This is a genomic window from Azospirillum sp. TSH100, from assembly GCF_004923295.1.
In the GTDB taxonomy this organism is placed as follows: domain Bacteria; phylum Pseudomonadota; class Alphaproteobacteria; order Azospirillales; family Azospirillaceae; genus Azospirillum.
Window position 1 is genome coordinate 197843 of sequence record NZ_CP039635.1, and the last position, 56952, is coordinate 254794.

Sequence of the window (56952 nt, forward strand, 5' to 3'; positions counted from 1 at the left end):
GGTTTCATGCTGGTGATCGAACGTTTCCTCAAGGCCGACGTGCTGGCCAAAGTCGGACATTGACCTCCATGGACATCCAGGTGCTGGGCGTCGGCGAAGCGGCCGACCCCTCCTTCGTCAATTCCTCGCTCATCGTCGCTGCCGACGGCTTCCGCCTGATGATCGACTGCGGCCATTCGGTGCCATCCGCCCTGTGGCGGGAGGTGCCGGATCCGGACTCCATCGACGCGCTCTATTTCACCCACCATCACCCCGACCATTGCTTCGGCCTGATTCCCACGCTGATCCGCTGGACCGACGACCGCCGCAGCAAGCCGCTGGACATCGTCACCACCATCGGCGGATGGAAGCAGCTCGCCCTGCTGTTCCAGGCCGGCGCCACCGATCCCGAGCGGTCGCTCTCCTTTCCACTGCGCTGGATCGAAACGCCGGAGGACGGCGCGCTCGGCCCCTTCCGCCTGCGCACCGCGTTGACGCGGCATTCCATGCCGAACCGCGCCATCCGGCTGGAGGCGGGCGGTGTCGCCTTCGCCTATTCCGGCGACGGCCGCGCCACGCCGGACTCGGAAGATCTCTTCCGTGCAGCCGACCTGCTGTTCCACGAGTGCCTGACGGTGGAACCGGATCCGATCCAGCCCTTCCATGCCGCCTACAGCCAACTCGCCGATTTTCCCGCGCGGCTCGGGATCCGTGAGATGCGCCTCTACCATGTCCGTATGGGCGAACGGGAGCGATTGGCGGCCGCTTGCGCCGCCGACCCGCGGGTGCGTCTCGCCCAGCCGGGGGAGCGACTCACCGTGAGGTTTGGGCACAAATCGACATAAGGGGCGATGCCGGCCGGCCCAAGCTGTTGAAGATGAGTGGAAACATCATCATGCAGATGCAACGGCCCGGCCGACGATTTCAAGAGCCCGTTCCAGATCGGCTTCGGCTATGGTCAGTGGTGGGGACAGGGTCAGCACCGTTCCCTGCGAAATCTTAAGGCTGACGCCTCCTTCCAATGCCGCGTAGAAGGCCGCCTCCGCCCGATCGGCCCCGCTGCGCCCATCGCGGTCGGCCAGTTCCACCCCGATCAGCAGCCCTGCGCCCCGGATGTCTGTAACGCCCGGCAGAGCCGCGGTCAGTTCACGCAGGCGATCCAGCGCAAAGGCGCCAAGGGTTGCTGCACGCTCCGCCAATCCTTCGTCCCGGATGATGTCCAGGGTGGTCAGGCCGGCGCGGGCGAGCAGCGGATTCTTTTCGTGGGTGTAGTGGCCGAGCGCTCGGTCGGCAGCCACGTCGAGTCCAGGGCGGGCGATGACCGCCGCCAGCGGCAGCATGGCGCCGCCCAGCGCCTTGCCCAGCACCAATATGTCAGGCCGCGCGCCGAAGGGTTCATGGCTGAACAGATTGCCGGTCTTGCCGAGACCGGTCGGGATTTCATCGAAGATCAACAGGGCCCCGGTGTCGTCGCAAGCCCGCCGCACCTCCGCCCAGAATCCCGGCGGCGGTACATAAGGCACGGCGCGCACCGGTTCCGCCACCACGGCGGCGACGTCCCCCTCCTTTTCCAGCACATAGCGCAGCATCCGCGCGCAGGTCATCCGGCAGACATCAAGGTCGGGACCGCCGCCGGGCGCCGGATCGAAACCGTAAGGACAGCGGGCGCAGGCAAACGGCGCCACATGCTCGGTTCCCGCCAGCAGCGGTCCGATCCCATGGGAGCGGAATAGCGCCTCGCCGCCGACGCCGGAGGCACCGAAGCCGGCGCCGTGGAAAGCGTCCCAGAAGGAGACGGTCTTGAAGCGGCCGGTGGCGACGCGGGCCAGCTTCAGCGCGATTTCGATCCCTTCCGAGCCGCCGGGCGCGAACAGCACGCGGCTGTCGGGGCCGGTCGGGGCCGATGCGGTCAGCCGTTCCGCCAGATCCGCCGCCGGTTCGCAGGCGAAGCGCCGTGGGGCGAAGGACAGCTCGTCCATCTGCGCCTTCAGCGCGGCAACCAGCCGGGGGTGGGCGTAACCGATGTGATGGACGCTGTTGCCATGGAAATCCATGAAGCGGCGACCGTCCATGTCCTCGATCCAGATGCCCTCGGCCTTGCGGATCGCCGACAGGCAGGGGGTGGACAGGGACTGCCTGAGGAACGCGGCGGTATCGCGCTCCACCAGTGCTCGGGACCGGGGGCCGAGCGCGTCGGCCATCCAGCGGGCGCGCCGCGGCCCGAGATTGACGTCGCCTTCGGACCGGTCGGCTGGCGGATTTGCGCTCACGGCTTCTCGCCGCGCGCCAGCCGGGCCTCGATGGCATCAAGCAGCGGCAGCGCCTCGGCCAGCGACCGCACCACGTAATGGGCTCCGGCCCGTGCCAGACGGTCGGAGGCCGTGGCATGCAGCGCGTCGCGCCGCTCGGGCGCCAGCGCCTGCCAATCGGCAAGCGGCAGGCCGACCTCGTTGCCGGTATCGGCGACCGCGATGGTCCACATCCCGGCGTTCAGCCCCTCCTCGACATCGACGACGGTGTCGCCGATCTTGACGCAGGCCTCCACCGGCGAAACCGACAGTTCGACCACGCAGCGCAGAGCCATCGCGGGACCGGGGCGGCCGGCAGGGGTTTCGCCGGCGCAGACCGTGATGTCGGGCGTGTAGCCCTGCGCCGCCGCCACCCGCTGCACCACATCCATTACCGGACGCGGATAGCCGGTGGTCGAGCCGATCTTCAACCCGCGCGCCCGCATGGCGGCGACCGTCTCCGCCGCACCGGGGATCAGGTCGGAATGCTGCGCCACCACCTCCACCTGAAGCGGCAGGAAGGTTTCATAGAGGCGGTCGACATCGGCATCGGTCGGGGCGGCACCATGGACGGCGGTCCAGGCCTCCTCCACCGGCGCCATCCGGGTGATCGCCTGGATGTGGTGCCATTTGGCCATGCCCATGGGAGCACGGGCTTGCTCCAGCGTGATGGCGACGCCGGAGCGGCGGAAGGCTTCCATGAAGGCGCCGGCCGGAGCGAGGCAGCCATGGTCCACCGTGGTCCCGGCCCAGTCGAGAATGACGGCCTGGAGCGGGCCAGTGTAACGGCGCGAATAGACGAAACTCATCGGATCGGACTTTCGAGCGGTGGGGTACGGTCAGGGAGCGCCGGAGGCGACACCCATCTCGGACAGGGTGCTGCGGATGGCGGCGATGGCGGCGGTCATCTCCTCCGCGCCCAGCCGGCCGATGCAGCCGATGCGGAAGCTGTCGGCCACCGTCAGCTTGCCGGGATAAATGACGAAGCCGCGCTCGCGCAGCCGGTCATAGAAGTCGCCGAAGACGAAGGCCGGGTCGGCCGGCATGCGGAAGGTGACGATGATCGGGGCTTGCAGATGGTCGGGCAGCAGCGTCTCGAACCCCAGCGCCCGCATGCCGCCGATCAGGATGGCGGCGTTGGCGCGATAGCGCGCGCCGCGCCCCGCGATGCCGCCTTCGGCCTCATGCTCGTCCAGCGCCTGGGCGAAGGCGGCGACCACATGAGTCGGCGGGGTGAAGCGCCACTGCGCGTTCGCCCCGAAGCCGCGCCACTGGTCATGCAGGTCGAGCGACAGGGAATGCGCATTGCCCTTGGCGGCCTCCAGCGCATCGTGGTGGGCGACGACGAAGCCCATGCCCGGCACCCCTTCCAGGCATTTGTTGGAGGATGCGGCGACCGCCACGGCACCGAGCGCCACCATGTCGAGCGGCAGGGCGCCGAAGGCGCTCATGGCGTCCACCAGCAGGGCGCGGCCGCGCGACCGGGTGACCTCGGCGACCGCTTCGATCGGGTTGAGGATGCCGGAGGTGGTTTCGCACTGGACGACGGCGACATGGCTGATTGCCGGATCGGCGTCCAGCGCCTCGGCGAGGGCGGCGGGCGACACCGGCAGATCCTCCGCCGTTTCCAACGCGGTGACGGACCGGCCGGCCACCTCGGCGATGCGGACCATGCGGGTGCCGTAGGCGCCGTTGACCAGCACCAGCAGCCGTCCGGCGCGCGGCACCAGCGTGCCGATCATCGCCTCCACCGCGAAGGTGCCGGAGCCCTGGACCGGCACCGCGACATGGCTGTCGGCATTGCCGCCGGCCAGCCGCACCAGCCGGTCGCGAATGGCAGCGTTCAGCGCGATGAAACGGCCGTCCCGCGATCCCCAGTCGCGCAGCATCGCCTGCTTGACGGTGGCGGAGGTGGTCAGCGGGCCGGGCGTCAACAGGTAGGGCACAGTGTCAGGCATCAGGGGAAATCCCGCAGGAGAAAGGGAAACCGCGACTGTCGGAATGGCCCCATGACGCCGGCTCCGCTATCATAAAGCCAATCCATTCGACCTATGGGTCCATAGATGAAATCAATGAACTTCGCCCAGCTCCGTGCCTTCCATGCGGTGGCGACGGAGGGAGGATTCACCAAGGCGGCCCGCCTGCTGAACGTGACGCAGCCGACCTGTTCGCAGGAAGTGAAGGCACTGGAGGAAACCTACGGCGTCACCCTGTTCGACCGCGGCAACCGTCAGGTGACGCTGACCGAAACCGGCACGGCGCTGTTCGCCGTCACCCGCCGCCTGTTCGCGGCGGAGCAGGAGGCGATGGAACTGCTGGCCGGGGTGCGGCATCTGGATGGCGGCACGCTGGCGGTGGGCGCGGACGGGCCGTTCCATGCGGTGCCGCTGATCGCCCGCTTCACCCGCACCCATCCGGGACCGACGGTGACGCTGGCAGTCGGCAATTCCCGGACCATGCTGGAAGGGCTGATGGAAACGCGCATCGACGTGGCGGTGCTGGCCGACGTGCCGGGGGATTCACGGCTTTTCGTACTGCCGCTGCGGCGCGATCCGGTGCGGGCGCTGCTACCGAAGACGCATCCGCTGGCGCGGCGCCGGGCGGTGGCGCTGAGCGATCTGGCGCAGGAGCGGCTGGTACTGCGCGAGCCGGGATCGATGACCCGCCGGCTGGTCGAACGGGCGCTGACCACGGCGGAACTCACGCCCGCCGCCATCATCGAGATTCAGAGCCGCGAGGCGGTGGTGGAGGCGGTGGCGGCGGGGCTGGGCATCGGCTTCACCTCGGCGGCGGAATTCACTGGCGACGGGCGTCTGGTTCTGCTGCCGATCGCCGGGGCCGGGATCGAGATGGACGAATATGTCGTCTGCCTGCGCGAACGCCGCCGCCTGGCTGTGGTGCGCGCCTTCCTCGATCTGGCGCGGGAGGTGGCGGCCGAGGCCGGCGGCCCCCTATCCGGCCTCAACGCCGCCGCCATGCCTGGGTCCGCGTCTGCAACGCCCGCGACAGCAGGGCATGCAGTGCCCGCACCAGGGCGGAGGTGAGGACGATCATCATCGCCATGGCGGCGGCGCCCGCCACCTCGCCGGCGTCGTCCATGTTCAACACGGCGACCGAGGCCGGCTTGGTTTCCGGCGCATAGAGGAAGACCACCGCCGACACCGTGGTCATCGCGTTGACGAAGAAATAGATGGCGATGTCGAGGATGGCCGGCAGGCAGAGCGGCACCGTCACCCGCAGGAAGGTGGACCAGACCGGCACCTTCAGGCTGGCCGACACCGCCTCGAATTCGGGATCAAGCTGCTTCAGGGCGGTGACGGCGGTCAAGTGGCTGACGGTGTAGAAATGCGCCACCGTGGCCAGAACCAGGATCGCCATCCCGTGATAGAGCCAGCCCAGCGGGTTCCACGGCGCGTTGAAGAAGAAGATGTAGGCGAGGCCCAGCACCATCCCCGGCACCGCCAGCGGCAAAATCGCCAGCAGCCTCACGATCCCCTTCATCGCCGCGCGCCCGGGCGCCCGTTCCACCAGCCAGGCGCCGGTGAAGACGATGACTGTACCGGTCAGTGCCGTCCAGAAGGCCAGGGTCAGGCTGTTGGCGTAGCTGCTCCAGCCCGCGGAGTCGAACTCGGCGAAATCGTAGTTCGCCAACGTCGGCGTCAGGTTGTAGGGCCAGAAGGTGACGATGGAGGCGAAGCCCGCCACCCCCAGCAGACCCAGCAGCAGGCCGCCAACCAACGTGCAGAACAGCAGGGCCAGCCGGTCGCCGACCGGGCTTACCCGCGGCTGGAACGGCACCGAGCGGGCGGACAGCTGCGCCATCTGCCGGCGCTGGCCGAACCAGTCGGCGACGAAGGCCAGCACCGCCGGCAGCAGCAGGACGATGCCGACCACCGCCCCCATGCCGAAATTCTGCAGGCCCACCACCTGCTTGTACACGTCGGTCGCCAGCATGTTGGTGGAGCCGCCGATCACCTTGGGCACGCCGAAATCGGTGACCACCAGCGTGAACACCACGAAGATGGCGGAGATCAGACCATAACGCACGCCGGGCAGGGTGACGGTGACGAAGCGCTTCCAGGCACCGGCCCCCAGCGCCTCCGCCGCCTCGTAAAGCCGGGCGTCGGAGGTCGACAATGCCACGGTCAGGATCATCACCGCATGGGGGAAGGCATAGAACACCTCGCCCATCACGATGCCGATGGGGCCATAGATGCTCTCCCCCATCAGCAGGCTGCGCAGGATGCCCTTGTTGCCGAACAGGTAGACGAGTGCGATGGCCGGCAGCAGCGACGGCGCCAGCAGCGGGATTTGCGCCAGCAGCCGGAACAGCCCCTTGCCCGCCATATGGGTGCGGGTCAGGCAGAAGGCGTAGAGGAAGGCGAGCGTCACCGTTATGACCGTGGTCAGCAGCGACAGCGCCAGGCTGTTGCCCACCGAGCGCAGCAGCGTCGGCGCCTCCAGAAAGGCGGCGAAATTGGCGAGTCCGACAAAGGCCCCGTCGCGGTCATAGACACTGCGCAGGAACAGCGCGCAGAGCGGCAGCAGGGCGAACAGCGCCAGGAACAGCGCGACCCCGCCCATCCCCAGCCCGAACAGCCAGCGCTCGCCCGGCTCCACCGGCCGGCCGGAGTGGCGAATGGTGAAGAAAGGCTTCGACGCAACCGCCTTCAAGACATTCATCGGGCGGCCTCGAACACGCGCAATCGCTCGCGCGGCAGGGTCACCGCCAGCCGGCGGCCGGATGCCAGCGACAGGTCGCGCACCAGATTGGCCGACAGGTCGGCGGTGACGCGGGCGTCCCCCAGCCCATCGGCGGCCAGCCGGGCGCGGTGGAAGGGGCCCAGGAATTCCAGGCTTTCGATCACCGCCTCCAGTGTGTTGGCGCCGCCGGCCGCGCGCACCTGCACGTCCTCCGGCCGCAGGCAGACGGTGACGGCGGCACCGGGGGCCGCGTCGGACAGATGTTCGCCGCCGCACTCGAAACGATGATCGCCCAGCCGCACCCGCCCCGGCGCCTCCAGCACGCCCGGCAGGAAATTCATCGCGCCGACGAAATCGGCGACGAAGGGGCTGGCCGGCCGGCGATAGACCTCGTCGGGCGCGCCGACCTGTTCGATGACGCCGTTGTTCATCACGACGATGCGGTCTGCCATGGTCAGCGCCTCCTCCTGGTCATGGGTGACCATGATGGTGGTGATGCCCAGCCGGCGGTGCAGCTCGCGGATCTGGCGGCGCAGATGCAGACGCACCCGTGCGTCCAGCGCCGAGAGCGGTTCGTCCAGCAGAAGCAGGCCGGGCGACGGCGCCAGCGCGCGGGCCAGCGCCACCCGCTGCTGCTGACCGCCGGAAAGCTGGGCCGGGTATTTCGGGCCGGCGTCGGGCAGGCCGACCAGTGTCAGCAGTTCCGCCACCCGCGCCCGCTCGGCCGCCCGCCCCAGCTTCAGGCCATAGGAGACGTTCCGGTGCACCGTCAGGTTCGGGAACAGCGCATAGGATTGGAAGACGATGCCGTAATCGCGCGCCGACGGCGGCAGGCGCGACACGTCGCGGTCGCCCAGCCACACCGTCCCGCCGCTCTGCGGGTCCAATCCGGCGATCACCCGCAACAGCGTGGTCTTACCGCAGCCGGACGGCCCGAGGAAGCAGACGAACTCGCCACGCCGGATGTCGAGCGACACGCCCTTCAGCGCGGTGAAGGTGCCGAAGGACTTGACGATGGTGTCCAGGCGGAGAAGGGGCTCGGCTACTGTCTCGGCGGTCATCGGCGGTATGTCCCGGCGGAAAAACGGAAAGGACGGGCGGGCGCGTCCAGGCGCCCGCCCTGCGGTCGGCCTCAGCTCTTCGGTTCGGACTTGGCGCCGTAACGCTTTTCCCAATCCGCCAGGATGCGGTCGCGGTTCGTCGCGGCCCAGACGAAGTCGTTGGCCTTGTTCATCGCCGCTTCCGCGTTCTTCGGATAGTTCGGCGTCTCCTTGGTCACGCCGGGATGGGCGGTGACCTGATAGAAGTTCACATACTGCTCGTTGGCCTTGCGGCTGGCCGCCCAGTCGGCGAGCGCCTTCGCGGCTTCGGCCTTTTGGGTGCCCTTGACGATGGCCGTCGCCTCCATCTCCCAGCCCACCCCTTCGGAGGCCAGGATCACGTCGATGGGCGCACCCTTGGTCTTCTGCTGGGCGCCGGTATATTCGATGGAGATGCCGATCGGGTATTCGCCGGCCGCCGCCATCTTGCAGGGCTTGGATCCCGAATGGGTGTAGAGCGCCACATTGTCGTTCAGCCTGTCCATGTAGGACCAGCCCTTGTCCGCCCCCATGGTCTGCAGCCAACCGGACACGGCGAGGAAGCCGGTGCCCGAGGAAGCCGGGTTCGGCATGACGATCTGGCCCTTGTATTCCGGCTTCAGCAGGTCGGCCCAGGAGGTCGGCTTCGGCAGCTTCTTCTTTTCGGCCTCAACCGTGTTGAAGCAGATCGCCGCCATCCAGGCGTCCATGCCGACCCAGGCCGGCGGGGTCTTGGCATCGCGGAAGCTGGCCTTGAGCTCGTCGGCACCCTTCGGCTGATAGGGCATCAGCATGCCCTGGGCGTCCAGGATCATCAGGCTGGAAGCGGCAAGCCCCCACACCACGTCGGCCTTGGGGTTGTCTTTCTCGGCCAGCAGCTTGGCGGTGACGACGCCGGTGGAATCGCGCACCCAGTCGATCTCGATGCCGGGATTGTCGGCCTCGAACGCCTTCTTGTAGGGGTTGAGCTGTTCGTTCTCCAGGGCGGTATAAACGGTCAGGCGGGTGGCTGCCCCGGCCGCCGTGGCAGCCACCGTGGCGGACGTGACGGCGGTCAGCAGCGCAAGCGCACAGGTCCCAAGCAAACTGGTGCGGCGGATCATCAGGAAGCTCCCGTGGTCGAATGGGCGGGGTGTCTGGAGGCGTCCCGGAGCGGCCGCATTCGCCGTCCCGGTACAGGAGGCCTCTCTACGCCCAAGCGCCCGTTCACTCCCGTTAAGCTTTGGTGACTCCGGACGGGTGAAAACCCGGCATTGCCGGCAGTCGCGCCACAACCTGATCGTCGACTCGCCGATCGAGATGTAGGGCCGATCGAGATGTAGGAATGTGAAACAAGCTGTGTTCACGCCATACGCCTGCCGCCAAAGCGTGGCGAACCGGCTCCGGGCCATCTGCACCGAGATCATGTGCAGACCCAGAACCACAGACGGGGATTTTTACGGGATCAAAACAACAATGGCCTAGCCGACTTTGCAGCTAGGCCATTGAAAATATTGGCGGACCCGACGAGATTCGAACTCATGACCTCTGCCTTCGGAGGGCAGCGCTCTATCCAGCTGAGCTACGGGTCCATCGCTGGTGGAGGCGCAACATAGCCCAAGGCCTTCGGGGACGCAAACACAAAAATCGCTGTTTTTTCGACCGCTTGCCGTCCCCTGCCTTGTCTCCGCGAGCTCCGCCTTCGGAGGGCAGCGCCCAAGCTCGCCAAGGCGGATGGAAACGTTTCCATTCTTCACGAAACCGTTTTCACGCCGTCACGCGATTGCAACACGACGACGCCACTCTGCCCCCGCACCGGAACGGACGGTGCCGGAACGGGGACGAAGAGCAGCAGATGGATGGCGGGATGACGGACCGGAGAGCGATGGACCGCGTGGCGACGATCCGCGATGTCGCGGCGCGGGCGGGGGTGTCAATCGCCACCGTGTCGCGCGTGCTGAACGGCAGCGGCAACGCCACGCCGGAAACCACGGAAAAGGTCCGCGCCGCCGCAACCGATCTGTCCTTCCGACCCAGCACCATCGGGCGCAACCTGAAGGCGGCGCGCACGCGCACCGTCGGCGTGCTGGTGCCGTCGCTGACCAATCCTGTCTTTGCCGAAAGCGTCGCCGGCATCCAGGAGGCGGCGGACGAGGCCGGCTACAGCGTGCTGATCGCCTCTACCGACTATGATCCAGCGAGGGAATCGCGCGCCATCGAAGGGCTGCTGTCCAACCGGGTCGAAGGGCTGGTGCTGACCGTCGCCGATGCCGACCGCAGCGGGTCGCTCGACACACTGGACGAGGTACGGCTGCCCTATGTGCTGGCCTACAACCAGCCGGAACGGGCGCCGCGCGCCCATGTGTCGGTCGACAATGTCGCGGCCTCCCGCGCGGTGGTGGAGCGGATGACGGCACTCGGCCATCGGCGCATCGGCATGATCGCCGGGCGCTTCCGGCAGTCCGACCGCTCGCGCCGGCGCCATGCCGGCTGGCTGGCGGCACTGGACGATGCCGGCCTGCCGTCCGGGCCGGTGGTGGAGGTCGATTTCAACGAGTTGCGGCTGGCCCACCGGCTGGCGCCGCATCTGGAGGGGGCGGAGCGGCCGACCGCCTTCTTCGCTTCCAACGACATGCTCGCTCTCGCCACCATCCGGGCATTGCGTGATCTGGGCCTTTCGGTACCGGGTGATGTGTCGGTCTGCGGCTTCGACGGGATCGAGGTCGGGCGGCTGATGACGCCCAGCCTCGCCACCCTGGTACAGCCAGCCCGCGCCATGGGTGCCACCGCCTTCGAATGCTTGCGCACCGGCTTTTCAGGCGAACGGCAAGGCCGCGCCGTGATGCTGCCTTTCACCCTGCGTCCGGGCGAATCACTCGGGGTCGCACCGCCGAAATCCTCTTGAGCAAATCCTCTTAAGCGCTTCCCGAACGGAGACACACGCCATCATGTTCAAGCCGTTCCTGCCCGGCCCATTTCTATTGGGCGCCGCCGCGCTGGTTGCCGCAATCTCCGCAAGCGTGGCTCCGACCGCCGCCGCGGAGCCGACCGCCATCTGTTACAATTGCCCGCCGGAATGGGCGGACTGGGCATCGCAGCTGAAGGCGATCAAGGCCGACCTCGGCATCGCCGTGCCGTTCGACAACAAGAATTCCGGCCAGGCGATGGCCGCCATGCTGGCGGAAAAGGACAGGCCGGTCGCCGACGTCGTCTATCTCGGCGGCCCGGTCGGCATCCAGGCCAAGGCTGCCGGCGTCGTCACACCCTACAAGCCGGCGGGCTGGGCCGAAATCCCCGACGGGATGAAGGATTCCGACGGCAACTGGTTCGCCATCCACAGCGGCACGCTGGGCTTCTTCGTCAACACCGAGGCGCTGGGCGGCAAGCCGGTGCCGCAGAGCTGGGCCGACCTGCTGAAGCCCGACTATTCCGGCATGGTCGGCTATCTCGATCCGACCAGCGCCGCCGTCGGCTATGTCGGGGCGGTGGCGGTCAATCTGGCCCTGGGCGGCGATTACGGCAGCTTCGACAAGGCCGTCGGCTGGTTCAAGGATTTGCAGAAGAACCAGCCCATCGTGCCGAAGCAGACCTCCTACGCCCGCGTTCTGTCGGGCGAGATTCCGATCCTGATCGACTATGACTTCAACGCCTACCGCGCCAAATACACCGACAAGGCGCCGGTCGCCTTCGTCATCCCGAAGGAAGGGACGGTGTCGGTCCCCTATGTGATGGCCCTGGTCAAGAACGGCCCGAACCCGGAAAACGGGAAGAAGGTGCTGGACTACGTTCTGTCCGACAAGGGCCAGACACTCTGGGCCAACGCCTTCATGCGGCCGGTCAGGGCGGAAGCCATGTCGGCGGAGACCGCGGCGAAGTTCCTGCCGGCCGCCGACTATGCCCGCGCCAAGCCGGTGGACATGGTCCGGATGGCCGAGGCGCAGAAGGGCTTCATGGACCGCTATCAGGCGGAGGTGAAGTGAGCGCCTGCGTGCAGGACGCCCCCCTCCCCCACCGGCCGGCGGCCCGTCCGCCGGCCGGACCGGGATGGACGGGCGAGCCGCTGCGGCTGGCGGCCCTGCTGGCGCCGGCGGCGGCGGTGTTCGCGGCCTTCTTCCTGCTGCCGCTGGTCCGCCTGATCCTGATCGGCGCCGGCGGCGCGGAGGGATGGAGCGCCTATCTGACCACGCTCGCCGATCCCGGCCATCTCGACAGCCTGATCTCCACGCTGGCACTGTCGGCGGGAGTGACCCTGGTGACGCTGGCGGTGTCGACCGTCGCCGGGCTGTTCCTGGTCCGCAACAGCTTCCCCGGCCATGCCCTGCTGGTGGCGCTGCTGACCTTCCCGCTGGCCTTTCCCGGCGTGGTCATCGGCTTCATGGTCATCATGCTGGCCGGGCGGCAGGGGCTGATCGGCACCGTCACCCAGGCGCTGGGCGCTGGAAAACTGGTCTTCGCCTATTCGATGGCCGGGCTGTTCCTCGGTTACGTCTATTTCTCGGTCCCGCGCGTCATCCTGACGGTGATGGCGGCGGCGGAGAAGCTCGACCCGCGGCTTGAGGAAGCGGCCCGCTCGCTGGGCGCGTCCTCCTGGCGCGTGGTGGCCGACGTGATCCTGCCGGCACTGAAGCCGGCGCTGATCTCGGCAGGCGCGCTGTGCTTCGCCACCTCGATGGGCGCCTTCGGCACCGCCTTCACGCTCGCCACCCGGATCAACGTGCTGCCGATGACGATCTACACCGAATTTACGCTCCAGGCGAACATCGCGGCGGCGGCGGCGCTCAGCGTCCTGCTTGGCCTCATCACCTGGGCCGCCCTGGCGGTGGCGCGCAGCGTCGCCGGCACCTCCGTCGCGGCGGCGGGGTGACGACCATGCATGACCTTTCTCACCGCCGGGGCTGGGGGTTCTGGCTGCAACTGGGCTTCACCCTGCTGGTCTGCGCCCTGCTGACCGTGCCGATGGTGATGTCGATGCTGGCGGGCCTGACCGCCAATTACTTCGTCGGCCTGAAGAGCGGCCTGACCCTGCGCTGGGTGGAGGAGGTGTGGCGGGTCTATTCCGGCACCATCCTCTTGTCCTTGCAGATCGCCTTCGCCTGTCTGGCCTGCACGCTGGCGCTCGGCGTTCCGGCCGCCTATGCGCTGGCGCGGCGCCCCGGCCGGATCGCCCGGCTGGTGGAAGAGCTGCTGATGATGCCGGTCGCCATCCCCGGCCTCGCCACCGCGCTGGCGCTGATCGTCACCTATGGTGGCGTCGGCGACCTGCGCAGCAGCTGGCTGTTCATCCTGATCGGCCATGTGCTGTTCACCCTGCCCTTCATGGTCCGCGCCGTGCTGGCGGTGATGGGCTCCATCGACCTGACGACGCTGGAGGAGGGGGCGGCCAGCCTGGGCGCCGGCTTCCTGCGCCGCTTCGCCACGGTGGTGCTGCCCAACTGCCGCTCCGGCATCCTGGCCGGGTCGCTGATGGTGCTGACCCTGTCGGTCGGCGAGTTCAACCTGACCTGGCTGCTGCACACGCCGCTGACCAAGACCCTGCCGGTCGGGCTGGCCGACAGCTATGCCTCGCTGCGGATCGAGATCGGCAGCGCCTACACCCTCGTCTTCTTCCTGATGATTGTGCCGAGCCTGATCCTGATGCAGGGTTTGTCCAGGCGCGGTCGTCCGTCCGTTTGAGAGTCCCCCGCATGCCAGACAGCGTGATGCCAAGCAGCTTCCACCTCGATGCCGTGCCGATCCGCCTGGAGCGCTGCGGCAAGACCTTCGCCGGCGGCGCCCGCGCGCTGGAACCGCTGGACCTGACCATCCGCGGCGGCGAGACCATCGTCTTCCTGGGCCCAAGCGGCTGCGGCAAGACCACGACCCTGCGCATCATCGCCGGGCTGGAAAGCCCCGATCCGGGGGGCCGTGTGCTGTTCGGCGAGGAGGACGTGACGGCGCTGCCGATCGAGCGCCGGAATGTCGGCATGGTATTCCAGAGCTACGCCCTGTTCCCCAATATGACGGTGGCGGAAAACGTCGCCTATGGCCTGAAGGTGCGCAAGCTGCCGCGGCCCGAGCGCGCCCGCCGGGTGGAGGAGATGCTGGAGCTGATGCATCTCGGCGAGTTCGCCGGGCGGCGGATCGACCAGCTCTCAGGTGGTCAGCGCCAGCGGGTGGCCTTGGCCCGCGCCCTGGTGGTTCGGCCGCGCGTGCTGCTGCTGGACGAGCCGCTGACGGCGCTGGACGCCAAGCTGCGCGACAGCCTGCGGCTGGAGATCGACCGGCTTCTGCGCAGTCTGGGCATCACCGCCGTCTATGTCACCCATGACCAGGGCGAGGCGATGGCGCTGGGCGACCGCATCGTCGTGATGGCCAAAGGCCGGGTGGCGCAGGTCGGCACGCCGCGCGAGATCTACTATCAGCCGGCGGACGGCTTCGTCGCCGACTTCATCGGCACGATGAACCGGCTGGGCGGCATGGTGCAGGACGGAATGCTGTCCATCGGCACGGCGTCACTGCCCTGGACGGGATCTGACGGTGCGGTGGAACTGCTGGTCCGGCCGGAGGATCTGTCGCTGGCCAGCGAGTCCGAGGGGCATCTGGGCGGCACGGTCGCCGCCGCGGTGTTCCTGGGTGACCGCACCCGACTGGTGGTGGAACCGGCGGACGGCCCGGCGCTGACGGTGGATGCCGCCGGGCGTAGCGAGCTGGGACGCGGCGACCGGGTTTGGCTCCGCGTCGATCCGTCGAGGGTGCTGGCGGTTCCGTAACGCTCCCCAATCGACCCCTGAATCGGCAAACGAGCCCATCCATGATCATCGTCCAGATCACCGACACCCACATCAAGCCGCCCGGCCGCCTCGCCTACCGGCGCGTCGACACCGCCCCCTTCCTGGAGCGCGCCGTCGCCGCCGTCCTGGCGCTCACCCCACGCCCCGACCTGATTCTCGCCACCGGCGACCTCGTCGATGCCGGCGATGCGGAGGAGTATAAGCGCCTGCTCGACCTGCTGCACCCGCTCGACATCCCGCTCTTCGCCGTACCCGGCAACCATGACGAACGTGCCGGGCTCGCCCGCGCCTTCCCCGATCTGGCGGCGCGCGTCGGCGACAGCCCCTTCTTCCACTATACGGTCGAGAACTGGCCAGTGCGACTGATCGCAATGGACACTGTGCTGCCGGGTTCCGGCGCCGGCGAGGTCTGTGCCGAGCGGCTCTCCTGGCTCGACGCGCGCCTTTCCGAGCAGCCCGACCGCCCGACCATCGTCTTCCAGCACCACCCGCCCTTCGATACCGGCATCGGCCATATGGACCGGCTGGGGCTGAGCGGAGCGGCGGACATGGCCGCGGTGGTCCGCCGCCATCCGCAGGTGGAACGGGTGCTGTGCGGCCATCTGCACCGGCCGATCCAGGTGCGCTGGGCCGGCACCATCGCCTCGACCGCGCCGTCCACGGCGCATCAGGTGGCGCTCGATCTGCGCGACGACGCGCCGTCCGCCTTCGTGATGGAGCCGCCGGGCTATCAGATCCACATGTGGCGCGCCGACACCGGGGTGGTCAGCCACACAGCCGTCATCGGCGACTATGACGGCCCCTATCCCTTCTTCAAGGACGGAAAGCTGATCGACTAGCCCCTGTTGCCGGCCCCTATTGATTGATTTGGGCCTTTCCATCCATTGTCACGCGCCTGTCATCGGTATCGCGTAAGACAAGGCTCCCGATCCAACGGAGACGACAGAGATGAAGGCGTTCCTCGCCACCCTCGCCACCGTGCTGACCCTCACGTTCGGACAGGCGGCACTGGCCGACGGCGCCACCGGCAAGCTGGTGCTCTACACCTCGCAGTTGGAGCCGGACGCCCGCCAGACGGTGGAGGCCTTCAAGACGAAGAACCCTGGTGTCGAGGTGGAGTGGATTCGCAACGGCACCACCGAGCTGATGAACAAGCTGCGTGCCGAATTCACCGCCGGGGCGCCGCAGCCGGACCTGCTGCTCATCGCCGACGCGGTGACGATGGAATCGCTGAAGGCGGAGAAGCGCCTGCAACCCTATGAGGGCGCTCCGGTCGCCGGCTTCCGCCCGGGCACGCATGATGCGCAGGGTTATTGGTTCGGCACCAAGCTGATCACCACCGGCATCGTCTACAACACCGCCGCCCCGATGAAGCCGGCCTCCTGGCAGGATCTGCTGAAGCCGGAGGCCAAGGGCACGACGGTGATGCCGAGCCCGCTCTATTCCGGCGCCGCCGCCATCCACATGGCGTCGATCAAGGCGCAGCCGGCGCTGGGCATGGCCTATTACGAGGCGTTGCAGCGCAACGGCACCACGGCAGCCAAGGGCAATGGCGGCATCCTGAAGGACGTGGCCGGCGGGGCGAAGCTCTACGGCATGGTCGTCGATTACCTGCCGATCCGCGAGCATCTGAAGGGTGCCCCCGTCGCCTTCGTTTTCCCCAAGGAGGGCGTCAGCGCGGTGAGCGAGCCGGTGGCGATCCTCAGCACCGCGAAGAATCCGGCGGCCGCCAAGACCTTCATCGACTTCCTGCTGAGCCGCGAGGGGCAGGAACTTGCCTCGGCGCAGGGCTTCCTGCCGGCGCTGCCGGGGGTGAACCCGCCGCCGGGCTTCCCCGATCCGGCCGGTATCACGCTGCTGCCCTACGACCCTGCCAAGGCGCTGGCCGAAGACGACGCCAACAAGCGCGCCTTCGCCGATCTGTTCGGCGGGTGAGGTGAGGCTTGCGGATCGCGAAGGATCCCCTCTCCCCCCCGGGGAGAGGGTTAGGGTGAGGGGGGTGCGTTGCAGGGATCTTCAAGAATCGCGCACCCCGTTACTCCCGTGAAAATCCACGCAGTGCATCCCCCTCACCCCGACCCTCTCCCCGGAGGGGAGAGGGAGATCGCCCCGGGGGGGCGAAGGGCGCGAGGGGCCTTCACAGGCATTCTCTCCACCCTGCCCGGCTGGCCCTTGCTCGTCGGCCTGCTGGTGCTTCTCCCCGTGTTGCGCCTGCTGTGGGAAGCCGGCGACGCGACGGTGCTGACCCGCGTGCTCGATTCCCCCGCAACGTGGCGGGCCACCACCAACAGCCTCGCCATAGCGGCCGGGGCCACGCTGGCGGCGGCGCTGATCGGCGCTCCCTTCGCCCTGCTGATCGGGCTGACGAACCTGCGCGCCCGCACCGCGATGACCTTTGCCCTGATCCTGCCGCTGATGATCCCGCCGCAGATCGTGGCGATGGCCTGGACCCACCTCGCCAGTTCCGGGAGTCCGATCCTGAAGCCGCTCGGCATCGCCCCGGCGGTCGGCACGGCGAACCCGGTGCAGTCGTCCGCCGGCATGATGCTGGTGATGGGGATCGAGCATGCGCCACTGGTTTTCCTCGCCCTGCGGGCTGCACTGCGCGCCATCCCCGGCGACGTGCTGGAGGCGGCGCGGGCATCCGGCGCCGGACCGTGGCACGCGATACGCGGCGTCGTGCTGCCGCTCTGCCTGCCGGGGCTGATCGCCGGGCTCGCCATGGCCTTCGTCGCGGCGCTGGGGAATTTCGGTGTGCCGGCGCTGCTCGGCGTCCCTGCGGGCATTCCCATGCTGCCGACACTGATCTACCGCCGGCTGGCCGGTTTCGGCCCGTCGGCCCTGCCGGAAGTGGCGGTCCTGGCGGCCCTGATCGGCATCGTCGCCTGCCTGGGCATCGCCCTTCAGACCATCCTCCAGACCCGCATCGCCAGCCGTCTGCCCGGTGGTGCCCGGCCGCTGGCGGCGGTGCCGCTCGGGTCGGCCCGCGCGCTGGTCGAACTGCTGGCCTGGACGGTGCTGGCGCTGTTGGTGGCGGCTCCGCTGACGGCGCTGCTGGCGACCAGCCTTGTCAGCGTCTACGGCCTGCCGATCGGCTTCGGCACGCTGACGCTGGCCCATTACCGCGAGGTGCTGGCGCTCGATCAGGTCGGACGGGCCTTCGCCAATTCGCTGCTGCTGTCGGGATCGGCGGCAGCGCTGCTCGCCCTGCTGGCGGTGCCGCTCGCCCATGCCATGGCGCTTGCCGGCGGAAACGGTCGGATCGCGCGGGCGATCGGTGTGCTGGTGGAACTGCCGCATGCCGTGCCGGGCGTGGTGCTGGGCATCGGCTGCATCCTGCTGTTCCTGAAGCCGTTGCCGGGGCTGGGCGTCAGCCTGTACGGCACGCTGTGGATCATCCTGGCGGCCTATCTGGTCCGCTTCCTGCCGCTGGCCCTGCGACCGGTGCAGGCGGCCTGCGCCGCGCTCGATCCGACCGTCGAAGAAGCGGCGCGTGCGCTCGGGGCCGGACCGTTGCGGCGTCTGGTGACGGTGGTGGCGCCGCTGGTCGCCCCGGCGGCGGCAGCCGGCGGGCTGCTGGTCTTCCTGACCGCCTTCAACGAGCTGACCGTCTCCATCCTGCTGTGGTCGCAGGGGCGCGAGACGCTGGGCGTCGTCGTCTATGCGCTGGAGGAGGGCGGGAGCCCGACGTTGGGTGCCGCCCTGGGCGTCATCGCCATCCTGGTCGTGCTGGCGGCGATGCTGGCCGCCGGAGCGCTGGGCCGACGCCTCCCGCCGGGTGTCGTGCCCTGGCGAAGTTGAGCGCGGTTAATCCCGCTCAGTCGGTCAGCCCCGCCGCCTTGCGCACCGCCTCCAGCACGCTCAGCACGTCGCGCGCCTGCTCGGCGGTCACAGGCAGCGGAGCGCCGTCGAGGATGGCCGCCGCCACGCCGCGGTAAAAGGCGGGATAATCGCCGGGCATGGTCTCCACCCGCCGCTCCGTCCCATCGGCCTGGACCAGCAGGGCGAAATTCTCCGGATCGTCGCTTCCCCAGCCGGGTTCGGTCGGCAGGCGGCCGGCGCGCAGGGCCGCCTCCTGCCCGTCCATGCCGTGCTTGAGAAAACTGCCGCCGTCACCATGCAGTTGAAAGCGTGGCCCCGGCCGGCAGATCACCGTTCCGCAATGCAGGATCGCCCGCATCGGGCCATAGCCAAGCACGATGTGGAACCAGTCGTCGACCTGCGCGTCCGGACGCTGGGCGCCGACATCGGCGAGGATGCGGTCAGGCATGCCGAACAGGGTCAGTGCCTGATCGATCAGGTGGGCGCCGAGGTCGAAGAGCACACCCGAACCGGCCAGCGTCTGCTCGCGCCAGCCCTGCTTGATCTGCGGGCGGAAGCGGTCGAAATGCGCCTCGTAGTGATAGGGCCGGCCGACCTCGCCCGCCTCCAGGCAGGCGCGCAAGGTCAGGAAATCGTTGTCCCAGCGCCGGTTGTGGAAGACGCTCAGCAGCAGCCCCTGCCGCTCGGCAAGGTCGATCAGCTCATCGGCCTCCGCCGCGCTGGTCGCCACCGGCTTGTCGATCACCACATGCTTGCCGGCCAGCAACGCCTCGCGGGCCAGGGAGGCGTGGCTGGTGTTGGGAGTGGCGACGACCACAAGGTCGATGCTCGGGTCGGCGATCACCGCCTCGGCCGTCGTCGGCTCCACCCCCGGGGCGCTGCGGCGGATGTCGTCGATACGCGAGCTGGCGACCGCCGTCAGGCGCAACCGCGGTTCGCTGCGGATCAGCGGGGCGTGAAACACAGACCCGGCAAGGCCGAAGCCGAGCAGACCGACCGACAGGCTCTTCATCGTCTCAAGATCCTCTTTTGCTCTGTTGCCCGGCATGTCACCGCCCCGATGGCGCGATGAGGCGCCATGGGCGGGGCGGCCTTCCAGGCTCGGGCGGGTGTGCTCCAGGCTTGCCGTACCCGTGTCCTGCCGGTAATCGCGCGCCAGAGGACATACGGTTCCTTCGGTCACGATCGCTTCGACCGGAACGGGTTCAGCCTTGCTTCAAACTGGTCAGCACGGCAGCAAGGGTGTTGATACCCCAATGCTCCGCATAGCGGCCATCCTCCACCCGCACGATGTCGATCACGTCGATGCTGACCTGCCTTCCCGTCGCTTCGACGCCGAGAAACGGGCCGACATGGGTGCCCGAGATTGTCTTCCGCGTCGTAACCTTGTCGCCTTCTCCGACCTGATCGTGGATCGTGACGGTCAGCCCCGCCAGCGCTGGGCGGAGGACGTTCTGAAAGGTGTTCCACATGCTCTCCGCGTCTGCCGGAGCGCCGGCGGGCGCGGACCTATTGACGAAGCCCGGAGCCATCAACTTCTCGAAAGCAGCCCGGTCGCCACCCGCGATGACTTCCTCGTTGAAGCGCCGAACCACCGTTTTCGCATCCTGAACCGACATACCGCCTCCCTTCATCCGGAGCCTGATATATGGCTATCCGGTGCAATCCGCCAGGAGCAAGGAAAGCCGTGTCCTAGTCAGGAAAGCCGGCGCTCCGGAGGAAATTCGCGCACTCCACCCTCGCGTTCCAGCCTTGGTCTGTAACAGCTGCGTAACAACGCGGGCGCCGGGAAAGCGCCGCGTTACCAAATTGTCCGCCCTCCGCATCATCGGCAGCGTACAGTGACCGCCAAGCGAACGACCGTCATGTTGCGGTCCAACAGCAACGCGTCACGGGAGGGAACCGACATGCGCGACCTGCATCCGTGTGCGAAGCCGGCCCAGAGCCCGCCGGGTATCGCACCATGACCTTGCAGAACCCATCCTACCGGCCGGCCGCCGGGGAAGAGGCCGCTCCCGGCAACGCCACTCCGCACAAGACGGGCGGGCTGCGTGCGCTGGCGCAGCGGCATCTCTCGAAGCTGGTGGTCGCCCCGTCCTTCGCGGCGATCCTGCTGTTCGTCTACGGCTTCATCGTCTGGACGGTCTATATCAGCTTCACCAATTCCAAGATGCTGCCGTCCTACGAGCTGGTCGGCACCGACGCCTTCTCCAAGCTGTGGCGGATCGATCGCTGGTACGTCGCCATCGAAAACCTGCTGATCTTCGGCGGGTTGTTCATCGGCGTCAGCCTGATCATCGGCATCCTGCTGGCGGTGCTGCTCGACCAGCGCATCCGCGGCGAAGGGGTGCTGCGCACCATCTATCTCTACCCGATGGCGCTCAGCTTCATCGTCACCGGCACCGCCTGGAAATGGATCCTGAACCCGTCCATCGGCATCCAGCAGTTCGTCCGCGACCTCGGCTTCCCCGGCTTCACCTTCGACTGGATCGTCCAGCAGGACACCGCCGTCTACACGCTGGTGATCGCCGCGGTGTGGCAAAGTTCCGGCTTCGTGATGGCGCTGTTCCTGGCCGCACTGCGCGGTGTCGATCAGGAGATCATCAAGGCGGCCTATCTCGACGGCGCCAGCCTGCCGCGCATCTATTGGGGCATCGTCCTGCCGTCGATCCGGCCGGTGTTCATGAGCGCCTTCGTCATCCTCGCCCACCTCGCGGTCAAGAGCTACGACCTCGTGGTGGCGCTGACCGGCGGCGGTCCCGGCTATGCGTCCGACCTGCCGGCGACCTTCATGTACGAGATGACCTTCCGCCGCAACCAGATCGCCATCGGCTCGGCCAGCGCGCTGATGATGCTGGCGACCGTGGTGGCGATCATCGTGCCCTACCTCTATTCCGAACTGAAGGGAGGCAAGCGTGTCTAGCCTGACCTCCGCCCTGCCGCCGGCGCAGGGCACCGGCGCCCGCCTCGCCCGCTGGGGCCTGTACCTGATCCTCCTGCTGTTCGCGGCCTATTACCTGCTGCCGCTGCTGCTGATGATTACGACCTCCTTCAAGAGCCCGGAGGAGATCCGCACCGGATCGCTGCTGTCGCTGCCGCGCGATTTCAGCCTGGACGCCTGGAGCTATGCCTGGAACCGTGCCTGCATCGGCGCCGATTGCCGGGGCATGGCGCCCTATTTCCTCAACTCCATCGTCATCGTCGGGCCGGCGGTGGTCATCTCCACCTTCTTCGGGGCGCTGAACGGCTATGCCCTGACCAAGTGGCGGTTCCGCGGCGCCAACATCGTCTTCGGCATGATCCTGTTCGGCAGCTTCCTGCCGTCGCAGGTGATCCTGCTGCCGATGGCGCAGACGCTGGGCGCGTTCGGGCTGGCCGGCAGCGCCGGCGGGCTGATCCTGGTCCACGTGGTGTACGGCCTCGCCTTCACCACTTTGTTCTTCCGCAATTACTATGTCAGCATCCCCGACGATCTGGTGAAGGCCGCGACCATCGACGGCGCCGGCTTCTTCCAGATCTTCACCAAGATCATGCTGCCGCTGTCGTTGCCGATCCTCGTCGTGACGATCATCTGGCAGTTCACCCAGATCTGGAACGACTTCCTGTTCGGGGCGTCCTTCGCGGCGGGCGGCGCACAGCCGGTGACGGTCGCGCTGAACAACCTCGTCAACACCACCACCGGCGTGAAGCAGTACAACGTCGACATGGCGGCGGCGATGATCGCCGGCCTGCCCACCCTCGTCGTCTATGTGCTCGCCGGCAAATACTTCATCCGCGGTCTGACCGCCGGCTCCGTCAAGGGGTGATCTTCCGATGGCGACTCTCAGCATCAACAACGTCCGCAAGCAGTATGGCAGCGTCGAAGTCCTGAAGGGCATCGACCTGGACCTGACGGACGGCGAATTCCTCGTCCTGCTCGGTCCGTCGGGCTGCGGGAAATCTACCCTGCTCAACATGATCGCCGGTCTGGAGACGATCAGCGCCGGCGAGATCCGCATCGACCAGCGCGTCGTCAACGAGGTCCATCCCAAGGACCGCGACATCGCCATGGTGTTCCAGTCCTACGCGCTCTATCCCAACATGACGGTGGCGCGGAACATCGGCTTCTCGCTGGAGATGCGCGGGCAGGCCAAGCCGGAGCGCGAGGGCGCCGTCCGCCGCGTCGCCAAGCTGTTGCAGATCGAGCATCTGCTCGACCGCAAGCCGGCGCAGCTGTCGGGCGGCCAGCGCCAGCGCGTCGCCATGGGCCGCGCCTTGGTGCGCGACCCCAAGGTGTTCCTGTTCGACGAGCCGCTGTCCAACCTGGACGCCAAGCTGCGCGTCGACATGCGCACCGAGATCAAGAAACTGCACCAGCGGCTCGGCACCACCGTGGTCTACGTCACCCACGACCAGATCGAGGCGATGACGCTGGCCAGCCGGATCGCCATCATGAAGGAGGGCGTCGTCCAGCAGTTCGCCCCGCCGCAGGAGGTCTACGAACGCCCGGCCAACATGTATGTGGCGAGCTTCATCGGCTCCCCCACCATGAATTTCGTGCGCGGCACGCTGTCGGCCGAGGGCGACCGGCTGGGCGTCAGCGTCGGGCGCGAGCGCAGCGGCTTCCTGCCGCTGTTCCAGGCGCCGGAGCAGGCCGGCCACTGGCTGGGCCAGGAGGTGATCCTCGGCATCCGGCCGGAGGCCATCACCTGCTACGACCCCGCCATCGCCGCCGGCAACCCGGCGCTGGTGAAGGTGGCCTGCGGCGTCAACGTGCTGGAGCCGACCGGCGCCGACACCATCACCTATGTCGAGCTGAACGGCCACGAGGTGGTCGCCCGCATCAAGCCGAGCGACCGGGTGGCGGAAGGCGGGACCGCCGACTTCATGATCGACATGGCGCGGGCCAACCTGTTCGATCCGAAGACGGAACAGCGGATTTGAAGCGTGCATCTGTGAATTCAGGTCACAGGTGATATGGCGGGAGAGGCGGTTTCCGGACCGCCTCTCCCGCCTTATGTCCGCATCCAACAGTGATGATTTGCGGCGGATCGGCTCACGCGCCAATCAGCATGTCCAAAGCGGCGATGATGGCTGTGTCCTCAGCCAGCAAGTTACCGACTTGAGAGCCAAGCTCCGAAAGCGTCACCGCGCCAGCGAACTGCGTGACCATGACATGCGGCCGACCTTCGACGGAGAACACCGGATTGAGGCGCGCAGCCGGTCGCGGAGCCTTTTCAGGTGGCAGCAGCGGAGCGACGAAGCGCGTGTTCAGGTCACGCAGAATGTCGGCCTGAAGGTCCAGCAGATAGCCCGGCCCATCCAACCGGCGATGAATGTCGAAACGAGCCATCAGTAAGGCCGGTTCTTCGCCAGCGGAAGGCCGTGTGCCTCGACATAGGCATTGGATGACTGGATGGCCTCCCGATTCTCCTCCAGCCATTGCCTGTCGCGCAGTTCGGCGATCTGCTGCGCCAATCCGCGTTCGCAGGCGCGCGACACGTTGATGCCGAGCGTCTTCGCCTGCTCCAGCAAATCGCTGTTGAGACTTACGTTCGTCGCCCGCCGAGGCGCGGACACATCGAAGGAATAGCGCTCCCCGGCCATCAAAGCCTCCATGATAATGCGCATGAAGGATGCGCATGAGCGAGATGCAAATCAAGCCGCAACCACTCCAACGCAACCGGTACGCTCACAGCATCCGCGGCAGCGTCACCCGCACGCGCAGGCCGCCGCTGGCGCGATTGCTCAGTTCGATGCGACCCTGGTGCGCCTCGACGATCGACTTCACGATGGACAGGCCCAGGCCGCTGCCGCCGGTCTTGCGGTTGCGGGAGCCTTCCAGCCGCAGGAAGGGTTTGAAGACATTGGCGACCTCCGCTTCCGGAATTCCCGGCCCCTCGTCGCAGACATCGACCACGATCTCGGCGGCGTCGGCATCGACGGAGACGGTGGCGCGCTCGCCGTATTTGATCGCGTTGTCGATCAGGTTGGCGAAGGCGCGGCGCAGGCTGGACGGGCGGCCGGCAAGGCGGAGCTGCCGGGCCTGCTCGAACCGGTCGCTGCGCTCCACCCCGCCACCGAAGATGGTGCGGACGGCGGCGAATTGCAGCGGCGGCGGCTCGTGGTAGGTGACCGGAGCGCCGGTATCGGCGTAATCGTCGCACAGGCTCTGCAACAGGCTGGCGAAGGCGACCACCTCCACCTCCTCGCGCAGCACGTCGTCGCCGAGGAACTCCAGCGTCGCGGTGACCATCGCCGCCATCTCGTCGATGTCGGCCATCATCTTGGCGCGCAGCGCGTCGTCATCGACATATTCGGCACGGAGCCGCAGCCGCGTCGCCGGGGTGCGCAAATCGTGGCTGATCGCCGCCAGCAGATGGGTGCGTCCCTCCATCAGGTCGCGCAACGCGTTGCGCGCCTGGTTGAAGGCACGGGCGAGCGAGGCGACCTCCTCCGGCCCGTCCTCCGGCAGCGGGCGGGGGTGCAGGCGATCGTGCGGGCGGGTCGCCTGCTCGGCCAGCGATTCAAGCGGGCGGACCAGCCGGCCGGGCAGCCAGAGCAGCAGCGCCAGCGCCAGACCGAAGGCCGCAAGCCCGGCCAGCACCATCTCGAACGGCGTGGTCCGCGGCCGCCAGAAGCGTGGGCTGGCGAACTCCAGCCAGCCGCCACCGGCAAGCTGGACATAGACGCGGGCATCGCGCAGCTGGGCCGCCGTGTCCTCCGCCACCAGCGACAGCGATTCGGCGAGCGTCTGGGCGCGGGCGGAATGGACAGACAACAGGGCGCGCTGGACGGCGACGAACACCGGGCGCGGCGCGTCGGCCACCCCCTCCATCATCCAGCCGGACGGCACGGTCGGGGTGCCGGGCCCCTGCCAGGACACCGACAGGTCGGGCAGCCCGTTCAGCGCCAGCGCCGGCCCGGCGGCGACGCCGTCCAGCAAGGCGCGGTCCGCAGCCTCCACCGCCGCCGCCATCGCCGGTCCCAGCCGATGGGCGGTCAACAGCTCCCGCGCCCGGTCGTCGACCAGACGCATGCCGACCAGCGCCCCGCCATGGGTCAGCACCAGCAGCGCCACCATCGCCGCCAGGATGCGGTGGCGCAGGCGCGCGGCGCGCAGCCGGGCCGGCAGCAAGCGCTCAAGCGCCACGGCTCATTCCGGAAGAGATCGATTCGCCCTGGTCCTCCACCGCCGCGGTGAACTGGTAACCGATGCCGCGCACCGTCTTGATCAGCGCCAAGCCGCCCGGCCCCTCCTCCAGCTTGCGGCGCAGGCGGCTGATCTGGATGTCGATGCTGCGATCGAAGGGAATCGATGTGTCGCCGCGGTGCTTCTCCAGCAGTTCGGTGCGCTCCACCACCTGCGGCGCCCGTTCCAGCAGCGTGCCGAGCAGGGCGTATTCGCCCTGACTGAGATGCACCACCACCCGGTCCGGGGTGCGCAGTTCCCGCCTTCCCTGGTCGAGCGACCAGCCGGCGAAGCCCAGCACGCGCGGGCGTTCGCGCGCCGGCTCCGGCCCGCCGCAGCGACGCAGGATGGCGCGGATGCGGGCCAGCAGTTCGCGCGCGCTGAAGGGCTTCACCAGATAATCATCGGCGCCGACCTCCAGCCCGACGATGCGGTCGACCTCGCCGCCCATGGCGGTCAGCATGATGACGGGGGTTTCCGACCTGGCGCGCAGCGAGCGGCACAGGCTGGTGCCGTCCTCCCCCGGCAGCATGACGTCCAGCACGATGAGATCGACCGGCCATTGCGCCAGCACCCGCGCCATCTCGCGCCCGTCGCCGGCGGTGGAGACGCGGAAGCCGCTCTTCACCAGGAAATCATGCAGCATGTCCCGGATCTCGGGATCGTCGTCCACGACCAGGAGATGGCGCGCGCGTTCCATGGCGTCCCTTCCCTATTTCATCCAGGCTTTCTTGTTCGTTGGGCCTGAGTGTAGCCTCCCCCGCCGGTCCGGGTACAGTGTGGCACGCGAACCGGTTTGTAACGGTTGCGTAACAGCGGCGCGGCCGTGAAAAGGCGTTGTTACCAAATAGTCCGGGCATCGAATTGCACGCGGGATAGAGTTCCTCCAGCGGCCAAACGGCCGGTCGGAAACCGAACGAAGATAGGGAACAGGGGGAAATGTCCGAAATGCCGTCTCTGCGCAAATCAATCCTCAGCATGACCGCCTTGGCCACCGTGATGGCCGGCGCCCTGCTTGCCGCCCCCGCCCAGGCCGAGCCGGCGGTGGAGGTTCTGCATTACTGGACCTCCGGCGGCGAATCGAAGGCGGCCGGTGCGCTGCGCCAGGATTTCGAGGCGGCGGGCGGCAAGTGGATCGACGCCCCGGTCGCCGGCGGCGGCGGCGACGCGGCCAGCACCGTGCTGCGCTCCCGCGTGCTGGCCGGCGATCCGCCGAACGCCGTGCAGCTGAAGGGCCCGAACATCAAGGACTGGGCGGCGCAGGGCAAGCTGGCGACGCTGGACGAGGTCGCCAAGGCGGAGAACTGGGACGCCATCCTGCCGCCGCAGATCCGCGACGTGGTGACCTACAAGGGCCATTACTACGCCGTGCCGGTGAACATCCACCGCGTGAACTGGATGTGGGTCAACCCGAAGGTCATGGAGAAGGCCGGCGTCGCCATCCCGAAGACCTGGGACGAGTTCAACGCCGCCGCCGACAAGCTGAAGGCCGCCGGCATCATCCCGCTCGCCCATGGTGGCCAGCCCTGGCAGGAGGGCGCCCTGTTCGAGGACGTCACCCTCGGTCTCGGCGGTCCCGACTTCTACCGCAAGGCGCTGGTGGAGCTGGACCCCAAGGCGCTGACCAGCGACACGATGGTCAAGGTGTTCGACCAGATGCGCAAGCTGCGCGGCTATGTCGACGACGGCTTCCCCGGCCGTGAATGGAACCTCGCCGCCGGCCTGCTGATGAACGGCCAAGCCGCCATGCAGATCATGGGCGACTGGGAAAAGGGCGAACTGACCGCCGCCGGCAAGGTGCCGGGCAAGGATTTCGTCTGCGCACATGTGCCGGGCCAGTTCGGCTACATCGTCAATTCCGACAGCTTCGTCATGTTCACCTCGGCCAACGCCGACCGCGCCGCCGGGCAGAAGCTGCTGGCCAAGCTGATCCTGGGCAAGAAGTTCCAGGAGACCTTCAACGTGCTGAAGGGCTCCATCCCCGCCCGCCAGGACATGGCGCGCGACAGCTTCGACGAATGCGCGGTGAAGTCGATGGACGACCTGAAGACCGCCATCGACACCAACAGCGCCGTGCCCTCGATGGCGCACGAGATGGCGGTCCCCGGCGCCGTCCGCGGCGCCTTCCTCGACGTCGTCACCGCCCATTTCAACTCCACCATGACCTCGCAGGAAGCGGTGAAGCGTCTGGCCGAAGCCGTCGATCTGGCGAAGTAAGCTTCCATCTTCCTCGCCCGTTGTCTCTCCTTCTCTGGTGTTGCGCGTGACCTTGGAAAGCCCCTCCTCCTTCCGGAAGAGGGGCTTCTTTTCGTTTTGACATCGGGGCCCAGAATCACGGTGTTATCGCCACCTTCAGCACGCCGTCACGCTGGTGGCCGAACAGCTCATAGGCCTCCTCGATCCGCTCCAGCGGGAAGCGGTGGGTGACCAGCGGCTTGAGGTCGACGCGGCCGGAGGCGACGACACCCATAAGCCGGCGCATCCGCTCCTTGCCGCCGGGGCAGAGCGAGGTGACGATGGTATGGTCGCCCAGCCCGGCGGCGAAGGGTCCCAGCGGCAGACGCAGATCGCCGGAATAGACGCCGAGGCTGGACAGCGTGCCGCCGGGCCGCAGCACGCGCAGAGCCGCCTCGAAGGTCGCCTGGGTGCCCAGCGCCTCGATGGCGACATCGACACCGCGGCCGCCGGTCAACCGCATGATCTCCTCCACCGGGTCGACGCTGCGGAAATCCACCACGTGGTCGGCGCCCATCCGCCGTGCCATCTCCAGCCGTGCCGGCACGGTGTCGACGCCAATAATGGTGGTGGCCCCCTTCAGCTTCGCCCCGGCGGTGGCGCACAGGCCGATCGGACCTTGCGCGAACACCGCCACCGTGTCGCCGATGCGGATGTCGCCGCGCTCTGCCCCGGCAAAGCCGGTGGACATGATGTCGGGGCACATCAGCACCTCCTCGTCCGACAGCCCGTCGGGCACGGCGGCGAGGTTGACCATCGCGTCGGGCACCAGCAGATAGTCGGCCTGCGAGCCGTCGATGCTGTTGCCGAAGCGCCAGCCACCCAGCGGCTTCCAGCCATGGGCGGTGCCGGCGCCATCCTGGGAATGGCAGCCGCACAGGCAGGCATTGCTGTGCCCGCTGGGGGTGATGGCCCCGGCGATCACCCGCTGCCCCTCGCGGTATCCGGTGACGGCGGAGCCCAGCTTCTCGATGATGCCGACCGGCTCATGCCCGATGGTCAGGCCACGGGCGACCGGATATTCGCCCTTAAGGATGTGAATGTCGGTGCCGCAGATCGTCGTCGTGGTGATGCGGATCAGCGCGTCGAGCGGTCCGACGTCGGGGATCGGCTTGTCGTCCAGCACGATGCGGCCCGGTTCGACAAACACCGCCGCTTTCATCATGACCATGGCGTCCTCCCATTCTGGTGACAGCCGGTCGAGGGGTTGTTTGGCGTGACCATGGATATGGCACGCGGCGCAAATGGCCCACGGCCGGCGCTGTGCCTCACGCCGGCCAGCATAGCCCACTCGGGACAGGAGCCGCGTTGATACAGATTAAACGGGCATTGGTGTCTTTTGGCGACGCCGGTCTTGGCCGGCAGCCCGCCACCCCCACCTAGACTCGGGGCCGCCAGCCAGCCGGCTGCCCCAACCTGGAACCGCCCACCCCGTCACCGGAGGATCGTGATGCGCAGCACCTTGACCCTGTCGGCCACCACCACTCTTCTTGCCGCCCTCGCCTCCCCCGCCCTGGCCCAGTCGCCGCCGGGCAATGCACAAGTGGTGAAAACCATCGCGACCAGCGCCGGACCGGTGACGGTCAGCCGCGTTGCAGACGGGCTGGAACGCCCCTGGGGCATCGATTTACTTCCCGACGGCCGGGCGCTGGTAACGGAAAAGCCGGGTCGGCTGCGCATCATGGCACGCGACGGTTCGCTATCCGCCCCGCTCGCCGGCACGCCGAAGGTGTTCAATCAAGGCCAGGGCGGGCTGATGGATGTGGCAGCCGATCCGGACTTCGCCCGCAACCGCACCCTCTATATCGCCTATGCCGAGCCGGGCGAGAACGGCACCGCCGGCACGGCGCTCGGCCGCGGCACGCTGGGCGAACAAGGGGTCGAGGATTTCAGGGTCATCTTCCGCCAGTCGCCCAAGGTGGACGGCGGCAACCATTTCGGCACCCGCATCGCCTTCGCCCCCGATGGACACCTCTTCCTGACGCTGGGCGAGCGCTACAAGTTCGACCCGGCCCAGAGCCGCGACAACACCCTGGGCAAGGTGGTCCGGCTGAACCGCGACGGGTCCGTTCCAAAGGACAATCCCTTTGCCGGCGAGGGCGCAGCGGCGGGCGCCATCTGGTCCTACGGCCACCGCAACATCGAGGCGGCGGCCATCGACCCGCGCAGCGGCTCGCTGTGGATCGCCGAGATGGGGCCGATGGGCGGCGACGAACTGAACCGGCCGGAGGCCGGCAGGAATTACGGCTGGCCGCTGGTCAGCTGGGGCAAGCATTACGACGGCCGCGCAATCCCGACCCCGCCGACCCGCAAGGAGTTCACCGACGCAGTCATCCATTGGACGCCGGTTATCTCGCCATCCGGCATGGTCTTCTACACCGGCGGGCTGTTCCGCGACTGGCGGGGCAGCGCCCTGATCGGCGGATTGAGCGCCAAGGGGCTGGTGCGTGTCGCCATTGACGGAACCGGGGCGAAGGAGGTGGAGCGCATTCCGCTCGACGCACGCATCCGCGATGTGGCACAGGGTCCGGACGACGCCCTCTATGTGATCACCGATGCCACCGACGGCGCGGTCTTGCGGCTGGCGCCGGTCAAATGACCTGAAGAAGGGGCAGATGAGGATCAGAGACTACCGGCCATCGGACGCGCCGCTGCTGGCGGCGCTCTACGCCCGCTCCGTCCGCGGCATCGGCCCCCGCTTCTACACGCCGGAGCAGGTGGAGGTCTGGGCTGCGCAGGCGCCGACGGTGGAACGGGTGCGGCAGGCTTATGGCGACGGCCGCGTCGCCCTGGTCGCCGTGGACGAGGACGACCGGCCGGTGGCATTCAGCGACGTGGAGTCGGACGGACACATCAACTTCCTCTATTGCGCGCCGGAGGCAGCTGGCCAGGGCGTGATGTCGGCGCTGGTCGACCTGCTGGAGGAGCGTGCCCGAGCGCTCGGCCACCCCCGCCTGCATGTGGAGGCCAGCGAGGCTGCCCGCCCTTTTTTCCTGCGGCGTGGCTTCACCCTGCTGGAGCGCCGGGACCTGCGGATCGGCGATGTGCCGATCCACAACTACGCCATGGAGAAGTGGCTGGTCCCGCCGGAGCGTGTCAGTCAGGCCTGAGGACAAGGACACCGCTGGTACCCCGCCCCTCCAAGGCCCGATGGGCCTCAGCCGCGGCATCCAGCGGCAGGCAGGTCACCGGACCGGCGCTCAAGCCCCTGGCGGCACGCGACAGCACCTCCTCGGCAGCAGTACGGTAGGTGGCGGCATCGGCCATGTAAGCGAACACGCTTGGCCGGGCGAGGCAGAGCGACCTGCGTGGTCCCAATTCGGACAGTTCAAGCGGGGTGACCGGACCGCCGGCCTGGCCAACGCTGGCAACAGTGCCGAACAACCGCACCGCATCGAAGGTCCGGCGCAGCGTGTCGCCGCCGATACCGTCCACCGCGATATCGACGCCGCGGCCACCGGTCAGGTCGCGTACTGCCGAGACAAAATCCTCTTCCCGGTACAGGATCGCGTGGTCGAGCCCGTGGGCGCGGGCGGTCTCCGCCTTGGCGGTGCTGCCGACCGTGCCGATGACGGTGGCGCCCAGGCTCTTCGCCCATTGGGTCAGCAGCAGGCCAAGCCCGCCGGCGGCGGCATGCACCAGGATCGTGCTGCCCGGCCCGACCGTACAGACCCGGTTCAGCAGCATGTGGACGGTGATGCCACGCAGCAGCAGCGACGCGGCGGTCACCGGCTCCACGCCGTCGGGCAGGCGCACAGCACGGGCGGCGGCCAGCAGGCGGGCCTCGGCATAGCCGCCGGCCGGCAGCCCGGCCCAGGCGACACGGTCGCCGACGGCAAGACCCTGCACCCCCGGCCCGATCGCCTCCACCACGCCAGCCGCCTCGACACCAAGCGTCGCGGGATAGGCCGGCAGCGGATAGAGGCCGGTACGGTGGTAGATGTCGACGAAATTGACCCCGACCGCGTCGTGGCGCAGGCGGATTTCACCCTCGCCCGGGGCCGGCAGGTCGACGAGGGTGGGCTGCATCACCTCAGCGCCACCCGGCCCGGTCATCTGGATTGAGCGGATCATTTCGGCTGTCTCCGTTGATCGTTGCGATGGAGCGAAAGCTAATCTGTGGCGCAGCACACCGAAATTCGGCAAAGTCACCCAAATCCTGGGCTTTTTTGCGCAGAGACGGAGCGTCCGGTGAGTAGGTCCGATGGAACGAGCCGATGAATTGGGATGACCTGCGCGTTTTTCTGGCGCTGGCGGACAGCGGCAGCCTGTCTGCGACGGCACGGAGGCTGGGGGTGGACCACTCCACCGTCGCCCGCCGGGTGGCGGCGCTGGAGGCCGACCTTGGCGTGCGCCTGTTCGACCGGCTGCCGCGCGGCTATGCCCCGACCGCGGAGGGGGAAGAGTTCGCGATCCTCGCCCGCCGGGTGGAGGACGGGGTGCTGGCGGTGGAACGCCACGCCCGTGGCCAACCGGGCGAGCCGGCCGGGACGGTGCGGCTGTCGGCCCCACCGGCCTTTTCCAGCAGCTTCCTCGCCCCGCGGCTGGCCGGCCTGCGGCGGACATTGCCCAAGCTGGTGGTGGAACTGGTGGGCGATGTCCGCGCGGTCAGTCTGACCCGGCGGGAAGCCGATCTCGCCCTGCGCCTGCAACGGCCGGAAGACGACGGGCTGGTCGCCCGCCGCATCGGCGTGATGGGCTACGGCCTCTATGCGACGCGGGATTATCTCGACGCCCGCGACGAGGCCGATTGGGAGTTCATCGGCTATGACGACAGCATGGACCATGTGCCGCAACAGCGCTGGCTGCGGCAGGTGGCCGGCCGCCGCCCCTTCGTCTTCCGTGCCAACGACCTGATGAGTCTGCGCGGCGCGGCGGCAGCCGGTATCGGCATTGCGACGATTCCCCACTTCCTGGGGCGGGCGGACGCGGCCCTGGTCCCGGCGGCGCCGGCCAACGGTCTTCCACCGCCACAGCCGCGGGAGCTGTGGCTGCTGGTGCACAACGACCTCAGGCGGTCGGCTCGGGTGCGGGCGGTGATGGACGCCCTGGTGTCGATCATCGCCGCCGAGCGGTCGTTGCTGGAGGATTGAGGTCGTGATCGCGGCGGCGGCGCAATCGCGGCCGGCGCCATGGGCGGTACCAACAAAATTTTCCGCGAACCCTGGGCGTAGCAGGAAAATCGATGGAACAGATCGGCAAGTCGTTTCGTTGAGTCAGCAGCATCGAAGAGCAGTGCTCTTGCAGCCTGTCCATCTGAATATGGAGGAGACGCATGCCTATCCTGCTTTGGCTTCTCGGTGTTCCCGGAATCATCGTGATCCTGCTTTGGATGACCGGCATCATCGGTTTCTAAACCCGCTTCCACCAGCCCGCTTCATCCTGCGAAGGCCTCCGCCGGCACAGCCGCGGAGGCCTTCTGTTTTTCAGCATCCCGCCTCGCGCAGGCGCCTGAGCGAAGATTACTTCGATTGTCATGGAACTGTCGTTTGACGGCGGAGGTCGCGACTGACATTTCTATGTTTAGGGAATCGTCGAATTTTGGGGTGTCGGCATGGAGAAGAAGGATGTGCTGGCCGGGCTGGCGGCGCTGGCCCAGGAAACGCGGCTGGACATCTTCCGCCTGCTGGTGGAGGCCGGACCGGAGGGACGTTCCGCCGGATCGATCGCGGAGGCGCTGGTGGTGGCCCCGGCCACCCTGTCCTTCCATTTGTCCACCCTGACCCATGCCGGACTGATCGTGCAGCGGCGGGAAAGCCGGTCGCTGATCTACTCGGCTGATTTCGACCGGATGACCGGCATCGTCGGCTTCCTGTCGGAAAACTGCTGCGGCCGGTCGGCCGATGCGAACATCTGCATTGCGGTCTGCGCACCGACGCCGGACGCGGCCAACACCGAAAAGACCACCGCACGCCCGCGCTGCGGCTGCTGACATCCAAAAAGACGGAGCGAAGAATGGCCGAGAACCGCGTCTATAACGTGCTGTTCCTCTGCACCCACAACAGCGCCCGCAGCATGATGGCGGAATGCCTGCTGAACCGGGAAGGCAAGGGGCACTTCCGTGGCTTCAGCGCCGGCAGCCAGCCATCGGGGCGCATCAACCCGTATGTCCGTGACCTTCTGGAACGGCTGGGCTTCCCCACCGCCGACCTGCGCTCCAAGAGCTGGGACGAGTTCGCCGCCCCCGACGCCCCGCGGATGGATTTCATCGTCACCGTCTGCGACAACGCGGCCGGCGAGGTCTGCCCGGTGTGGCCCGGACAGCCGATCAGCGCCCATTGGGGCTTCGCCGATCCGTCCAGCGCCGAGGGCAGCGATGCGGAGAAGGCCGCCCTCACCGCCACGGTGTTCGGCCAGATCGAACGCCGCATCCAGGCCTTCGCCAGCCTGCCCATCGCGTCACTCGACCGCATGGCGCTGAAGCGCAGGATGGACGACATGGCACGGGCAGAAGCGTAGAGCGGGAGGGGTAAATCCATGACCGCCGACATCCAGTCCACCCCGGCGGCTCGTCCCGCCATGGGCAATTTCGAGCGTTATCTGAGCCTGTGGGTGGCGCTGTGCATCGTGGCCGGCATCGCGCTCGGCCATCTGGTGCCCGGCCTGTTCCAGGCGATCGCGGCGGCAGAAGTCGCCCAGGTCAATCTGCCGGTCGCCGTGCTGATCTGGCTGATGATCGTGCCGATGCTGCTGAAGATCGACCTCGGCGCGCTTGGGCAGGTCAAGGAGCACTGGCGCGGCATCGGCGTGACACTGTTCATCAATTGGGCGGTCAAGCCCTTCTCGATGGCGCTGCTCGGCACGCTGTTCGTGGGGCATCTGTTCGCCCCGCTGCTGCCGCAGGAGCAGATTTCCTCCTACATCGCCGGGCTGATCCTGCTGGCGGCAGCCCCCTGCACCGCCATGGTGTTCGTATGGTCGAACCTGTGCGAGGGCGAACCGCACTACACCCTCAGTCAGGTGGCGCTGAACGACCTCATCATGGTGTTCGCCTTCGCCCCGATCATCGGTCTGCTGCTGGGCGTGGCATCGATCACCGTGCCATGGGGCACGCTGCTGTTGTCGGTGCTGCTCTACATCGTCATTCCGGTGGTGGCCGCCCAACTGTGGCGGCGCAGTTTGCTGGCGGCCGGCGGCGAGCCGGCACTGACCCGCGTGCTCGGCCGAATCCAGCCGGTGTCGCTGCTGGCTCTGCTGACCACGCTGGTGCTGCTGTTCGGCTTCCAGGGCGAACAGATCCTGGTGCAGCCGCTGGTCATCCTGCTGCTGGCGGTGCCGATCCTGATCCAGGTCTATTTCAACGCCGGGCTGGCCTATTGGCTGTCGCGACGGTTCGGGGTGGCCTGGTGCGTGGCGGCGCCGGCGGCATTGATCGGGGCCTCCAACTTCTTCGAGCTTGCGGTGGCCGCAGCCATCAGCCTGTTCGGGCTCGGTTCCGGCGCCGCACTCGCCACCGTGGTCGGGGTGCTGGTCGAAGTGCCGGTGATGTTGTCGGTGGTGCGCATCGTCAAGGCAACCAAGCCATGGTACGAAGGGCAGACGGGGGCATGACCCCTGCTTGTCGACCGGTTTCTTCTGCGGCCGATCGCAGATTTTTGTTGCAGCGCCATAATGTAGTTAAACTACATCGCGGCACTCAAGCTCTTTACAACCGGTTCCGAGGTTCCAAAGCGCATCCTGAAGAAGGCGCCTCAGCATAGGCTCCGCCTGATCTGATCCAGATCAAATCTCGCGACAGGTGGTATGACCACTCTTGCACCGGTTCCAAGCGGGATGTAGGTTTCCTACATACCGCTTGGAACCGAGAGATTCGGGGGTTCCGGGCCGGGAAACCGGCCTCATGGCGACACCCGACGGGAGACGCCCGATCATGGTCACGACCGTTAAAACCCTTTCCGACCTGAACGCCCTGATTGCGCGTGTGAAGGCGGCGCAGGCGCGCTTCGCCGACTATCCGCAGGAGAAGGTCGACCTGATCTTCCGCAACGCGGCGCTTGCCGCCGCCAACGCCCGCATCCCGCTCGCCAAGATGGCGGTGGCGGAGACCGGCATGGGCGTGATGGAAGACAAGGTCATCAAGAACCATTTCGCCGCCGAATACATCTACAACAAGTACAAGGACGACAAGACCTGCGGCGTCCTATCGGAAGACAACGACGCCGGCATCCTGACCATCGCTGAGCCGGTCGGCCTGATCTGCGGCATCGTCCCCACCACCAACCCGACCTCGACGGCCATCTTCAAGGCGCTGATCGCGCTGAAGACCCGCAACGGTCTGGTGCTCTCCCCCCATCCCCGCGCCCGCAAATCGACCTGCGAAGCCGCCCGTCTGGTGCTGGCCGCCGCGGTCGAAGCCGGCGCCCCCGACGACATAATCGGCTGGATCGACGAACCCTCGCTCGAACTCTCCAACGCCGTCATGCACCATCCCGACATCAACCTGATCCTCGCCACCGGCGGGCCGGGCATGGTCAAGGCCGCCTACTCGTCGGGCAAACCCGCCATCGGCGTCGGTGCCGGCAACACCCCGGCCGTCATCGACGAGTTCGCCGACATCAAGCGTGCCGTCGCCTCCATCCTGATGTCCAAGACCTTCGACAATGGCGTGGTCTGCGCGTCCGAACAGTCGGCGGTGGTGGTCGACGCCGTCTATGACGCCGTGCGCGACCGCTTCGCCCACCATGGCGGCTACATCCTGTCGCCCCGCGAGACCGACGCCGTGCGCAAGGTGCTGCTGACCGACGGCCATCTGAACGCCGACATCGTCGGCCAGCCCGCCCATGCCATCGCCGCCATGGCCGGCCTCAACGTCCCGCTCGCCACCAAGGTGCTGATCGCCGAGGTCACCGACATCGCCGATACCGAGCCCTTCGCCCACGAGAAACTGTCGCCGACCCTGGCGCTCTACCGCGCCAAGGACTTTGCGGAAGCCTGCGACAAGGCCGCCGCCCTGGTGGCGCTCGGTGGCATCGGCCATACCTCGGCGCTCTACACCGACCAGGACCAGAAGCAGGACCGCATCCGCCATTTCGGCGACAAGATGAAGACCGCCCGCATCCTGATCAACACGCCGTCCTCCCATGGCGGCATCGGCGATCTCTACAACTTCCGCCTCGCGCCGTCGCTGACGCTGGGCTGCGGCTCCTGGGGCGGCAACTCGATCTCGGAGAATGTCGGGCCGCAACACCTGATCAACAAAAAGACCGTGGCGAAGCGGGCGGAAAACATGCTGTGGCACAAGCTGCCCAAATCGATCTATTTCCGCCGCGGCTGCCTGCCCTTCGCGTTGGAGGAGTTGCGTGGCAAGAAGCGCTGCCTGATCGTCACCGACCGCTTCCTGTTCGAGAACGGCCATGTCAACGACAGCGTCCGCGTGCTGAAGTCGCTGGGGCTGGAGGTCGAGACCTTCTTCGAGGTCAACGCCGACCCGACGCTGGCGGTGGTGCGCAAGGGCGTGGCGCTCGCCAACGCCTTCCAGCCCGACGTCATCCTGGCGCTCGGCGGCGGCTCGCCGATGGATGCGGCCAAGATCATCTGGGTGATGTACGAGGCGCCCGAAGTGGCGTTCGAGGACCTCGCCCTGCGCTTCATGGACATCCGCAAGCGCATCTACACCTTCCCCAAGCTGGGCGTGAAGGCACAGCTGGTGGCGGTGCCGACCACCTCGGGCACCGGGTCGGAGGTGACGCCCTTCGCCGTGGTGACCGACGAGCGGACGGGAACCAAATACCCGATCGCCGACTACGAGCTGACGCCGACGCTGGCGATCGTCGATGCCAACCTCGTCATGGACATGCCCAAGGGGCTGACGGCGGCCGGCGGCATCGACGCGGTGACCCACGCGCTGGAGGCCTATGTCTCGGTGGTGGCGAACGAGTATTCCGACGGTCAGGCTCTGCAAGCATTGAAGCTGCTGAAGGAGAACCTGCCGTCGGCCTACCGCAACGGCTCGCAGGATCCGAAGGCGCGGGAGCTGGTGCACAATGCGGCGACACTGGCCGGCATCGCCTTCGCCAATGCCTTCCTCGGCGTTTGCCATTCGATGGCGCACAAGCTGGGGGCCGAGTTCCACATCCCGCACGGCATCGCCAACGCGCTGCTGATCGCCAACGTGATCCGCTACAACGCCGCCGACATCCCGACCAAGCAGACGGCCTTCAGCCAGTATGACCGTCCCAAGGGCGTGGCGCGCTATGCGCAGATCGCCCGGCATCTGGACCTGGGCGGCAGCCGCGACCATGAGCGCGTGGAGAAGCTGGTGGCCTGGGTGGAGGAGATGAAGCGGGCGCTGGACATCCCGGCTTCGATCCAGGCGGCGGGGGTGCCGGAGGCGGCCTTCCTCGCCAAGGTCGATGCGCTGGCGGAAGCCGCCTTTGACGACCAGTGCACCGGCGCCAACCCGCGCTATCCGCTGGTGGCCGAGATCAGGCAACTGCTGATCGACAGCTACTACGGCCGCGCCTACGTCGAGCCGTCGGCCCAGGACGCAGCACCGGTCGAGGTCAAGCCCGCCGGAAAGTCCGCCACGCGCAAGGACGCGGCGCTTGCCAAGTGACGAAACCCTTCTTGCCAGGATTTGAGACCATGAGCAAAGCGATCATGTGGGCCGAAAGCGATGCCCGCGGCTTCGAAACCGAATGCCTGTTCAACGAGGACAACCGCAGCTATGAGGTGCTGGTCAGCGCCAAAGGACTGGGTGTCGACCGGGCGGAGAGCTTCCCGGTGATCGAGGATCCCGGCCTGGGCATGAGCCCCACCGATCTGGACCGCTCGATCAAGCTGGCCGACCGTCTGGTGTGGGAGATCGACCGGTCGATGGGCGACCTCTGAGACGACATGGGGCGGAAAGAATCAGGGCGGGGTGCTTCGGCATCCCGCCCTTTTCGCATGCGTGTACCGGTCCACAACAGCAAATCGCGAGGCGGGCAGTCGTCGCTATGGCAGACGAGGCATAACGATGGCTGATATTGCAACCCTCCATTGAAGTCTTGCTATCGCCAAAGGCCCCCCAAAGGGCTGGATCGATCCGGTCCCTGGTCCGCATTGTCGCACCCAGCCTCAGATAATAGGAATTATTCGCAAAACTCCTTGCCCCGTCCCGCCATTCTTTCGTATGACGTTCGTGCATATGCGAATAAGTCGCATTTTCGTGATGTCGAAAGGAAAGATTGGCTGATGAGGGGCATGTTGGGGGGTAAGCGGCAGATGGGTACGCAGGGTCGGGAGCGGGCAATCCTGCTGCGCACGACTGCGGTGAAGGCGGCGGTGAAGGCGTCGATGATGGCTGTGGCAATGGCGGGAGTGGCGCTGGGGGGCGCCGTCACCGTACAGGCTCAGCAGGCGCAGGATTCGGCAACCGTGCTGGGTCCGGTCACGGTGACCGGAGCGGAGCAGCGGACGGAGCCGGTGCAGGGCTATGTCGCCAAGCGCAGCACTTCGGCAACCAAGACCGATACGCCGTTGCAGGACGTGCCGCAGTCGATCTCGGTCGTGCCGGAGACGCTGATCAAGGATCAGGCGATGCAGAGCATGGCCGACGTCGTGCGCTACATGCCCGGCGTCAATGCCGGCCAGGGCGAGGGCAACCGTGACCAGCTGACCATCCGCGGCAACAGCACGACGGCCAGCTTCTTCCTCGATGGCGTGCGCGACGACGCCATGTATTTCCGCGACCTCTACAACATCGACCGGGTGGAGGCGCTGAAGGGCTCCAACGCCATGATCTTCGGCCGTGGCGGCGGGGGCGGCGTCATCAACCGCGTGCAGAAGGAGGCCGATGGCCAGCCGGTGCGCGAGTTCAGCGTGCGCGCCGGCTCCTACAACACCCGCCGTGTTACCGGCGATGTCGGTCAGGCGGTGACGCCGGACTTCGCCGTGCGCCTGAATGGCATGTACGAGAATTCCGACAGCTACCGCGACAGCGTGAATGTCGAACGGATCGGCATCAACCCGACCGTTACCTTCACGCCCGGCGACAAGACCAAGATCAAGCTGAGCTACGAGTATTTCAAGGACGACCGCACCGCCGACCGCGGCGTCCCCTCCTATCGCGGGGTGCCGCTCAACACCAGCACCTCCACCTTCTTCGGCAACCCGGACAACAGCTTCTCCACCGTCGAATCGAACGCGGTCGACGCCACGGTGGAACATGAGATCACCAGCAACATCACCATCCGCGACCGCTTCCGCTACGCCCACTACGACAAGATCTACCAGAACGTCTTCGCCGGTGCGGTGAATGCGGCCGGCACCACGGTCAGCCTGTCCGGCTACAACCACTCGATCGAGCGCGACAACCTCGTCAACCAGACCGACGCCATCTTCAAGCTGAACACCGGTCCGGTGAAGCACACGGTGGTGACCGGCGTCGAGATCGGCCGGCAGAAGACCGACCAGTTCCGCAACACCGCCTTCTTCGGCAACGCCACCTCGGTGACGGTGCCGCTGTCCAACCCGATCTACCGCGGCCCGACCACCTGGCGGCAGAGCGCCACCGACGCCAACAGCAGCGCCACGGTGACCACCGCCGCCGGCTATGTCCAGGATCAGGTCGAGCTGACCGAGCAGTTCCAGGTCATCGGCGGCCTGCGCTTCGAGCGCTTCGACATCGATTACACCAACAACCGCAACGGCCAGAAGCTGAGCCGCCAGGACACCATGTGGTCGCCGCGCCTGGGCGTGGTGTTCAAGCCGGTGCAGCCGCTGTCGCTCTATGCCAGCTACAGCGTGTCCTACCTGCCGGGCTCCGGCGACCAGTTCACCACCCTGACCACCACCTCGGCCAATCTGGAGCCGGAGAAGTTCACGAACTGGGAAATCGGCGCCAAGTGGGATGTTCTGGCGAACCTGTCGGTGACCGGCGCCCTGTTCCAGCTTGACCGCACCAACACCTCGGCCCCCGATCCGAACAACCCGGCCCTGACCGTCCAGACCGGCAGCCAGCGCACCCGCGGCTTCGAGCTGGGCGTCAGCGGCAACATCACCGACAAGTGGCAGGTGGCCGGCGGCTATACGCTCCAGAAGGCCGAGATCACCAGCACGACCAGCAGTGCGGCCAGCGGCGCCAGCGTGGCGCTGGTCCCGCGCCACAGCTTCTCGCTGTGGAACAAGTACCAGATCACCGAAATGTTCGGCGCCGGCATCGGCATGATCCACCAGACCAAGGTCTATGCCGGTGCCGACAACACGGTGACCCTGCCGGGCTACACCCGCTTCGACGCGGCGGTCTACGCCAACGTCACGGACAACGTGAAGGCCCAGCTGAACGTGCAGAACCTGTTCGACCGCAAGTATTACAGCACCGCCAACAGCAACAACAACATCACCCCCGGCGCGCCGCGCACCTTCCTGGTCACGCTGACCAGCAACTTCTGACGGCACGTCGTTCTGTGCAAGAAGCCCCCCGTCCGGCGAGCCGGGCGGGGGGCTTGTCATTTGCAGGCGCCGGCCGACGGCACCGTCTACCGCCGACGGACGGCGCCCAGGAAATTGTCGACCTCCTGGCGCAGGCGGGCGGTCTGGCCGGTCATGCTCTGCGAAGCGGCGAGCAGGTCGCCCGCCGACCGACCGGTCTGTTCGGCGGTGTCGGTGACCGACCGCATGCTGGCCGAACTGCGGCTGGTGCCGCGGGCTGCGTCGGCAACGCTGCGGGCGATCTCCTGGGTGGCGGCCCCCTGCTGTTCGACCGCCGCGGCGATGCTGCCGGAGATCTCGTCGATGGCGGTCACCGTGCGGACGATGGCCTGGATGGCCTCGACCACCTGCCTCGTCGTCGCCTGGATGGTGGCGATCTGGTCGGCGATCTCCCCGGTGGCCTGCGCGGTCTGGTTGGCGAGCGCCTTCACCTCCCCGGCCACGATGGCGAAGCCCTTGCCGGCCTCTCCCGCCCGCGCCGCCTCGATGGTGGCGTTCAGCGCCAGCAGGTTGGTCTGGGTGGCGATCTGGTTGATCAGCCCGACCACCTCGCCGATCCGCCCGGTGGCGCCGGACAGGGCGTCGACCACCCGGTTGGTGTGGCCGGCATCCTCCACCGCGTTGCGGGCGATCCCGGCGGAGCGGTTGACCTGACGGGCGATCTCCTCGATGGAGCGCGCCAACTCCTCCGCGGCAGCGGCGGCGCTTTCCACATTGGCGCTCGCCTCGCTGGAGGCGAGCAGCGCGCTGGTGGCCTCGCTGCTGGTCCGGCCGGCGCTGCGGGTCATGCTGTCGGCGCCCTCATGCACGGTGCCGGCCATGGCGGCGACGCTGTCCGCCACCTCCTTCACCGACGCCTCGAACTGGCTGGCAAGATCGAGCAGGACGCCGCGACGCTCCTGGGCGGCGCGCTCCCGGTCCGCCGCCGCGGCCTGCTCGGCGTTGCGGGTGGCAAGCGCATTGTCGCGGAAGACGGCGAGCGCGCCGGTCATGGCGTCGATCTCGTCCCGCCCGCGGCCCTGGCCACGCGCCGGCACCGCGGTATCGAGATTTCCACCGGCAATGGCGCGCATCGCGCCTTCCAGGCGGATCAACCGCCCGACGATCCGCCGTCCGACATAGAGCCAGACGATGAGCACCGTCCCCAACACGCTGAACAGTGCCAGTCCCGACAGCCAGCGGCGGCCTTGGCCGATGGCGTCGTGGGTGGTGCGGGCAGAGCGTTCGGCATCCTCCGCCACCGCGGCGACGAGGGAGGCGACCTCCGTCCCCAGCTGTTCGGCGATGGTGCGGCCTTCGCCCAGCGCCACATTTTCCTGGGCGGCAAGCGTCAGTTCCTGCGTGCGCAGGGCGAACAGACCGTCGTCGCCGCTGCCGAAGGCGATCAGCAATCCGGCCAGATCAGTCAATTCACCGGCGGTACGGGCAGCCAGGTCACGCGCGGCCGCGTCATAGACCGGACGCAGCGCCGTCAGCCGCTCCTCCGACGGCGCGCTGCCGGCCTCGGCCAGCGTGCCGGCGATCAGGTTGCCCGCCGCCGCCAACTCCAGCCGGCGACGAAGCGTGGGAAGACCCTGGCTCAGAAGGGTGTCGACCGCGCTGCCGATGTCGCTGCGCAGAGTCGCCTGCGCCTTTTCCAGATTGTCTCGGCTTTCACGGACATGGAGCTGAAGCTTGCCCAGCACGGAAATCTCCAGCCGTTCGACCTCGCTGCGCAAGACGCGGGCGCGGTCCTCCAGCCCTGCGGCGTCGGTCTGATCGAGGCCGCCCTTCAACTGGCGGCGGCGAATGGCGAAGGCGCCGTCATCGCCGCCGGTGCTGCCGCCCAACTCCATCAGGCGCTGCACCGCCCGGCGAACCGACTCGCCACCCGGCACCTCCGCCGCAGTCAGCAGCGGCGCCAGCTGATCGCTCAACCGGCGGAAGCCCCGTTCATAGGTATCGACAATGCTGGGGGTGTCGGCACCGGTGGCACGGGTCAGGTTCAGCGCCATCGACGCCATGCTGGCCCGCAAGTCATAGCTGCTCGCCAGATCGGCGCCGGCGGCGGTCATCGCCTGAAGCTCCCGCCCGGTGACGCTGCCGACCTGGGTGGCGGCACCGCGCGTGTCGGCGGCGCCGGCCTCGATCAGAGGGCCGAGTTCGCCCAGAAAACGGTGATGGGTGGCGGTCAGAGCGGCCAGCCTGCCGGCCGACCGCTCCGCCACGTCGAGCCGACTCTCGACCAGCCGATCCAGCGCGGCCAGCGTGTCGGACATGGCCCGCAGCCGCCCGCGCAGCGCCTCGACACGGGGGTCCTGCGGGTAGGCGCTCTCCAGCTGGTCGGTCGCCTCGCCGAGACGGCGGGCGCGGCCGGCCAGATCGTCGATCAGGGCCTTGCGGTCCTGCTGGCTGGCCGCCGCTGCCAGAACCGGGGCGGCGGCGGCCATCCGGGCGCTTTCCTCCGCCATCCGCTGGGCGGTGGTGAGGGAGGGCAAGGTCACGCCGGCGATCCGATCGACCCGGCTTTCGATGATGTCGAAGGCGAGCCAGCCGACACCGCCCGCCAGGACGCTGGTGGCGGCGACCGCACCGAAAGCGGCGAGAAGACGGCCGCGGATCCCGGCACCGCGGCGTTCGCCAGTGGATGGACGGCTGGTTGGAGCGCCCGTGCCCTGATCCGTCATGACCTTGCCCCCTTGGCTGAACGATCCGGCGCCATCCGCATGAGCGCCGGTCAGTTGCCAATCAGTTGCCCATGAACTGCTTGTAGTTGTCCTTGGTGACGAGCTGGAACGGCACCATGACGTTCTTCTCGACCTTCTCGCCCTTGGCCAGCTTCACCGCGGATTCCAGCGCGCCGCGGCCCTGGCCCCTGGCGTCCTGGAACACGGTGACGGCAAGGTTGCCGTCCTTCATTTCGGCCAGCGCGTCGGCGGTGGCGTCGATGCCGCCGACCAGAACCTTCTTCGGCGAGATGCCGGCCTGTTGCAGGGCCAGGATGGCGCCGATCGCCATCTCGTCGTTGTTGGCGGCGACCGCGTCGATCTTCTCGCCCGACACGATCCAGTTGTTCATCAGGTCAAGCGCCTGGGCGCGCAGGAAATTGGCGGTCTGCTTCTGGACGATCTTCATGCCGGGATATTTGGCGACCACCTTCTCCACGCCCTTGGTGCGCAGTTCCGCGGCGTTTGTGGCGAGCTCGCCCATCATGATGGCGACATTGCCCTTGTAGTTCAGTTGCTTGGCCAGCTCCTCGGCCTCCAGCGTGCCCGAGACGTTTTCGTCCGACCCGACGAAGACCACCTTCTCGGGCAGAGTGTCCTCGGCCGGCTTGCGGTTGACGTAGACCAGCGGAATGCCGGCGGCCGAGATGATCTGGGTCATGCGGCCGGTGGCGGAGCTGTCCGTGGTGTTGATGATGATCGCGTCCACCTTCTGGGCGACGAAGTTCTGCACCTGGCTCAGCTGGCGGCCGGTATCGCCGCGGGCATCCTCGAACTGGATCTTCACGTCGGGCATCGACTTGGCCTGATCGGCCATCGCCTGACGCAGCGTGTTGAGGAAATTGTCGTCGAAATAGGCCATCGACACGCCGATGGTGGTGGCGAAGGCTGAGGCCGACATCATGACCACGGCGGCGGAGCAGGCGGCCAGCACATGCTTCAGGTGGGGACGCTTCATTTGTTTCCTCACTTGGTTGATGGACGGCCCTTGCGGGGGCTCCGCCGGGCAGTCCTTTATTGGTGGATCGGTTGGAAGGCTCGTTGACTGCATGTCACGGGGATGGTCCGGGCTAAGTCCGGATGCCGGTCCGGTGACGGGGACCGGGCACACAGGCCCCTTTCCCCATCGGCCCCCACCGACTGGTTCGGGGGCACGATGGCGGGCAAGGAAGCCGTGAATTCTTCAGGAGCGGTGCGCAGGGAACCGGAGAGGAACGCGGTGGCGGCGATCAGGCCTTCTTCCGGCGACGCATGCGGTACTGGTCGGCGGTCACCGCGGCGACGATGATCACGCCCTTCACGATGTCCTGCACATAGGCGTCGATACCGACGAAGGTGAAGCCGCTGGTCATCACGCCGAGGATCACGGTGCCGATCACCGTGCCGGTGATGCGGCCGACGCCGCCGGTCAGGGAGGTGCCGCCGATGACCACCGCGGCGATGGCGTCCAGTTCGTAACCCATGCCCATGCCGGCCTGACCGGTGGCGGACCGTGCGGCGGTCATGACGCCGCCAAGACCGGCCAGCAGCCCGGCGATGCCGTAGACCACGATCAGGTGACGGCCGATGTTGATGCCGGAGACGCGGGCGGCCTGGGCGTTGGCGCCGATGGCGTAGGTGAACTTGCCGTAGCGGGTGTAGCGCAGCGCCACATGGAAGATCAGCGCGGTGACCAGGAAGACGATCACCGGGGTTGCGCCGGCGCCGATCCAGGTGAAGCTCTCCGACAGGCGGCTGATCGGCTGACCATGGGTGTAGTAGCGGGCGAGTCCGCGCGCCGTCACCATCATGCCCAGCGTGGCGATGAAGGGCGGAATTCCGGTCACCGCGACCAGCCCGCCATTCACCACCCCCGCCAGCGCCCCCACCAGCACGCCGGCGATCACCGGCACCACCGCCGGCAGGTCGGTCAGCATCGGGAAGACGGCGCGGGCATTATCGGAGGTCTGGGCGAGGCTGGCCGCCACCATCGCCGACAGGGCCAGGACCGAGCCGGACGACAGATCGACGCCTGAGGTGATGATGACCTGGGTGACGCCGATTGCGAGCAACCCGATGATCGACACCTGCAGGACGATGATGACCAGACGCTGCGAGTTGCCGAGGAAGGACTCCCCGCGGACCATCCAGCCGAGCGCTTCGAACGCGAGGGCGATGGCAACCAGGACGAGGAAGATTCCGGCCTCTACCGGCATCTTGAAGGGGCGGCGGGCGGGCGTCTCCACCACCCCGCTGCTGTTGACGGATGCGTTCACTTTCATTCCTCCCGGTTTTACAGGCCGGATCTTTTGACTGGATTTTGCCAACCTGATTTCTTCTGGCCGAAGTCCTTTGCAATCCGGCCGGCTTTGATCCGCCGATACTGGCGGAGGAACCGATCAGCCGGACGCAAGGCGCATGATGGTCACCTGATCGGCGTCCGCGCGGTCGACGGTGCCGGTCACGCGGCCCTCGTGCATCACCATCACGCGGTCGCTCATGCCAAGGATTTCCGGCAGTTCCGACGAGATCATGATGATCGCCATCCCCTGGGCGGCGAGGTCGGAGATCAAGCGGTGGATTTCCGCCTTCGCGCCGACATCGATCCCGCGCGTCGGTTCGTCCAGGATCAGGACGCGCGGATGGGTCATCAGCCAGCGGGCGATCAGCACCTTCTGCTGGTTGCCGCCGCTGAGATTTTCGATGCGCTCCTGCAGGTGCGGTGTCTTCACCCGCAGGGTGTTCTTCATGGTGGTGCAGATGCCGTTCAGGGCCGACTGCGCGACGAAGCCGCCCTGGACATAGCGGTCGGTCAGCGCCGCCAGTTCCATGTTCTCCAGCACCGACAGCATCAGGAACAGGCCGGTTTCCTTGCGGTCCTCGGTCAGCAGCGCCAGCTTGTGCGCCATCGCCGTCTTTGGGCTGTCGATCCTCACCGGCTTGCCGTCGATGCGGATGGTGCCGGCGGTGGCCGGCGTCATGCCGAAGATCGCCTCCGCCACATTGGTGCGGCCGGAGCCGACCAATCCTGCGATGCCGAGGATCTCGCCGGCGCGAAGCTCGAAACTGACACCGGAGAACACCCCCTCCAGTTCCAGATTTTCGACCGACAGCACCACCTCGCCGATCTTCGATTCGCCCTTCGGGAACATCTGGGTGATTTCCCGGCCGACCATCAGGCTGATCAGCTTGTCGCGCGTCAGGTTGGCCGCCGCATCGGTCAGGATGTGGCGGCCGTCGCGGAAGATCGAGATGTCGTCGGCGATCTCGAACACCTCGTTCATCTTGTGGGTGATGTAGATGATCGCCTTGCCGCGCGACCGCAGATCCTCGACGATGGCGAACAGATGCGCCACCTCGCGGTCGGTCAGGGCCGAAGTCGGCTCGTCCATGATCAGGACGTCGGAGTCGTAGGAGACCGCCTTGGCGATCTCCACCATCTGGCGGCCGGCGACGGTCAGCTCGCCCACCGGCTGGTCGGGATCGAGGTCGATCTTCAGCCGGCGGAACAGATCGCGGGTGCGGCGGCGCAGTTCGCCATGGTCGACGAGGCCGAAACGGTTCAGCGGCTCCCGCCGGATCCAGATATTCTCGGCGATGGTCATGAAGGACATCAGGTTCAGCTCCTGATGGATCATGGCGATGCCGGCCTCCAGCGCATCCAGCGGCGAGGTCAGACGGCAGGGCTCACCACGCAGCCGGATCATGCCCTGGTCGGGCGTGTAGATGCCGGCGATGATCTTCATCAGGGTCGATTTGCCGGCACCATTCTCCCCCATCAGGGCATGCACGGTGCCGGGCCGGATCCGCAGGCAGACGCTGTCCAGCGCCACGACCCCCGGAAACTCCTTCCGGACGCTGTCGACCTCGAGAAGGTAAGGCGGGGCGTGGGTGGATATGCTGGGCGGCGTCATCATTCCAAGGGCGGTCACGGCCACGGTCCTCTCCCTAAGCGATGGTGGATTTGGTCGCTGGTGGATTCGTTGTTATGAGCCGCCGTAACCGGTCCACAGCGGTACGGCGTGTCGCTCCACATATAGAATATTAATTTCGCTGATTGTTCAAGACAGAATATTCGGTTTATCCGTCGGGCGACGCCAGGCATTTTCCAACCGGCGGATTTTCCGCGGCTTGTCGCCATTCCGGGGCAATTCCCGGCACCAGAGGCTGGAAAGGCGGAACGGTCCAGGCCATGCTGGACAGTGTAGAATTTTCATTCCCGCCGAGATATCGGCTATGTAACTGATAATCTTTGAAATTAGCAATCATGCACAGGAGCGGAACAACAAACCGGGCGCCGTGCTGGACGGCGCCCGGTTTGTTGAGCGGTGGATTGATGGAAGTATCGGGGGAGCGTTTGGCCGGTCGCAGCCCAGCCGCCGCCCCGGATCAGCCCGGCGCCAGCAGCCAGCGGTGTTCCGGCGCGGTGTTGAAATGCCATGCGCGGCGAGGGCCCGCCATCACGTTCAGGTAATAGCCGGTATAGCCGTGGGCGGCGCCGACCGGGTGATAGCCGCGCGGAACCATGACGAGGTCGCCGTTCTCCACCGCCATCGCCTCGTCCAGCGAACGGTCATCGGTGTAGACGCGCTGGAAGGCGAAGCCCTGCGGCGGGTCGATCCGGTGGTAATAGGTCTCCTCCAGCTGGGTTTCCGCCGTGCCCTCGTCGGCATCGTGCTTGTGCGGCGGATAGCTGGACCAGTTGCCGGCCGGCGTGATGACCTCCACCACCAGAAGGCTGTCGGCCGGCTGCGAATCGGGCAGGATATCGAAGACATGGCGGGTGTTGCTGCCGCGCCCGCGCACCGAGGCGGCGACATCCTCCGGACGGATCAACCGCACCGGCAGACCGCCGTTCAGACCGGGCGCGGTGCAGACCGCCAGTTCCAGCGTGGTGGTGGCCCGGACCTGCCACGGCGTGCCCTGCGGCAGATAGATCGCGTAGGGCCGCTTGTCCTCAAAAGGCGACATGCGGTCGCCAAGCTCCGCCCATTCCCGATCGCCGGCCATCGCCGCCCCGCGTCCGGCGACGAAGACCAGGCAGGTCTCACGGCCGGGATCCTCGCCGGAGACGGTCATGCCAGCCTCAAGGCGGTAGAGGTCAAACCCGATGCAGGACCAGCCCGCCGATTCGGGCGTGACATGGTGCACCCGGCCGGCCGGGTCCGGTGCGTGGTTGCGCAGCAGCAGCTTGCTCATGATCGCCCTCTGTGGTGCCGAATCATCATGCGATGCGCCTCCGCCCCTGGGAATCGGTGATGGATGCGGACGCGGATGATTGGGTGGATTATACATTCCGCCGCAGGTTAAGATAGAATTTTTTTTCTGTTCTGGCGGACAAAGAACGTCGCCCCCCGATCCCACCTCATCAAAACGCCCAGAACTGCGGCAAAATTGCCGCTCACGAGCGAAAACTCGGCAGTATGCATATCAACATGCAAATTCCCCGTTGTCTGCATGCCGGAACTCATGTTCCATTTGTTCCGGTTATAGGGGACCGATGCGCCGAACGGTGGGGCGGTGCGGTGGCCTCTTTACCACTCCCGCCATGACGGCAATCCCAGTAGACCGCGAATGGTCCGTGGCAATGCCAAAAGCCAACACTGTTGGCCGGCGTTGCTCGGCCCCAAGAAACACTGTGTCTGGAGGAAATCCAATGTCTCGTTCAGCTCTGCTGCTTGGAGCAGCCACCCTTTCTCTCGCCTTGGTCATGGGGGCCGGTTCGGCCTCGGCCCAGTCGAAGTTCGACATCACGCTTGGCGGCGACGCCTATTTCGAGGGCGGCTACGTCAACCAGGACCGTGACAGCGGCCTGCGCAACACCGAGTTCCGCAACCGCCTGCGCCTGCTGGTGACGCCGAAGGCCAAGGCCGACAACGGGCTGGAATACGGCGCCCGCATCCGCCTGCTGGCGGAGAACGGCACGGGCAACGTCCGCACCGTCACCAACGACCGCGCCTTCATGTTCGTCAACGGCAGCTTCGGCACTGTGCATCTGGGTGTCGAGAACGGCCCCAGCGACGACAGCGGCGTGATCGCCCCGTCCGACTGGGGCACCGGCGGCGTCGACGGCTCCTTCCCGTCCTGGCTCGGCAACAGCGCCGCCAACGCGCCGGTCACCATCGGCAACATCCGCGCGCTGATCTCCGGCAACAGCGCCACCCGCGCCACCTACTGGACCCCGGAATTCGCCGGCTTCAAGTTCGGCGCCTCCTACCAGCCCTCCTCGGACAGCAGCAACACCGACATCAACCGCTCCAAGCTGGCGCTGGCCTCCGCCAACCGCACCGGCGCCTACCGCGACGTCTATGAAGTCGGCGGCACCTACACCAACACGCTGGGCGGCGTGGCGGTCAACGGCAGCCTGTTCTATCTCGGCGGCCAGGCCAAGAACTCCACCACCACCCCGGCGGCGAGCTTCGACGATCTGTCCTCGACCCATGCCGGCCTGACGCTGGCCTATGCCGGCTTCAAGATCGGCGGCAGCTATGCCTGGTCGGGCGACAGCGGCTATGCCAAGTCCAGCGCCACCATCGTCAGCCGCGAGAAGCAGGACGTCTGGACCGCCGGCGCCCAGTACACCTTCGGCGCCACCACGCTCGGTGTCGGCTACCTGAACGCCAAGGATGCCGGCGACCTCACCGTCCGCGGCCGCAGCAAGTTCGAGCTGTTCACCGTCGGCGCCAAGTATGTCGTCGCACCCGGCTTCAGCGTCGCGCCCGAATACAACCACTTCAAGCTCAGCTCCGACGTCGCCGCAAACAGCGACAAGGGCGACATCTTCATCATCCGCACCGATCTCGCATTCTAAGGCCGATCCCTCTTCCGGACTTCGCGCCGCCGCGGTTTTCTCCATCCTGCCGCGACGGCGTCGAGGAGCGCGATTTCTCTCGCGTGCGTCCGCCTCTGACTTCTCCTGGCAGAGGCCAACTTTCGGCCGGGCGGCAGTTACCGCCCGGCCTTTTCTTTGTCGAGACGCTGGCCCAGCGCGACGATCAGGCTGACCGCAAGACACATGGTCGCAGTCAGCGAGCGGAAGCCCTTCACCTGGGCATCCTCCACCGACAGGGTGACACCGGCCAACGGCAGGATCGGGCTCAGCGTGCCGTCGGTGATGCCAAGCACCGGCACACCGTTTTCCGCGGCGAAGCGGCAGAGATCGACCGTCTCCTCCGAATAGGGCTTGAAGCTGATCGCCACCAGCAGGTCGCGATCCCCGATGGCCTGCACCTGCTGGCGAAGCATGCCGCCCATCCCGTCCAGCAGGACCGTCCGTCGCCCCAACCGCCCGAGCGCGTAGCTGAGATAGGCCGCGACCGGGAAGGACCTGCGCTGGCCCATCACATAGATGTGCTCCGCCTCCTCCAGCAGGTCGATGGCGCCATCCAGATCCTCCGGCGACAATTCCTGGCGCAGATGTTCCAGAGCGTTGATGCCGGCCCCGATGAAATGCTCCAGAACGCGCGATCCATCGGTCAGGCCGGCGGCACCGTCGGTCAGCGCGCGGATCCGCTCCTTGTAGTTGGGCATGTTGTCGGTCAGGCGGGTGCGGAAGACGCGCTGCATCTCCGTGAAGCCTTCGAACCCCAGCGTCTTGGAAAAACGGATCAGCGCCGATGGCTGCACGCCGGCCCGCTCGGCGATCTGCGCAACGGTTTCCAGCGCCATGTCGTTGGGGTTGGACAGCGCATATTCGGCGATCTGCCGCAGGCGCGGGCTGAGGCTGGCTTGGCGCTGGGTGATGGCGGCCTGAAGAGCGGCATAGCTCGTCGGCACGTCGGTCTCTTGCTCCATGGGCTCGCTTATCGGCTGTCTGTCGGGGAAAGGCTCTTTACGGTTTAGAATAAATGTTCCCACATTCCACGCCAAGCGGGAACTGCCCTGAAAAAAAGGGCCGGCCCCGGCTGTTGCGGGACCGGCCTCAAGGTCGGGCGATGTGGGGGGGGAGAGGAGGAGGACGTCAGACCTCCGCCACATCGACCCATCGGCGTGCGGCGGAAGAGCGGTGGATCGCCTCGGCGACCCGCTCCAGCTCGCAGGCGGCACGGAAGTCGGGATAGGCCGGCGCTTTGCCGGCGATGGCCTCGATCAGCGTCTTCACCTCGATGGTCTTGAGGTCGTTGAAGCCCAGCTGATGGCCCGGCGCCGGGCAGAAGGCGGCGTAATCGGCGTGTTCCGGTCCGGCAGTGATCAGACGGTAGCCGGAGCGTCCAAGCGCCCCGCCCGCCTGATACAGCCACAGCTCGTTGAAGCGCTCCTGGGTGAAGGCGATGGAGCCCTTGGTGCCGACCAGCTCGAAGGCCAGCTGCATCTTGCGCCCCTGGGCGATCCAGCTGGCGGTGACGGAACCGGTGGCGCCGTTGGCGAATTCGACCAGCGCATGGGCCTGATCGTCCACCCGCACCTCCCGCATCTCGGCCGATCCGGCGGCGGCCGGGCGACGGTCATGGACGGTGTGCAGCCGGCCGGAGACGGAACGGATGTCGCCGGCCAGATATGTGGCCAGCGACAGGATGTGGCTGCCGATATCGGCCAGCGCCCCGCCGGCATTGTCGGCCTCGCAGCGCCAGGTGAAGGGCGCCATCGGGTCGGCCATGAAATCCTCGGCATGGATGCCGCGGAAGCCGGTGACCTCCCCGATCTCGCCGCCGGCCACCAGCTCGCGGGCCAGCGCGATCATCGGATTCTTCAGGTAATTGAAGCCGACCAGCGTCACCACGCCGGTCACCTCCGCCGCCGCGGCCATGGCGCGGGCATCGGCCAGCGTCGTGGCGAGCGGCTTCTCGCAATAGACATGCTTGCCGGCGGCGATGGCGGCCAGCGCGATCGGCGCATGCAGGCGGTTCGGCGTGGTGATGGCGACCACGTCGATCTCCGGATCCTCGACCAGACAGCGCCAGTCGCCGACATGGCGGCGGAAGCCCAGCTTCGACGCGGCTTCGGCCGCCGTCGCCTCGTCCCGCTCCGCCAGCAGGTCGAGCACCGGTTCGAACGGCAGGTCGAACAGCCCGCCGACGGCACGGAAGGCCTGGGCATGGGCCCGCCCCATGAAGCCGCTGCCGACGAGGCCGATGGAAAGCTTTTTCATGCGGGTTCCTCCCCAAGGAGCGGATGGGCGGCACCGGCCTTCCGGCACCGCCCCAGCCCGCTCACTTCATCGTCGGCATCACGAAGTCGGCGCCGGAGCGGATGCCCGTGGGCCAGCGGCTGGTGATGGTCTTCAGCCGCGTGTAGAAGCGCACGCCCTCCGGCCCATGCATGTGGTGGTCGCCGAACAGCGAGCGCTTCCAGCCGCCGAAGCTGTGAAAGGCCATCGGCACCGGGATCGGCACGTTGACGCCGACCATGCCGACCTCGATCTCCGCCCCGAAGGCTCGGGCGGTGTCGCCGTCGCGGGTGAAGATGGCGGTGCCGTTGCCGAACTCGTGCGCGTTGATGAGGTCGACCGCCGTGCGGTAGTCGGGAACCCGCACCACCGCCAGCACCGGGCCGAAGATCTCCTCCTTGTAGATCCGCATCTCCGGCGTGACGTGGTCGAACAGCGTGCCGCCGAGGAAATAGCCGTCACCGCACTCCGGGTCGGCGACCTCGACCCGGCGGCCATCGACCACCAGTTTCGCCCCCTCCTCGATGCCGAGGTCGATGTAGCCGCGCACCTTGTCGCGGTGCTGGCGGGTGACCAGCGGCCCCATCTCCGCCGACGGGTCGGTGCCGGGACCGATTTTCAGCGCCCGCACCCGCGCGGCCAGCCGCTCCACCAGCGCGTCGGCCACCGCCTCCGTCACCGGCACGGCGACCGAGATCGCCATGCAGCGCTCGCCCGCCGAGCCATAGGCCGCCCCCATCAGCGCGTCCACCGCCTGATCCAGGTCGGCGTCGGGCATGATGACCATATGGTTCTTGGCCCCGCCCAGCGCCTGCACCCGCTTGCCGTTGGCCGCACCGGTGGCATAGATGTACTGGGCGATCGGGGTCGAACCGACGAAGCTGATCGCCTTCACGTCGGGATGGCTCAGCAGCGCATCGACCGCCACCTTGTCGCCATGGACGACGTTGAACACGCCGTCGGGCAGCCCGGCCTGCTTCAGCAGTTCCGCCAGGAACAAAGCGGCGCTCGGCACCCGCTCCGACGGCTTCAGGATGAAGCAGTTGCCGCAGGCGATGGCGACCGGGAACATCCACATCGGCACCATGGCCGGGAAGTTGAACGGCGTGATGCCGGCGACGACGCCCAGCGGCTGGCGCAGCGAATGGCTGTCGACACGGGTGCCGACATTCTCCGCCACCTCGCCCTTCAGCAGATGCGGGCCGCCGCAGGCGAACTCCACCACCTCCAGCCCGCGCGTCACCTCGCCGAGCGCGTCGGAATGGACCTTGCCATGCTCGGCGGTGATCAGGCTGGCGAGCCGGTCGGCGTTCTGCTCCAGCAGTTGCTTGAAGGCGAACATCACCCGGGCGCGGCGCAGCGGGGTGGCGGCCGACCAGCCGGGGAAGGCGGCGCGGGCGGCGGCGATGGCCTTGTCGACCTCCGCCGCGGTCGCCAGCGGCACCTTGGCGCTGTTGCGGCCGGTCGCCGGGTTGTAGACGTCGCCCAGGGGGCCGCTGGTGCCCTCGACCGGTGCGCCGTTGATGAAATGCGGTACGATGTTGGTCATGTCGATGCTCACAGGCCGTATTCTGCGACAAGCGCGCTCAGATGCTGGCGGCCCTTGGTGACGTAGGTCAGCGGGTGGGCCTTGGCGGGGTCCTGTTCCGCCTCGATCACCAGCCACTGGCCGCGATAGTTCGCCTGCTTCAGCGCCTTCAGGACGCCCGGGAAATCGACGCAGCCGTCGCCGGGCACGGTGAACACCCCGTCGATGACGGCGTCGAGGAAGCTGCTGTCGCTGGCCTTGGCCCGCTGCAGCACGTCGGCGCGCACATCCTTGCAGTGGACGTGGTTGATGCGGTGGCCCCATTTGGCGATGACGTCCAGCGGGTTGCCGCCGGCGAAGGTCAGATGGCCGGTGTCGAGCAGGATGCCGACGCTGTCGCCGGTGACCTCGGCGAAGAGGTCGATCTCGTCGGGCGTCTCCACCACCGTGCCCATGTGGTAGTGGTAGGCGAGCGGCGTGCCCTGGTCGCGCAGGTAATCGCCGAACGCCGCCATGCGGCGGCCGAACTCCGCCCACTGGCCGGACTCCAGCTTCGGACGCCGCGACAGCGGCGTGCCGCGGCTGCCATGGACGCAGCCGGTGGTCTCCGCCACCACCATCACCGGGCAGCCCATCGCCTTCAGCAGGCGCAGGTGCGGCTGCACCGCCTCGATCTCCTCGGTGACGCTGCGTTCCAGCAGGCCGGCGCTGTACCAGCCTGACACCAGCGACAGGCCGTAGCCGTCGAGGATCGGACGCAGGACGGCGGCATCGCGCGGGAATTTGTTGCCAAGCTCGAAGCCCTGGAAACCGGCCTCGCGCCCTTCGGTGAGGCACTGCTCCAGCGGCGTCGCACCGCCCAACTCAAGCATATCGTCGTTGCTCCAGGCGATCGGGTTGACGCCGAGACGAACGGTCATGATCGGATGCTCCCAAAACGGAAGGAATTTTCGGATTGGATGAGGAGAGGTCAGCGGCGCTGGCGCGCCTTGTGCGCGTCATAGATCCCGCGCGCCGCCGCGACTTCGGGACGGGTGGACACTTCCGGCACCGGCACGTCCCACCACGCTCCACCGTCCTGGGTGGAGGGCAGCGGGTCGGTGTCGATGACGATGGCGTAGGTGACGGGGGATTCCTTGGCGCGTTCCAGCGCCCGCTCCAGCTCGGCGACGCCCGTCACCTTCTCCGTCACCGCGCCCAGCGCGCGCAGATGGCCGACGAAGTCGATGTCGGGCAGCGTCTCCGTCTCGTAATGGGAGTCGCGCAGCAGGTTGTTGAAGGGGGCGCCGCCACAGAAATTCTGTAGCCGGTTGATGCAGCCATAGCCGCGGTTGTCGAGCAGGACGACGACCAGCTTGCGCCTCATCATCACCGACACCGCCAGCTCGGAATTCAGCATCATGTAGCTGCCGTCGCCGACCATGACGAAGGTCTCGCGGTCCGGACAGGCCATCTTGACGCCCAGCCCGCCGGCGATCTCGTAGCCCATGCAGGAGAAGCCGTATTCCAGATGGTAACCGCCGGGCCGGCCGGTCCGCCACAGCTTGTGCAGCTCGCCCGGCAGTCCGCCGGCGGCGCAGACGACGATGCCGTCGGTGCCGGCGGCGCGGTTGACCGCCCCCAGCACCTGGGCGTCGGTCGGCAGATCCAGCCCGGCATCGGCCGTCACCCGGTCGACGACATGGGTCCACAGAGCGGTGCGCTCCTGCGCCCAGGCCTGCCAGGACAGGGGGGCGGACCACTCACCGAGCCCGGCGTCGAGCGCCGCCAGTCCGCGCGCCGCGTCGGCGACCAGCGGCAGGGCGTCGCCCTTCACCGCGTCGAAGGCGGCGACATTCAGCCCGGCAAAGCGGGCATCGCGGTTGGCAAAAATGGTCCAGGACGCGGTGGTGAAATCGGCCAGCCGGGTGCCGACCGCCAGCACCAGATCGGCCTCTGCCGCCAGTTCGTTGGCGGCGCTGGAACCGGTGACCCCGATGGCGCCGACGTTGCAGGGGTGGTCCCAGACCAGGGCCCCCTTGCCGGCCTGGGTCTCCGCCACCGGGATGCCGTGCCGTCGGGCGAAGTCGGCCAGCGCGTCGCAGGCGCCGCTGTAGAACACGCCGCCGCCGGCGACGATCAGCGGCTTCTTCGCGCTGCGCAGCGCCTCGGTCACCACGGCCAGCTCGTCGCGGTCGGGTTCCGGCCGGCGGCT

At 67.5% G+C, this 56952-nt stretch carries 49 protein-coding genes and 1 tRNA gene (2 of these 50 only partly in view); 25 read left to right on the forward strand and 25 right to left on the reverse strand.

The genetic code is table 11. The annotated features are described in order from the left end of the window. Positions 1–63, forward strand: the end of a protein-coding gene (locus tag E6C72_RS13580) for an ABC transporter permease (protein WP_109086791.1). The gene continues 771 nt to the left of window position 1, outside the view; only the last 63 of its 834 coding nucleotides appear in the window; its start codon lies off the left edge, out of view; its stop codon occupies positions 61–63. 5 nt (positions 64–68) lie between these two features. Continuing rightward, the gene (locus E6C72_RS13585) at positions 69–824 is read left to right on the forward strand and encodes an MBL fold metallo-hydrolase (RefSeq protein WP_109086790.1); all 756 of its coding nucleotides are present in this window, start codon (positions 69–71) and stop codon (positions 822–824) included. 48 nt (positions 825–872) lie between these two features. Here E6C72_RS13585 and E6C72_RS13590 read toward each other — a convergent pair whose 3' ends face one another. Genes E6C72_RS13590 through E6C72_RS13600 form a run of 3 tightly spaced genes read right to left on the reverse strand, consistent with a single transcriptional unit; the run spans position 873 to position 4225 of the window. Beyond that, positions 873–2249 (reverse strand): aspartate aminotransferase family protein, encoded by a 1377-nt coding sequence (locus E6C72_RS13590; protein ID WP_109086789.1) that lies wholly within the window; start codon positions 2247–2249, stop codon positions 873–875. After that, positions 2246–3076: a phosphonoacetaldehyde hydrolase gene (gene phnX, locus E6C72_RS13595; protein WP_109086788.1), complete on the reverse strand. Its 831-nt coding sequence runs from the start codon at positions 3074–3076 to the stop codon at positions 2246–2248. The genes E6C72_RS13590 and phnX overlap by 4 nt, the downstream gene beginning before the upstream one ends. A gap of 30 nt (positions 3077–3106) precedes the next feature. After that, the gene (locus E6C72_RS13600) at positions 3107–4225 is read right to left on the reverse strand and encodes a 2-aminoethylphosphonate--pyruvate transaminase (protein WP_109086787.1); all 1119 of its coding nucleotides are present in this window, start codon (positions 4223–4225) and stop codon (positions 3107–3109) included. Positions 4226–4330: 105 nt separating this feature from the next. Between E6C72_RS13600 and E6C72_RS13605 the strand changes: the two genes are divergently transcribed. Then, a complete protein-coding gene (locus tag E6C72_RS13605; RefSeq protein WP_109086786.1) occupies positions 4331–5311 on the forward strand; it encodes a LysR substrate-binding domain-containing protein in 981 nt (326 codons plus the stop codon). On the opposite strand, the gene E6C72_RS13610 is transcribed toward E6C72_RS13605, so the two are convergent. From E6C72_RS13610 to E6C72_RS13625, 4 genes are all read right to left on the reverse strand, one after another. Beyond that, complete coding sequence (locus tag E6C72_RS13610; RefSeq protein ID WP_109086785.1) at positions 5229–6950, reverse strand: putative 2-aminoethylphosphonate ABC transporter permease subunit; 1722 nt, start codon at positions 6948–6950, stop codon at positions 5229–5231. The two genes, E6C72_RS13605 and E6C72_RS13610, sit on opposite strands and share 83 nt — an antisense overlap. Beyond that, positions 6947–8032, reverse strand: coding sequence for a putative 2-aminoethylphosphonate ABC transporter ATP-binding protein (locus E6C72_RS13615; protein ID WP_109086784.1), 1086 nt, complete (start codon positions 8030–8032; stop codon positions 6947–6949). The genes E6C72_RS13610 and E6C72_RS13615 overlap by 4 nt, the downstream gene beginning before the upstream one ends. A 71-nt stretch (positions 8033–8103) precedes the next feature. After that, positions 8104–9153 (reverse strand): putative 2-aminoethylphosphonate ABC transporter substrate-binding protein, encoded by a 1050-nt coding sequence (locus E6C72_RS13620; RefSeq protein WP_109086783.1) that lies wholly within the window; start codon positions 9151–9153, stop codon positions 8104–8106. Positions 9154–9544: 391 nt separating this feature from the next. Beyond that, positions 9545–9621 (reverse strand) — tRNA-Arg (locus E6C72_RS13625). A gap of 275 nt (positions 9622–9896) precedes the next feature. On the opposite strand from E6C72_RS13625, the gene E6C72_RS13630 reads away from it, so the two are divergent. The 8 genes from E6C72_RS13630 to E6C72_RS13665 all read left to right on the forward strand — a co-directional run bounded on the left by E6C72_RS13630 (position 9897) and on the right by E6C72_RS13665 (position 18600). Beyond that, positions 9897–10934 (forward strand): LacI family DNA-binding transcriptional regulator, encoded by a 1038-nt coding sequence (locus E6C72_RS13630; RefSeq protein WP_158280191.1) that lies wholly within the window; start codon positions 9897–9899, stop codon positions 10932–10934. Positions 10935–10977: 43 nt separating this feature from the next. Further along, the gene (locus E6C72_RS13635) at positions 10978–12009 is read left to right on the forward strand and encodes an ABC transporter substrate-binding protein (protein ID WP_109086781.1); all 1032 of its coding nucleotides are present in this window, start codon (positions 10978–10980) and stop codon (positions 12007–12009) included. Beyond that, positions 12006–12893: an ABC transporter permease gene (locus E6C72_RS13640; RefSeq protein ID WP_348981180.1), complete on the forward strand. Its 888-nt coding sequence runs from the start codon at positions 12006–12008 to the stop codon at positions 12891–12893. Before E6C72_RS13635 ends, E6C72_RS13640 begins: the two co-directional genes overlap by 4 nt. Before the next feature lie 5 nt (positions 12894–12898). Continuing rightward, positions 12899–13702 (forward strand): ABC transporter permease, encoded by an 804-nt coding sequence (locus E6C72_RS13645; protein WP_109086780.1) that lies wholly within the window; start codon positions 12899–12901, stop codon positions 13700–13702. Positions 13703–13728: 26 nt separating this feature from the next. Continuing rightward, a complete protein-coding gene (locus E6C72_RS13650) occupies positions 13729–14778 on the forward strand; it encodes an ABC transporter ATP-binding protein (protein ID WP_109086779.1) in 1050 nt (349 codons plus the stop codon). A gap of 41 nt (positions 14779–14819) precedes the next feature. Continuing rightward, a complete protein-coding gene (locus E6C72_RS13655; RefSeq protein WP_109086778.1) occupies positions 14820–15638 on the forward strand; it encodes a phosphodiesterase in 819 nt (272 codons plus the stop codon). Positions 15639–15747: 109 nt separating this feature from the next. Beyond that, positions 15748–16734, forward strand: coding sequence for an ABC transporter substrate-binding protein (locus E6C72_RS13660; RefSeq protein ID WP_109086777.1), 987 nt, complete (start codon positions 15748–15750; stop codon positions 16732–16734). Positions 16735–16971: 237 nt separating this feature from the next. Next, positions 16972–18600, forward strand: coding sequence for an iron ABC transporter permease (locus E6C72_RS13665; RefSeq protein WP_247875818.1), 1629 nt, complete (start codon positions 16972–16974; stop codon positions 18598–18600). 16 nt (positions 18601–18616) lie between these two features. On the opposite strand, the gene E6C72_RS13670 is transcribed toward E6C72_RS13665, so the two are convergent. Together E6C72_RS13670 and E6C72_RS13675 are read right to left on the reverse strand one after the other, a co-directional pair. Further along, complete coding sequence (locus E6C72_RS13670) at positions 18617–19633, reverse strand: oxidoreductase (RefSeq protein ID WP_109086775.1); 1017 nt, start codon at positions 19631–19633, stop codon at positions 18617–18619. A 193-nt stretch (positions 19634–19826) separates the two neighbouring features. Then, complete coding sequence (locus E6C72_RS13675; RefSeq protein ID WP_109086774.1) at positions 19827–20240, reverse strand: ester cyclase; 414 nt, start codon at positions 20238–20240, stop codon at positions 19827–19829. A 344-nt stretch (positions 20241–20584) separates the two neighbouring features. Here E6C72_RS13675 and E6C72_RS13680 point away from each other — a divergent pair, with 344 nt between their 5' ends. From E6C72_RS13680 to E6C72_RS13690, 3 genes are read left to right on the forward strand one after another with little or no spacing between them, the layout of a single operon-like run. Further along, positions 20585–21544: a carbohydrate ABC transporter permease gene (locus E6C72_RS13680; protein WP_109086773.1), complete on the forward strand. Its 960-nt coding sequence runs from the start codon at positions 20585–20587 to the stop codon at positions 21542–21544. A 1-nt stretch (position 21545) separates the two neighbouring features. After that, positions 21546–22427 (forward strand): carbohydrate ABC transporter permease, encoded by an 882-nt coding sequence (locus E6C72_RS13685; protein WP_247875827.1) that lies wholly within the window; start codon positions 21546–21548, stop codon positions 22425–22427. 7 nt (positions 22428–22434) lie between these two features. Then, entirely contained in the window at positions 22435–23544 is a 1110-nt protein-coding gene (locus E6C72_RS13690; protein WP_109086771.1) for an ABC transporter ATP-binding protein, read from the forward strand. A 112-nt stretch (positions 23545–23656) separates the two neighbouring features. On the opposite strand, the gene E6C72_RS13695 is transcribed toward E6C72_RS13690, so the two are convergent. The 4 genes from E6C72_RS13695 to E6C72_RS13710 all read right to left on the reverse strand — a co-directional run bounded on the left by E6C72_RS13695 (position 23657) and on the right by E6C72_RS13710 (position 26492). Next, a complete protein-coding gene (locus tag E6C72_RS13695) occupies positions 23657–23953 on the reverse strand; it encodes a CcdB family protein (RefSeq protein ID WP_109086770.1) in 297 nt (98 codons plus the stop codon). Continuing rightward, positions 23953–24207 (reverse strand): type II toxin-antitoxin system CcdA family antitoxin, encoded by a 255-nt coding sequence (locus tag E6C72_RS13700; RefSeq protein WP_169055205.1) that lies wholly within the window; start codon positions 24205–24207, stop codon positions 23953–23955. Before E6C72_RS13700 ends, E6C72_RS13695 begins: the two co-directional genes overlap by 1 nt. A gap of 85 nt (positions 24208–24292) precedes the next feature. Continuing rightward, entirely contained in the window at positions 24293–25753 is a 1461-nt protein-coding gene (locus tag E6C72_RS13705) for an ATP-binding protein (protein ID WP_109086768.1), read from the reverse strand. Then, positions 25743–26492, reverse strand: coding sequence for a response regulator (locus E6C72_RS13710; RefSeq protein ID WP_109086767.1), 750 nt, complete (start codon positions 26490–26492; stop codon positions 25743–25745). The genes E6C72_RS13705 and E6C72_RS13710 overlap by 11 nt, the downstream gene beginning before the upstream one ends. A gap of 248 nt (positions 26493–26740) precedes the next feature. Between E6C72_RS13710 and E6C72_RS13715 the strand changes: the two genes are divergently transcribed. Continuing rightward, on the forward strand, positions 26741–28009 hold the full coding sequence (locus E6C72_RS13715; protein ID WP_109086853.1) for an ABC transporter substrate-binding protein: 1269 nt from the start codon (positions 26741–26743) through the stop codon (positions 28007–28009). Positions 28010–28124: 115 nt separating this feature from the next. Here the strand turns inward: E6C72_RS13715 and E6C72_RS13720 are convergent, their stop codons facing one another. Continuing rightward, a complete protein-coding gene (locus E6C72_RS13720; protein ID WP_109086766.1) occupies positions 28125–29198 on the reverse strand; it encodes an NAD(P)-dependent alcohol dehydrogenase in 1074 nt (357 codons plus the stop codon). A gap of 279 nt (positions 29199–29477) precedes the next feature. Here E6C72_RS13720 and E6C72_RS13725 point away from each other — a divergent pair, with 279 nt between their 5' ends. Then, entirely contained in the window at positions 29478–30626 is a 1149-nt protein-coding gene (locus E6C72_RS13725; RefSeq protein WP_109086765.1) for a PQQ-dependent sugar dehydrogenase, read from the forward strand. 16 nt (positions 30627–30642) lie between these two features. Then, positions 30643–31137 carry a GNAT family N-acetyltransferase gene (locus E6C72_RS13730; protein ID WP_109086764.1) on the forward strand — a complete coding sequence of 165 codons (495 nt, stop codon included), beginning with the start codon at positions 30643–30645 and terminating at the stop codon, positions 31135–31137. Here E6C72_RS13730 and E6C72_RS13735 read toward each other — a convergent pair. Continuing rightward, on the reverse strand, positions 31124–32101 hold the full coding sequence (locus tag E6C72_RS13735) for a quinone oxidoreductase (protein WP_109086763.1): 978 nt from the start codon (positions 32099–32101) through the stop codon (positions 31124–31126). The two genes, E6C72_RS13730 and E6C72_RS13735, sit on opposite strands and share 14 nt — an antisense overlap. A gap of 143 nt (positions 32102–32244) precedes the next feature. On the opposite strand from E6C72_RS13735, the gene E6C72_RS13740 reads away from it, so the two are divergent. The 7 genes from E6C72_RS13740 (at position 32245) to E6C72_RS13770 (ending at position 41401) form a co-directional block, all read left to right on the forward strand. Further along, positions 32245–33120 carry a LysR family transcriptional regulator gene (locus E6C72_RS13740; RefSeq protein WP_109086762.1) on the forward strand — a complete coding sequence of 292 codons (876 nt, stop codon included), beginning with the start codon at positions 32245–32247 and terminating at the stop codon, positions 33118–33120. A 461-nt stretch (positions 33121–33581) separates the two neighbouring features. Further along, positions 33582–33959: a helix-turn-helix transcriptional regulator gene (locus E6C72_RS13745; RefSeq protein ID WP_109086761.1), complete on the forward strand. Its 378-nt coding sequence runs from the start codon at positions 33582–33584 to the stop codon at positions 33957–33959. A 23-nt stretch (positions 33960–33982) separates the two neighbouring features. Next, the gene (locus E6C72_RS13750; protein ID WP_109086760.1) at positions 33983–34486 is read left to right on the forward strand and encodes an arsenate reductase ArsC; all 504 of its coding nucleotides are present in this window, start codon (positions 33983–33985) and stop codon (positions 34484–34486) included. A gap of 18 nt (positions 34487–34504) precedes the next feature. Further along, complete coding sequence (gene arsB, locus E6C72_RS13755) at positions 34505–35578, forward strand: ACR3 family arsenite efflux transporter (RefSeq protein WP_247875816.1); 1074 nt, start codon at positions 34505–34507, stop codon at positions 35576–35578. Between the two features lie 319 nt (positions 35579–35897). Further along, on the forward strand, positions 35898–38582 hold the full coding sequence (adhE, locus tag E6C72_RS13760) for a bifunctional acetaldehyde-CoA/alcohol dehydrogenase (RefSeq protein WP_109086759.1): 2685 nt from the start codon (positions 35898–35900) through the stop codon (positions 38580–38582). A gap of 29 nt (positions 38583–38611) precedes the next feature. Then, complete coding sequence (locus E6C72_RS13765) at positions 38612–38857, forward strand: hypothetical protein (RefSeq protein WP_109086758.1); 246 nt, start codon at positions 38612–38614, stop codon at positions 38855–38857. 375 nt (positions 38858–39232) lie between these two features. After that, on the forward strand, positions 39233–41401 hold the full coding sequence (locus tag E6C72_RS13770) for a TonB-dependent siderophore receptor (RefSeq protein ID WP_109086757.1): 2169 nt from the start codon (positions 39233–39235) through the stop codon (positions 41399–41401). 86 nt (positions 41402–41487) lie between these two features. Here E6C72_RS13770 and E6C72_RS32620 read toward each other — a convergent pair whose 3' ends face one another. The 5 genes from E6C72_RS32620 to iolB all read right to left on the reverse strand — a co-directional run bounded on the left by E6C72_RS32620 (position 41488) and on the right by iolB (position 49323). Beyond that, entirely contained in the window at positions 41488–44106 is a 2619-nt protein-coding gene (locus E6C72_RS32620; RefSeq protein ID WP_109086756.1) for a HAMP domain-containing methyl-accepting chemotaxis protein, read from the reverse strand. 61 nt (positions 44107–44167) lie between these two features. Then, entirely contained in the window at positions 44168–45103 is a 936-nt protein-coding gene (locus E6C72_RS13780) for a sugar ABC transporter substrate-binding protein (RefSeq protein WP_199228789.1), read from the reverse strand. A gap of 271 nt (positions 45104–45374) precedes the next feature. Next, positions 45375–46400 carry an ABC transporter permease gene (locus tag E6C72_RS13785; RefSeq protein WP_199228788.1) on the reverse strand — a complete coding sequence of 342 codons (1026 nt, stop codon included), beginning with the start codon at positions 46398–46400 and terminating at the stop codon, positions 45375–45377. 123 nt (positions 46401–46523) lie between these two features. Further along, positions 46524–48056: a sugar ABC transporter ATP-binding protein gene (locus E6C72_RS13790; RefSeq protein WP_199228787.1), complete on the reverse strand. Its 1533-nt coding sequence runs from the start codon at positions 48054–48056 to the stop codon at positions 46524–46526. A gap of 457 nt (positions 48057–48513) precedes the next feature. Beyond that, positions 48514–49323 carry a 5-deoxy-glucuronate isomerase gene (iolB, locus tag E6C72_RS13795; protein ID WP_109086753.1) on the reverse strand — a complete coding sequence of 270 codons (810 nt, stop codon included), beginning with the start codon at positions 49321–49323 and terminating at the stop codon, positions 48514–48516. 457 nt (positions 49324–49780) lie between these two features. Between iolB and E6C72_RS13800 the strand changes: the two genes are divergently transcribed. Further along, positions 49781–50935 carry a porin gene (locus E6C72_RS13800; protein ID WP_136700759.1) on the forward strand — a complete coding sequence of 385 codons (1155 nt, stop codon included), beginning with the start codon at positions 49781–49783 and terminating at the stop codon, positions 50933–50935. A 137-nt stretch (positions 50936–51072) separates the two neighbouring features. On the opposite strand, the gene E6C72_RS13805 is transcribed toward E6C72_RS13800, so the two are convergent. From E6C72_RS13805 to iolD, 5 genes are all read right to left on the reverse strand, one after another. After that, a complete protein-coding gene (locus E6C72_RS13805) occupies positions 51073–51918 on the reverse strand; it encodes a MurR/RpiR family transcriptional regulator (RefSeq protein ID WP_109086945.1) in 846 nt (281 codons plus the stop codon). A gap of 166 nt (positions 51919–52084) precedes the next feature. Then, a complete protein-coding gene (locus tag E6C72_RS13810) occupies positions 52085–53212 on the reverse strand; it encodes a Gfo/Idh/MocA family protein (RefSeq protein WP_109086946.1) in 1128 nt (375 codons plus the stop codon). Between the two features lie 61 nt (positions 53213–53273). Continuing rightward, complete coding sequence (locus E6C72_RS13815; protein WP_109086983.1) at positions 53274–54779, reverse strand: CoA-acylating methylmalonate-semialdehyde dehydrogenase; 1506 nt, start codon at positions 54777–54779, stop codon at positions 53274–53276. Positions 54780–54787: 8 nt separating this feature from the next. Beyond that, a complete protein-coding gene (gene iolE, locus E6C72_RS13820) occupies positions 54788–55678 on the reverse strand; it encodes a myo-inosose-2 dehydratase (protein ID WP_109086947.1) in 891 nt (296 codons plus the stop codon). Between the two features lie 50 nt (positions 55679–55728). Beyond that, a protein-coding gene (gene iolD, locus E6C72_RS13825; RefSeq protein WP_109086948.1) for a 3D-(3,5/4)-trihydroxycyclohexane-1,2-dione acylhydrolase (decyclizing) crosses the window boundary here: on the reverse strand, positions 55729–56952 show its 3' portion. It continues 624 nt past the right edge of the window; 1224 of the gene's 1848 nt are visible here — the last part of the coding sequence; its start codon lies off the right edge, out of view; it ends in the stop codon at positions 55729–55731.

What these genes read in the sequence shown, in the direction of transcription:
- E6C72_RS13805 (WP_109086945.1), bottom strand. Translation starts at nt 51,918, where the DNA reads ATGGAGCAAGAGACCGACGTGCCGACGAGCTATGCCGCTCTTCAGGCC.
- E6C72_RS13610 (WP_109086785.1), bottom strand. Translation starts at nt 6,950, where the DNA reads ATGAATGTCTTGAAGGCGGTTGCGTCGAAGCCTTTCTTCACCATTCGC.
- E6C72_RS13710 (WP_109086767.1), bottom strand. Translation starts at nt 26,492, where the DNA reads ATGGAACGCGCGCGCCATCTCCTGGTCGTGGACGACGATCCCGAGATC.
- E6C72_RS13660 (WP_109086777.1), top strand. Translation starts at nt 15,748, where the DNA reads ATGAAGGCGTTCCTCGCCACCCTCGCCACCGTGCTGACCCTCACGTTC.
- iolE (WP_109086947.1), bottom strand. Translation starts at nt 55,678, where the DNA reads ATGACCGTTCGTCTCGGCGTCAACCCGATCGCCTGGAGCAACGACGAT.
- E6C72_RS13725 (WP_109086765.1), top strand. Translation starts at nt 29,478, where the DNA reads ATGCGCAGCACCTTGACCCTGTCGGCCACCACCACTCTTCTTGCCGCC.
- E6C72_RS13695 (WP_109086770.1), bottom strand. Translation starts at nt 23,953, where the DNA reads ATGGCTCGTTTCGACATTCATCGCCGGTTGGATGGGCCGGGCTATCTG.
- E6C72_RS13815 (WP_109086983.1), bottom strand. Translation starts at nt 54,779, where the DNA reads ATGACCAACATCGTACCGCATTTCATCAACGGCGCACCGGTCGAGGGC.
- E6C72_RS13650 (WP_109086779.1), top strand. Translation starts at nt 13,729, where the DNA reads ATGCCAAGCAGCTTCCACCTCGATGCCGTGCCGATCCGCCTGGAGCGC.
- E6C72_RS13800 (WP_136700759.1), top strand. Translation starts at nt 49,781, where the DNA reads ATGTCTCGTTCAGCTCTGCTGCTTGGAGCAGCCACCCTTTCTCTCGCC.
- E6C72_RS13770 (WP_109086757.1), top strand. Translation starts at nt 39,233, where the DNA reads ATGGGTACGCAGGGTCGGGAGCGGGCAATCCTGCTGCGCACGACTGCG.
- E6C72_RS13655 (WP_109086778.1), top strand. Translation starts at nt 14,820, where the DNA reads ATGATCATCGTCCAGATCACCGACACCCACATCAAGCCGCCCGGCCGC.
- E6C72_RS13810 (WP_109086946.1), bottom strand. Translation starts at nt 53,212, where the DNA reads ATGAAAAAGCTTTCCATCGGCCTCGTCGGCAGCGGCTTCATGGGGCGG.
- E6C72_RS13780 (WP_199228789.1), bottom strand. Translation starts at nt 45,103, where the DNA reads ATGAAGCGTCCCCACCTGAAGCATGTGCTGGCCGCCTGCTCCGCCGCC.
- E6C72_RS13675 (WP_109086774.1), bottom strand. Translation starts at nt 20,240, where the DNA reads ATGTCGGTTCAGGATGCGAAAACGGTGGTTCGGCGCTTCAACGAGGAA.
- adhE (WP_109086759.1), top strand. Translation starts at nt 35,898, where the DNA reads ATGGTCACGACCGTTAAAACCCTTTCCGACCTGAACGCCCTGATTGCG.
- E6C72_RS13745 (WP_109086761.1), top strand. Translation starts at nt 33,582, where the DNA reads ATGGAGAAGAAGGATGTGCTGGCCGGGCTGGCGGCGCTGGCCCAGGAA.
- E6C72_RS13630 (WP_158280191.1), top strand. Translation starts at nt 9,897, where the DNA reads ATGACGGACCGGAGAGCGATGGACCGCGTGGCGACGATCCGCGATGTC.
- E6C72_RS13740 (WP_109086762.1), top strand. Translation starts at nt 32,245, where the DNA reads ATGAATTGGGATGACCTGCGCGTTTTTCTGGCGCTGGCGGACAGCGGC.
- iolB (WP_109086753.1), bottom strand. Translation starts at nt 49,323, where the DNA reads ATGAGCAAGCTGCTGCTGCGCAACCACGCACCGGACCCGGCCGGCCGG.
- E6C72_RS13670 (WP_109086775.1), bottom strand. Translation starts at nt 19,633, where the DNA reads ATGAAGAGCCTGTCGGTCGGTCTGCTCGGCTTCGGCCTTGCCGGGTCT.
- E6C72_RS13690 (WP_109086771.1), top strand. Translation starts at nt 22,435, where the DNA reads ATGGCGACTCTCAGCATCAACAACGTCCGCAAGCAGTATGGCAGCGTC.
- E6C72_RS13645 (WP_109086780.1), top strand. Translation starts at nt 12,899, where the DNA reads ATGCATGACCTTTCTCACCGCCGGGGCTGGGGGTTCTGGCTGCAACTG.
- E6C72_RS13730 (WP_109086764.1), top strand. Translation starts at nt 30,643, where the DNA reads ATGAGGATCAGAGACTACCGGCCATCGGACGCGCCGCTGCTGGCGGCG.
- E6C72_RS13585 (WP_109086790.1), top strand. Translation starts at nt 69, where the DNA reads ATGGACATCCAGGTGCTGGGCGTCGGCGAAGCGGCCGACCCCTCCTTC.
- E6C72_RS32620 (WP_109086756.1), bottom strand. Translation starts at nt 44,106, where the DNA reads ATGACGGATCAGGGCACGGGCGCTCCAACCAGCCGTCCATCCACTGGC.
- E6C72_RS13720 (WP_109086766.1), bottom strand. Translation starts at nt 29,198, where the DNA reads ATGGTCATGATGAAAGCGGCGGTGTTTGTCGAACCGGGCCGCATCGTG.
- E6C72_RS13700 (WP_169055205.1), bottom strand. Translation starts at nt 24,207, where the DNA reads ATGGCCGGGGAGCGCTATTCCTTCGATGTGTCCGCGCCTCGGCGGGCG.
- arsB (WP_247875816.1), top strand. Translation starts at nt 34,505, where the DNA reads ATGACCGCCGACATCCAGTCCACCCCGGCGGCTCGTCCCGCCATGGGC.
- E6C72_RS13615 (WP_109086784.1), bottom strand. Translation starts at nt 8,032, where the DNA reads ATGACCGCCGAGACAGTAGCCGAGCCCCTTCTCCGCCTGGACACCATC.
- E6C72_RS13635 (WP_109086781.1), top strand. Translation starts at nt 10,978, where the DNA reads ATGTTCAAGCCGTTCCTGCCCGGCCCATTTCTATTGGGCGCCGCCGCG.
- E6C72_RS13600 (WP_109086787.1), bottom strand. Translation starts at nt 4,225, where the DNA reads ATGCCTGACACTGTGCCCTACCTGTTGACGCCCGGCCCGCTGACCACC.
- E6C72_RS13680 (WP_109086773.1), top strand. Translation starts at nt 20,585, where the DNA reads ATGACCTTGCAGAACCCATCCTACCGGCCGGCCGCCGGGGAAGAGGCC.
- E6C72_RS13765 (WP_109086758.1), top strand. Translation starts at nt 38,612, where the DNA reads ATGAGCAAAGCGATCATGTGGGCCGAAAGCGATGCCCGCGGCTTCGAA.
- E6C72_RS13750 (WP_109086760.1), top strand. Translation starts at nt 33,983, where the DNA reads ATGGCCGAGAACCGCGTCTATAACGTGCTGTTCCTCTGCACCCACAAC.
- E6C72_RS13735 (WP_109086763.1), bottom strand. Translation starts at nt 32,101, where the DNA reads ATGATCCGCTCAATCCAGATGACCGGGCCGGGTGGCGCTGAGGTGATG.
- E6C72_RS13605 (WP_109086786.1), top strand. Translation starts at nt 4,331, where the DNA reads ATGAAATCAATGAACTTCGCCCAGCTCCGTGCCTTCCATGCGGTGGCG.
- E6C72_RS13620 (WP_109086783.1), bottom strand. Translation starts at nt 9,153, where the DNA reads ATGATCCGCCGCACCAGTTTGCTTGGGACCTGTGCGCTTGCGCTGCTG.
- phnX (WP_109086788.1), bottom strand. Translation starts at nt 3,076, where the DNA reads ATGAGTTTCGTCTATTCGCGCCGTTACACTGGCCCGCTCCAGGCCGTC.
- E6C72_RS13715 (WP_109086853.1), top strand. Translation starts at nt 26,741, where the DNA reads ATGCCGTCTCTGCGCAAATCAATCCTCAGCATGACCGCCTTGGCCACC.